At 57.0% G+C, this 55,958-nt stretch carries 54 protein-coding genes and 1 pseudogene (1 of these 55 only partly in view); 34 read left to right on the forward strand and 21 right to left on the reverse strand.

Annotated elements, in window-relative coordinates; all coding sequences use genetic code 11:
- From AC2FFA_RS09080 to AC2FFA_RS09125, 10 genes are all read left to right on the forward strand, one after another.
- On the forward strand, positions 1–262 hold the 3' end of the coding sequence (locus AC2FFA_RS09080; RefSeq protein ID WP_496851254.1) for an NAD(P)-dependent oxidoreductase. Its footprint begins 704 nt before the window's first position; the window shows 262 of its 966 coding nt (coding positions 705–966); its start codon lies beyond the left edge, outside the window; it ends in the stop codon at positions 260–262.
- Positions 263–607: 345 nt separating this feature from the next.
- Positions 608–1,639 carry a sterol desaturase family protein gene (locus tag AC2FFA_RS09085; RefSeq protein WP_496851256.1) on the forward strand — a complete coding sequence of 344 codons (1,032 nt, stop codon included), beginning with the start codon at positions 608–610 and terminating at the stop codon, positions 1,637–1,639.
- 168 nt (positions 1,640–1,807) lie between these two features.
- Positions 1,808–2,623 (forward strand): PaaX family transcriptional regulator C-terminal domain-containing protein, encoded by an 816-nt coding sequence (locus AC2FFA_RS09090; protein ID WP_496851258.1) that lies wholly within the window; start codon positions 1,808–1,810, stop codon positions 2,621–2,623.
- Between the two features lie 232 nt (positions 2,624–2,855).
- Positions 2,856–4,058 carry a 3-oxoadipyl-CoA thiolase gene (pcaF, locus tag AC2FFA_RS09095; RefSeq protein ID WP_496851260.1) on the forward strand — a complete coding sequence of 401 codons (1,203 nt, stop codon included), beginning with the start codon at positions 2,856–2,858 and terminating at the stop codon, positions 4,056–4,058.
- A 15-nt stretch (positions 4,059–4,073) separates the two neighbouring features.
- Positions 4,074–5,051 carry a 1,2-phenylacetyl-CoA epoxidase subunit PaaA gene (paaA, locus tag AC2FFA_RS09100; RefSeq protein ID WP_496851261.1) on the forward strand — a complete coding sequence of 326 codons (978 nt, stop codon included), beginning with the start codon at positions 4,074–4,076 and terminating at the stop codon, positions 5,049–5,051.
- Positions 5,052–5,074: 23 nt separating this feature from the next.
- Positions 5,075–5,359, forward strand: a complete 285-nt coding sequence (paaB, locus tag AC2FFA_RS09105; RefSeq protein ID WP_050604311.1) for a 1,2-phenylacetyl-CoA epoxidase subunit PaaB — start codon at positions 5,075–5,077, stop codon at positions 5,357–5,359.
- Positions 5,359–6,117, forward strand: a complete 759-nt coding sequence (gene paaC / locus AC2FFA_RS09110; RefSeq protein ID WP_496851263.1) for a 1,2-phenylacetyl-CoA epoxidase subunit PaaC — start codon at positions 5,359–5,361, stop codon at positions 6,115–6,117. The genes paaB and paaC overlap by 1 nt, the downstream gene beginning before the upstream one ends.
- A gap of 6 nt (positions 6,118–6,123) precedes the next feature.
- Entirely contained in the window at positions 6,124–6,582 is a 459-nt protein-coding gene (paaD, locus tag AC2FFA_RS09115) for a 1,2-phenylacetyl-CoA epoxidase subunit PaaD (protein ID WP_299897812.1), read from the forward strand.
- 13 nt (positions 6,583–6,595) lie between these two features.
- Positions 6,596–7,669, forward strand: coding sequence for a 2Fe-2S iron-sulfur cluster-binding protein (locus AC2FFA_RS09120; RefSeq protein WP_496851265.1), 1,074 nt, complete (start codon positions 6,596–6,598; stop codon positions 7,667–7,669).
- 13 nt (positions 7,670–7,682) lie between these two features.
- Positions 7,683–8,444, forward strand: coding sequence for a Phenylacetic acid catabolic protein (locus AC2FFA_RS09125; protein ID WP_496851267.1), 762 nt, complete (start codon positions 7,683–7,685; stop codon positions 8,442–8,444).
- A 260-nt stretch (positions 8,445–8,704) separates the two neighbouring features.
- Here AC2FFA_RS09125 and AC2FFA_RS09130 read toward each other — a convergent pair whose 3' ends face one another.
- Positions 8,705–9,832 (reverse strand): zinc ABC transporter substrate-binding protein, encoded by a 1,128-nt coding sequence (locus AC2FFA_RS09130; RefSeq protein WP_496851269.1) that lies wholly within the window; start codon positions 9,830–9,832, stop codon positions 8,705–8,707.
- 57 nt (positions 9,833–9,889) lie between these two features.
- Here AC2FFA_RS09130 and AC2FFA_RS09135 point away from each other — a divergent pair, with 57 nt between their 5' ends.
- The 3 genes from AC2FFA_RS09135 to AC2FFA_RS09145 are packed head-to-tail and all read left to right on the forward strand — an operon-like array spanning position 9,890 to position 11,942.
- Entirely contained in the window at positions 9,890–10,402 is a 513-nt protein-coding gene (locus tag AC2FFA_RS09135) for a Fur family transcriptional regulator (RefSeq protein ID WP_496670420.1), read from the forward strand.
- 2 nt (positions 10,403–10,404) lie between these two features.
- The gene (locus AC2FFA_RS09140) at positions 10,405–11,145 is read left to right on the forward strand and encodes a metal ABC transporter ATP-binding protein (RefSeq protein WP_299897817.1); all 741 of its coding nucleotides are present in this window, start codon (positions 10,405–10,407) and stop codon (positions 11,143–11,145) included.
- Positions 11,145–11,942: a metal ABC transporter permease gene (locus AC2FFA_RS09145; RefSeq protein WP_496670422.1), complete on the forward strand. Its 798-nt coding sequence runs from the start codon at positions 11,145–11,147 to the stop codon at positions 11,940–11,942. Before AC2FFA_RS09140 ends, AC2FFA_RS09145 begins: the two co-directional genes overlap by 1 nt.
- A 127-nt stretch (positions 11,943–12,069) precedes the next feature.
- Here AC2FFA_RS09145 and AC2FFA_RS09150 read toward each other — a convergent pair whose 3' ends face one another.
- From AC2FFA_RS09150 to xdhA, 7 genes are all read right to left on the reverse strand, one after another.
- Positions 12,070–13,143, reverse strand: coding sequence for a BMP family ABC transporter substrate-binding protein (locus AC2FFA_RS09150; protein ID WP_117873078.1), 1,074 nt, complete (start codon positions 13,141–13,143; stop codon positions 12,070–12,072).
- A 31-nt stretch (positions 13,144–13,174) separates the two neighbouring features.
- The gene (locus AC2FFA_RS09155; RefSeq protein ID WP_117873079.1) at positions 13,175–14,095 is read right to left on the reverse strand and encodes an ABC transporter permease; all 921 of its coding nucleotides are present in this window, start codon (positions 14,093–14,095) and stop codon (positions 13,175–13,177) included.
- A 3-nt stretch (positions 14,096–14,098) separates the two neighbouring features.
- Entirely contained in the window at positions 14,099–15,181 is a 1,083-nt protein-coding gene (locus AC2FFA_RS09160) for an ABC transporter permease (RefSeq protein ID WP_117873080.1), read from the reverse strand.
- A 63-nt stretch (positions 15,182–15,244) separates the two neighbouring features.
- Complete coding sequence (locus AC2FFA_RS09165) at positions 15,245–16,762, reverse strand: ABC transporter ATP-binding protein (protein WP_299897821.1); 1,518 nt, start codon at positions 16,760–16,762, stop codon at positions 15,245–15,247.
- Positions 16,759–17,694, reverse strand: a complete 936-nt coding sequence (gene xdhC, locus AC2FFA_RS09170) for a xanthine dehydrogenase accessory protein XdhC (protein WP_496851273.1) — start codon at positions 17,692–17,694, stop codon at positions 16,759–16,761. The genes AC2FFA_RS09165 and xdhC overlap by 4 nt, the downstream gene beginning before the upstream one ends.
- Positions 17,694–20,096 carry a xanthine dehydrogenase molybdopterin binding subunit gene (xdhB, locus tag AC2FFA_RS09175; protein WP_496851275.1) on the reverse strand — a complete coding sequence of 801 codons (2,403 nt, stop codon included), beginning with the start codon at positions 20,094–20,096 and terminating at the stop codon, positions 17,694–17,696. The genes xdhC and xdhB overlap by 1 nt, the downstream gene beginning before the upstream one ends.
- Entirely contained in the window at positions 20,093–21,454 is a 1,362-nt protein-coding gene (gene xdhA / locus AC2FFA_RS09180) for a xanthine dehydrogenase small subunit (RefSeq protein WP_496851276.1), read from the reverse strand. Before xdhA ends, xdhB begins: the two co-directional genes overlap by 4 nt.
- Before the next feature lie 343 nt (positions 21,455–21,797).
- On the opposite strand from xdhA, the gene dnaE reads away from it, so the two are divergent.
- The 3 genes from dnaE (at position 21,798) to AC2FFA_RS09195 (ending at position 25,991) form a co-directional block, all read left to right on the forward strand.
- Complete coding sequence (gene dnaE, locus AC2FFA_RS09185) at positions 21,798–25,298, forward strand: DNA polymerase III subunit alpha (RefSeq protein ID WP_496851278.1); 3,501 nt, start codon at positions 21,798–21,800, stop codon at positions 25,296–25,298.
- An 89-nt stretch (positions 25,299–25,387) separates the two neighbouring features.
- Positions 25,388–25,606: a YMGG-like glycine zipper-containing protein gene (locus tag AC2FFA_RS09190; RefSeq protein WP_496670435.1), complete on the forward strand. Its 219-nt coding sequence runs from the start codon at positions 25,388–25,390 to the stop codon at positions 25,604–25,606.
- A gap of 16 nt (positions 25,607–25,622) precedes the next feature.
- Positions 25,623–25,991 (forward strand): hypothetical protein, encoded by a 369-nt coding sequence (locus AC2FFA_RS09195; protein WP_496719414.1) that lies wholly within the window; start codon positions 25,623–25,625, stop codon positions 25,989–25,991.
- 4 nt (positions 25,992–25,995) lie between these two features.
- Here the strand turns inward: AC2FFA_RS09195 and AC2FFA_RS09200 are convergent, their stop codons facing one another.
- Complete coding sequence (locus AC2FFA_RS09200; RefSeq protein WP_117873086.1) at positions 25,996–26,190, reverse strand: SlyX family protein; 195 nt, start codon at positions 26,188–26,190, stop codon at positions 25,996–25,998.
- A gap of 129 nt (positions 26,191–26,319) precedes the next feature.
- On the opposite strand from AC2FFA_RS09200, the gene hisS reads away from it, so the two are divergent.
- From hisS to hisG, 3 genes are read left to right on the forward strand one after another with little or no spacing between them, the layout of a single operon-like run.
- A complete protein-coding gene (gene hisS, locus AC2FFA_RS09205; protein WP_496851281.1) occupies positions 26,320–27,807 on the forward strand; it encodes a histidine--tRNA ligase in 1,488 nt (495 codons plus the stop codon).
- Positions 27,808–27,810: 3 nt separating this feature from the next.
- Complete coding sequence (locus tag AC2FFA_RS09210; protein ID WP_496684778.1) at positions 27,811–28,899, forward strand: ATP phosphoribosyltransferase regulatory subunit; 1,089 nt, start codon at positions 27,811–27,813, stop codon at positions 28,897–28,899.
- Positions 28,896–29,585: an ATP phosphoribosyltransferase gene (gene hisG / locus AC2FFA_RS09215; RefSeq protein WP_496851283.1), complete on the forward strand. Its 690-nt coding sequence runs from the start codon at positions 28,896–28,898 to the stop codon at positions 29,583–29,585. The genes AC2FFA_RS09210 and hisG overlap by 4 nt, the downstream gene beginning before the upstream one ends.
- Here the strand turns inward: hisG and AC2FFA_RS09220 are convergent, their stop codons facing one another.
- Positions 29,586–30,017 (reverse strand): DUF1489 family protein, encoded by a 432-nt coding sequence (locus AC2FFA_RS09220; RefSeq protein WP_496851285.1) that lies wholly within the window; start codon positions 30,015–30,017, stop codon positions 29,586–29,588.
- Between the two features lie 129 nt (positions 30,018–30,146).
- Here AC2FFA_RS09220 and AC2FFA_RS09225 point away from each other — a divergent pair, with 129 nt between their 5' ends.
- Both AC2FFA_RS09225 and AC2FFA_RS09230 read left to right on the forward strand, forming a co-directional pair.
- Positions 30,147–32,432: an adenosylcobalamin-dependent ribonucleoside-diphosphate reductase gene (locus AC2FFA_RS09225; RefSeq protein WP_117873091.1), complete on the forward strand. Its 2,286-nt coding sequence runs from the start codon at positions 30,147–30,149 to the stop codon at positions 32,430–32,432.
- 247 nt (positions 32,433–32,679) lie between these two features.
- Positions 32,680–32,787 (forward strand): annotated as a pseudogene (locus AC2FFA_RS09230) (integrase core domain-containing protein); the annotation flags it as partial.
- Positions 32,788–33,073: 286 nt separating this feature from the next.
- On the opposite strand, the gene AC2FFA_RS09235 reads toward AC2FFA_RS09230, so the two are convergent.
- Together AC2FFA_RS09235 and AC2FFA_RS09240 are read right to left on the reverse strand one after the other, a co-directional pair.
- The gene (locus AC2FFA_RS09235) at positions 33,074–34,171 is read right to left on the reverse strand and encodes a Gfo/Idh/MocA family protein (RefSeq protein ID WP_496851287.1); all 1,098 of its coding nucleotides are present in this window, start codon (positions 34,169–34,171) and stop codon (positions 33,074–33,076) included.
- Between the two features lie 12 nt (positions 34,172–34,183).
- Entirely contained in the window at positions 34,184–34,894 is a 711-nt protein-coding gene (locus tag AC2FFA_RS09240) for a GntR family transcriptional regulator (RefSeq protein ID WP_496851289.1), read from the reverse strand.
- Between the two features lie 105 nt (positions 34,895–34,999).
- On the opposite strand from AC2FFA_RS09240, the gene AC2FFA_RS09245 reads away from it, so the two are divergent.
- From AC2FFA_RS09245 to AC2FFA_RS09270, 6 genes are read left to right on the forward strand one after another with little or no spacing between them, the layout of a single operon-like run.
- A complete protein-coding gene (locus tag AC2FFA_RS09245; RefSeq protein ID WP_496851291.1) occupies positions 35,000–36,154 on the forward strand; it encodes an LLM class flavin-dependent oxidoreductase in 1,155 nt (384 codons plus the stop codon).
- Positions 36,154–37,044, forward strand: coding sequence for an aldo/keto reductase (locus tag AC2FFA_RS09250; protein ID WP_496851293.1), 891 nt, complete (start codon positions 36,154–36,156; stop codon positions 37,042–37,044). Before AC2FFA_RS09245 ends, AC2FFA_RS09250 begins: the two co-directional genes overlap by 1 nt.
- Positions 37,044–37,559 carry a flavin reductase family protein gene (locus AC2FFA_RS09255; protein WP_496851295.1) on the forward strand — a complete coding sequence of 172 codons (516 nt, stop codon included), beginning with the start codon at positions 37,044–37,046 and terminating at the stop codon, positions 37,557–37,559. The genes AC2FFA_RS09250 and AC2FFA_RS09255 overlap by 1 nt, the downstream gene beginning before the upstream one ends.
- Positions 37,560–37,612: 53 nt before the next feature.
- A complete protein-coding gene (locus tag AC2FFA_RS09260) occupies positions 37,613–38,200 on the forward strand; it encodes a TRAP transporter small permease (protein ID WP_496851297.1) in 588 nt (195 codons plus the stop codon).
- A complete protein-coding gene (locus AC2FFA_RS09265) occupies positions 38,201–39,490 on the forward strand; it encodes a TRAP transporter large permease (protein ID WP_299897880.1) in 1,290 nt (429 codons plus the stop codon).
- A 24-nt stretch (positions 39,491–39,514) separates the two neighbouring features.
- Positions 39,515–40,576, forward strand: coding sequence for a TRAP transporter substrate-binding protein (locus AC2FFA_RS09270; RefSeq protein WP_299897883.1), 1,062 nt, complete (start codon positions 39,515–39,517; stop codon positions 40,574–40,576).
- A gap of 30 nt (positions 40,577–40,606) precedes the next feature.
- Here the strand turns inward: AC2FFA_RS09270 and AC2FFA_RS09275 are convergent, their stop codons facing one another.
- Positions 40,607–41,077, reverse strand: a complete 471-nt coding sequence (locus AC2FFA_RS09275; protein WP_496851300.1) for a tetratricopeptide repeat protein — start codon at positions 41,075–41,077, stop codon at positions 40,607–40,609.
- Positions 41,078–41,080: 3 nt separating this feature from the next.
- On the opposite strand from AC2FFA_RS09275, the gene AC2FFA_RS09280 reads away from it, so the two are divergent.
- The 5 genes from AC2FFA_RS09280 (at position 41,081) to AC2FFA_RS09300 (ending at position 47,183) form a co-directional block, all read left to right on the forward strand.
- Positions 41,081–42,364 carry a cytochrome-c peroxidase gene (locus AC2FFA_RS09280; RefSeq protein WP_496851302.1) on the forward strand — a complete coding sequence of 428 codons (1,284 nt, stop codon included), beginning with the start codon at positions 41,081–41,083 and terminating at the stop codon, positions 42,362–42,364.
- 1,796 nt (positions 42,365–44,160) lie between these two features.
- Positions 44,161–45,030: a LysR family transcriptional regulator gene (locus AC2FFA_RS09285; protein ID WP_496851304.1), complete on the forward strand. Its 870-nt coding sequence runs from the start codon at positions 44,161–44,163 to the stop codon at positions 45,028–45,030.
- Positions 45,031–45,136: 106 nt separating this feature from the next.
- A complete protein-coding gene (wrbA, locus tag AC2FFA_RS09290; RefSeq protein ID WP_496851306.1) occupies positions 45,137–45,760 on the forward strand; it encodes an NAD(P)H:quinone oxidoreductase in 624 nt (207 codons plus the stop codon).
- A 58-nt stretch (positions 45,761–45,818) separates the two neighbouring features.
- Entirely contained in the window at positions 45,819–46,715 is an 897-nt protein-coding gene (locus AC2FFA_RS09295) for an EamA family transporter (RefSeq protein ID WP_496851308.1), read from the forward strand.
- A 246-nt stretch (positions 46,716–46,961) separates the two neighbouring features.
- Positions 46,962–47,183 (forward strand): tyrosine-type recombinase/integrase, encoded by a 222-nt coding sequence (locus AC2FFA_RS09300; protein ID WP_496851310.1) that lies wholly within the window; start codon positions 46,962–46,964, stop codon positions 47,181–47,183.
- Here AC2FFA_RS09300 and AC2FFA_RS09305 read toward each other — a convergent pair.
- Both AC2FFA_RS09305 and AC2FFA_RS09310 read right to left on the reverse strand, forming a co-directional pair.
- Positions 47,180–47,587, reverse strand: a complete 408-nt coding sequence (locus AC2FFA_RS09305) for a sulfatase-like hydrolase/transferase (protein WP_496851312.1) — start codon at positions 47,585–47,587, stop codon at positions 47,180–47,182. The two genes, AC2FFA_RS09300 and AC2FFA_RS09305, sit on opposite strands and share 4 nt — an antisense overlap.
- Before the next feature lie 106 nt (positions 47,588–47,693).
- Positions 47,694–47,960 carry a hypothetical protein gene (locus tag AC2FFA_RS09310; RefSeq protein ID WP_496851314.1) on the reverse strand — a complete coding sequence of 89 codons (267 nt, stop codon included), beginning with the start codon at positions 47,958–47,960 and terminating at the stop codon, positions 47,694–47,696.
- 150 nt (positions 47,961–48,110) lie between these two features.
- On the opposite strand from AC2FFA_RS09310, the gene AC2FFA_RS09315 reads away from it, so the two are divergent.
- Positions 48,111–49,799, forward strand: a complete 1,689-nt coding sequence (locus tag AC2FFA_RS09315) for an adenylate/guanylate cyclase domain-containing protein (RefSeq protein ID WP_496851316.1) — start codon at positions 48,111–48,113, stop codon at positions 49,797–49,799.
- A 75-nt stretch (positions 49,800–49,874) separates the two neighbouring features.
- On the opposite strand, the gene AC2FFA_RS09320 is transcribed toward AC2FFA_RS09315, so the two are convergent.
- The 4 genes from AC2FFA_RS09320 to AC2FFA_RS09335 all read right to left on the reverse strand — a co-directional run bounded on the left by AC2FFA_RS09320 (position 49,875) and on the right by AC2FFA_RS09335 (position 53,857).
- Positions 49,875–50,288: a cupin domain-containing protein gene (locus tag AC2FFA_RS09320; protein WP_058275368.1), complete on the reverse strand. Its 414-nt coding sequence runs from the start codon at positions 50,286–50,288 to the stop codon at positions 49,875–49,877.
- An 868-nt stretch (positions 50,289–51,156) separates the two neighbouring features.
- A complete protein-coding gene (locus AC2FFA_RS09325; protein WP_496851317.1) occupies positions 51,157–52,485 on the reverse strand; it encodes an ATP-binding protein in 1,329 nt (442 codons plus the stop codon).
- On the reverse strand, positions 52,485–53,144 hold the full coding sequence (locus tag AC2FFA_RS09330) for a response regulator transcription factor (RefSeq protein WP_496851319.1): 660 nt from the start codon (positions 53,142–53,144) through the stop codon (positions 52,485–52,487). Before AC2FFA_RS09330 ends, AC2FFA_RS09325 begins: the two co-directional genes overlap by 1 nt.
- Positions 53,145–53,182: 38 nt before the next feature.
- The gene (locus AC2FFA_RS09335; protein ID WP_496851321.1) at positions 53,183–53,857 is read right to left on the reverse strand and encodes a PepSY domain-containing protein; all 675 of its coding nucleotides are present in this window, start codon (positions 53,855–53,857) and stop codon (positions 53,183–53,185) included.
- Between the two features lie 210 nt (positions 53,858–54,067).
- Between AC2FFA_RS09335 and AC2FFA_RS09340 the strand changes: the two genes are divergently transcribed.
- Complete coding sequence (locus AC2FFA_RS09340; RefSeq protein ID WP_496851322.1) at positions 54,068–55,207, forward strand: hypothetical protein; 1,140 nt, start codon at positions 54,068–54,070, stop codon at positions 55,205–55,207.
- Between the two features lie 243 nt (positions 55,208–55,450).
- On the opposite strand, the gene AC2FFA_RS09345 is transcribed toward AC2FFA_RS09340, so the two are convergent.
- Complete coding sequence (locus AC2FFA_RS09345; RefSeq protein ID WP_496851324.1) at positions 55,451–55,636, reverse strand: hypothetical protein; 186 nt, start codon at positions 55,634–55,636, stop codon at positions 55,451–55,453.
- A 75-nt stretch (positions 55,637–55,711) separates the two neighbouring features.
- The coding region (locus tag AC2FFA_RS09350) for a hypothetical protein (RefSeq protein WP_496851326.1) at positions 55,712–55,958 on the reverse strand (247 nt) is incomplete at its 5' end.

Raw genomic sequence — 55,958 nt, forward strand, 5'->3', positions numbered from 1 at the left:
GGATATTGGCCTTTTCCAGGAGGTGGCAGATCGCGCCGGGGTGCCGCTGGAGATCAATCCGCTTATGATCGAGGTTTTCAAGGATGGGATCGAGAAATACGGCCCCCGTGAGTTTTCCCCCAACATCATCCGCCGGCTTGAAGACAAAACCGGGCTGGATATCCGCGCACCGGGATTCCCATCGGAAATGCTGGACGATGAACCTGAAGAGCCCGGTTACGAAGTGATCCCGCAGGGATCTGACCTGAAGGCCGCCGAATAGGGCGGTGCGCGGCGGGCAGGAAACGGATCTACAGCATGGCGGATCATCATTCTTACGCCGTTACGTTCGCCGACATGGGGGATCCTGCATCACGCCTGAAGCAAATCGGCTGAAACGTCTGGCCGTTTTTCGTGCCGCGGTTGCTGAGGGGAACGGTTCGCTTTCCGTTGCAGGTGTCCGCAAGAAACCGGATGGGCGGGGCAAGTTGCGCAAGGCGCTCGATAACCACCGCCCGTGCCACGAATAGGTCACATCATGTATCGCCGGCCATCACGCAAATATCCTTACGAGCCTCCTCCGGCTTGGTCCTGAAAAAGGCGACTTTATTCAGGAAAGGACAATCACGTGACGACCCAAGATGCGAACCCTCAGGACACCACCTACGCACCGCCCGAGCCCGGCCCCATGAGCCGCGAATGGCATTGGCACCCGGACTTGCCGGTGAAATACGCCCCGTACTGGAACTGGCCGCCGAAAATCGGCGTCTTGGCGAAATGGGTTTGGCAGAACTGGCTTCAGTTCTCGGACCGCTCGATCTTTCTGGCCTTGGCCTTCCTTGTGGCCTTCTGGATACAACCCGTCGATGCCGGGCAGGCCTCGTTTGCCCCGGGCTGGATGTCATGGGTATTCATTCGGAACTGGGTGCTGCTGTTGATCGTCGCGGGTGGCCTGCACATGTGGTTCTACGGGGTCGACGGGCAGGGAAAGCTGCTGAAATACGACCCGAGACCCTACATGAAGCGCAAGAATGCTTTGTACAAGTTCGGCTATCAGACCTGGGACAACATCTACCATTCAATGGTCTTTGGCGCGACATTCCTGTCGATGCTGGAGTGCTTTCTGCGCTGGATGTACGCCAACAACTATATTGCCTCGCCCAGCTTCACCGCGCATCCGGTCTGGTTCGTGCTGCTGTTTCCGATCCTGGCGATCTGGCAGAGCTTTCATTTCTACGTGGTGCATCTGTTTCTGCATCAGCCGTTCATCTACAGACATGTTCACGCCGTGCATCACCGCAACGTCAATACCGGCCCATGGTCGGGCATGTCGATGCACCCCGTCGAGGCCTTCGGATATCTTAGTGCCATCCTGATCGTGTTGGTACTGCCCAGCAACCCGGTCCACATGATCTTTCTGGGCTATTGGCTTATGCTGGGTGCCGCCTCGTCTCATTCCGGGTACGAGGCCATCTGGGTGCGCGACCGTCAGGCGTTGTTGATCGGGGCGTTTTTCCACCAGTTGCATCACCGTTATTACGAATGCAATTACGGCAACGCGGAAATGCCCTGGGACAAGTGGTTCGGTACCTATCACGACGGCTCGGAAGAGGCCACAAAACGAACACGCTACCGCAAGCGCGAAATGCACGCCAAATAGGGCGACACGCAACGCGGGCCGTGCGCAGATGGCGCCGCTATGGCGGATCATTTTTCTTGCCCGACAACGCTTGATTGAACCGACCCCGTTGCCGAAATCCTGACCCTATACGAAACTGGGCGCGCGGGGCCGGATGGCAATTCCCTCCGGCCCGATTATACTGGGCAAATGAAAGATACCGCTCCAGATTGGTTTGAAACCTGTGTCAGCCAGCTGACCACAACAAGTACTCAACGTGTGTGGTCAGTTCTGGTCACGATTTTCGGCGATCTGGCGCAGGATGGGTCGGATCAGATCAGTGGATCGCTCATTACGGCGCTTACGCGTCTGGCGGGGATCAGGGCCGAGGCCACACGTGTTGCGTTGCATCGGTTGCGCAAGGAAGGTTGGATTGAAAGCACGCGGGTTGGTCGGAACAGTGTGCACAGGCTGACCAGCTTTGGTCGCAGTCAAAGCGTAGCGGCCGCATCGCGTATCTATTCCCGCGACTCGAACATGCCGGATATCTGGCATGTCCTCATCGCCAGCAACTCGGAAAGTTCCCGGAAGGAATTGTCGGATCTGATGCTGACAGGAGATTACTTCTCACTGAATGCGTCCACAGCCATGGCGCCCGGGCCGATGCCGGATGACCTTGAGGAGCTTCTGGGTTTCGAGAGCGACACGATTTCCGTCCCAAACTGGCTTCGGGATCTGTGTGGACCGGAGCCGCTGAAAACCGCCTATGATCAATTCTGGGACGCAATTCAGATTGTTGAGCGGCTTTTGCCTGCGGAAGGGGCGGGCGATCCGATGCGTTCGGCGGTTTTGCGCGTATTGGTCGTGCACGCTTGGCGACGTATCGTTCTGCGCCATCCGAGCCTGCCGCCGGTTTTCCTGCCGGACGACTGGAAAGGCGCCGCGTGCAGAGAAGCTGTCTCGCACTTGTTGGACAGGCTGCCGCGCCCGTCGCTTTCGAGCTTGGAAGCCGAGCTGATAGACTAACCCTCAGCAAGGCAAAATTCGGGCGAGCTGTTGGATTTCCTGCCATAATCAAGAGTGGCTGTGTCGTTTTGTGCAGTCACGAAAACCTCTTTGGTCAGCAGTCACCTTTAATGTTACAGGATGTGCGACACATGAGAAAATTGAGTAACATAAGTCTTGCATCGAATCAGGGGAAGATTTATTAACCGACCAGACGGTTGATATTGTTCCGAGGGAACAGGGGTACTCTAAGATGGACGCTTTCATTTGTGACGCGACGCGCACTCCGATTGGACGATACGGAGGAGCGCTCTCGTCGGTCCGCACAGATGATCTGGCCGCTCTTCCTTTGGCGGCTTTGAAGGCGCGCAACCCTCAGGTCGACTGGGCCAGTGTTGACGACGTGATCTATGGCGATGCCAACCAGGCGGGCGAGAGCAACCGAAACGTTGCGCGTATGGCGGCACTGCTGGCGGGTTTGCCGATTGAAGTGCCGGGAACGACGGTGAACCGTTTATGTGCCAGCGGCATGGATGCTGTGGGAATGGTGGCGCGCGGCATCAAGGCGGGCGACTACGATCTGGCCATCGCGGGTGGCGTGGAAAGCATGTCCCGCGCGCCGTTCGTGATGCCCAAGGCAACTTCGGCGTTTACCCGCAGCAATGCGGTGTACGACACCACGATCGGTTGGCGCTTTGTGAACCCAAAAATGAAGCAGGCATACGGCGTGGACTCCATGCCGCAAACGGCCGACAATGTCGCCGAAGATTATGGTATCAGCCGGGAAGACCAGGATGCCTTTGCTGCACGCAGTCAGTCCCGCTGGGCCACCGCGCATGCGGCTGGGGTGTTCAAGGACGAAATCACGCCGGTTTCGGTTTCCCAGCGCAAGGGCGATCCGATTTTCGTTGATACGGACGAGCACCCGCGCCCGGGAACTACGGCCGAAAAACTCGCGGGTTTGAAAGGTGTGAACGGGCCCGACAAAACCGTGACGGCGGGGAATGCATCCGGTGTGAATGATGGCGCAGCGGCGATCCTGATGGCGAATGAGGCCGCAGCAGCCAAGAACGGTCTGACCCCGATAGCCCGGGTGGTTGGCATGTCGGTTGCAGGTGTTGCACCACGTGTAATGGGCATCGGCCCGGTGCCGGCTAGCCGCAAGGTTTTGGCCCGGGCAGGGCTGAGCGTGGATCAGATGGATGTGATCGAGTTGAATGAGGCGTTTGCGTCTCAGGGCCTTGCCACCTTGCGCGAGCTGGGCCTGCCGGACGACGCGCCCCACGTGAACCCCAATGGCGGGGCCATCGCTTTGGGCCATCCGTTGGGTATGAGCGGCGCGCGTCTGGTGCTGACCGCAGCCTATCAATTGAAACGTACCGGGGGTCGCTATGCGCTCTGCACCATGTGTGTGGGTGTCGGGCAGGGCGCTGCCCTTATTCTTGAACGCGTGTAACGGAGGAGACGGGACATGTATGCTCAGATGGTAGAATCCGAAGCGTCAAATGATGATCCGGACAAGCTTGCTGAATTCCAGGCGCGGATCGACGCGGATATCAAGATCGAGCCTAAGGATTGGATGCCTCAGGGGTATCGCAAGACCCTGATCCGTCAGATTGGACAGCACGCTCATTCCGAAATTGTGGGCCAATTGCCCGAAGGTAACTGGATCACGCGCGCGCCGACACTGGAGCGCAAGGCGATCCTTCTGGCCAAGGTGCAGGATGAGGCCGGGCATGGGCTCTACCTGTATTGTGCGGCCGAAACGCTGGGTGTCAGCCGCGACGAGATCACCGAGATGCTGCTGGACGGCCGCATGAAATACTCGTCGATCTTTAACTATCCGACGTTGAACTGGGCCGATATTGGCGCGGTTGGATGGTTGGTCGACGGGGCGGCGATCATGAACCAGGTGCCGCTGCAAAGAACGTCATTCGGACCGTATTCCCGCGCCATGATCCGTATCTGCAAGGAAGAGAGCTTCCATCAGCGTCAGGGTTATGACGCGATCCGCAAGATGGCCGAAGGCACGCCCGAACAGCGCAAGATGGCACAGGATGCGATGAACCGTCTGTGGTACCCGTCGCTGATGATGTTTGGGCCCTCGGACAAGGACAGTGTGCATTCGGCGCAATCCATGGCCTGGAAGATCAAGATCAACACCAATGACGAACTGCGTCAGAAATTTGTCGATCAAACCGTTCCGCAGGCCGAATATCTGGGTCTGACGATTCCCGATCCGGACCTGAAATGGAACGAAGAGCGGGGCCACTATGATTACACCGATCCCGATTGGTCCGAATTCTTTGACGTGATCAAGGGCAATGGTCCCTGCAATATCGATCGTCTGGCCGCACGGAACAAGGCTTGGGACGACGGCAAGTGGGTTCGTGACGGGCTGTTGGCCCATGCCCGCAAGAAAAAGGCCGGCAGTCTGGCTGCTGAATAAGCTTACCCTGAGGAGGAAACCCGATGAACACCGAATGGCCCCTGTGGGAAATCTTCATCCGCGGCCAACATGGGATGAGCCACCGACATGTCGGTTCGCTGCACGCCCCGGACGCGGAAATGGCAATCAAGAACGCGCGCGATGTCTATACCCGCCGCAACGAAGGCGTCTCGATCTGGGTGGTCGAAGCCAACAACATATCGGCCTCGTCGCCCAGCGACAAAGGTCCGTTGTACGAACCAAGCGAAAGCAAGGTGTACCGCCACCCGACTTTCTTCGACATTCCCGATGAAGTGGGGGCAATGTGATGACCCGGGATGAGGCATTTCTGCAATTCCTGCTGCGAATGGGAGACAACACCCTGATCCTCGGCCACCGTGTCAGTGAGTGGTGCGGCCATGCGCCGGTGCTGGAGGAAGATATCGCATTGGCCAACACCGCGCTGGACCTGATAGGTCAGACCCAGATGTGGCTGGGTCTTGCGGGCGAGGCCGACAGTGGCAAAAGCGCCGACGATCTGGCTTTCCTGCGCGACGCCTGGGATTTCCGCAACGTGTTGCTGGTCGAGGTGCCGAACGGCGATTTCGGCCGTACGCTGATGCGCCAGTTCCTGTTCGATGCGTGGCATTTGATCATGCTGGGACGCCTCATGACATCCTCGGACGAGCGGGTCGCAGCAATCGCCGCCAAGGCCAGTAAGGAAGTTACCTACCATCTGGAACGTTCGGGCGACACGGTTGTCGGGCTTGGTGACGGAACCGAGGAAAGCCATGCCCGGATGCAGGACGCACTGGATTACCTGTGGCCCTATGTGGGCGAGATGTTTGCCAGCGACGAGGTTGACGCCCAGATGCTCGCCGCAGGTATCGCGCCGAACCCGGAGGACTTGCGAGAGGAATACGACGCTCTGGTTGAGCGGGTTCTGAACCAGGCAACGCTGACCGTTCCTGAAAGCCGTTTTGCCCATAAAGGCGGCCGCGATGGGCGCATGCATACCGAGCATCTGGGCCATCTGCTGACGCAGATGCAATGGCTGCAACGCGCCTATCCCGGAGCCAAGTGGTAAGAGCGGATGCGGGTCCCGACTGACCAGATATGGAGCTGGCTGGATGCCGTGCCCGATCCCGAAATCCCGGTGATTTCCGTCGTGGATTTGGGCATTGTGCGTGATGTGCGCTGGGAGGCTGACACGCTGGTCGTAACCGTCACGCCAACGTATTCCGGTTGCCCGGCGACGTCCATTATCAGTATGGATATCGAAACCGCCCTGCGCGATCACGGCATCGGGGAACTGCGCATAGAAACCAGCATTTCGCCCGCCTGGACCACCGATTGGCTCAGCGAAAAAGGTCGCGCCAAGCTGGAAGACTATGGAATCGCGCCGCCGCAACCCGCCGGCGGCCCGGATCGCTGCCCCCATTGCGGTAGCAAGGCAGTCGAAAAGGTCAGCCAGTTCGGCTCGACCCCATGCAAGGCCCATTGGCGCTGCACGGATTGTCTGGAACCCTTTGACTATTTCAAGTGCATCTGAGGAGGAGCACCGGATGGCACGTTTTCACGACCTGAAAGTCACCGACATCCACAAAACCATCCGCGATGCGGTTGTTGTTACGCTTGAACCCGTAAATGGCGCAGCGGAACAGTTCGACTTCGCCGCCGGCCAGTACCTGACTTTCCGGCGCGAATTTGACGGCGAAGAGTTGCGCCGCTCCTATTCCATCTGTGCTGGCAAGGATGACGGTGTTCTTCAGGTTGGCATCAAACGCATCGAGGGCGGAGCCTTCTCAAGCTGGGCAAATGAAGAGCTCAATGTAGGTGACGTTGTGCAGGCGATGCCACCAATGGGCAATTTTCACGTACCCATCGATGCGGATGCGGAAAAACAATACCTTGGCTTCGCTGGCGGATCGGGAATCACGCCTGTTCTGTCGATCCTCAAGACCACATTGGCCGGTGAACCCAAATCCCGTTTTACGCTGATCTATGCCAACAAGGGCATCAACACGATCATGTTCCGTGAGGAATTAGAGGATCTGAAAAACCTCTATATGGGCCGGCTGAACGTTATCCACATTCTCGAAACCGACGCGCAGGAGATTGACCTGTTTACCGGTCTGGTAACGCAGGAAAAATGCCGCGAGCTGTTCAAGCTCTGGATCGATATCAAGACTGCAGACACGGCGTTCATCTGCGGACCAGAGCCGATGATGCTGGGTATTGCTGCCGCGCTGCGGGAACACGGGCTTGAGGAAAGCCAGATCAAGTTCGAACTCTTTGCCAGCGCCCAGCCGGGTCGGGTCAAGCGCAAGACAAGCGCGGCAGAGGCAGGCACGCAGGCAAACCAGACCAGCGCTTTGATCACATTGGATGGCGCTACGCAGACCGTGACCTTGCCGAAAGATCAGTCCATTCTGGATGCAGCCTTGGAAAATGCCATGGACGCGCCTTACGCCTGCAAGGCCGGGGTTTGTTCAACGTGCCGCTGCCGTGTCGTAGAAGGCGAGGTCGAGATGCTCGCCAATCACGCGTTGGAAGATTACGAGGTCGAAAAAGGTTATGTGCTGAGTTGTCAGGCTTACCCGGTGACCGACCGCGTGGTCGTGGACTACGACCAGTAAAGGGAGAGGATCAATGACCGACGCCATGACACTCGACAGCTACCTGGCCGCAGGCGGAGTGCTGACCAATCCGACCAATGTACCGCCGCGTTACCGCGCCGAGCTGATGAAACTGATGGCTACGTTTGTGGACAGTGAACTCGCTGGTGCCGCAGGGTTTGCTGATGTCATCAACCAAGGCCTTGGCATAAAGGAACGCATTGCGGCGGCGAAAATTGTGTTGGAAAAGACGGACCACGCGGACCGGGTCCTGAAAATCATGGGTGAGTTCGGTGCCGATACGGATCGGTATGCCACGCACCACCCGTGGACTGCCCGGTTGGACCGTGATGCGGATGTTGGTGCGGTCCGCAGCGAACATGACATGCGTCTTGCAGTATTCAATTATCCGATTTCGGGTTGGACTGATGCCGTCGTCATGAACCTGCTGATGAGCCGCGCCGTAGCAGAGCAACTGGCGGAGTTTTCGACCGTCTCTTACCAGCCTCTGGCCGAGGCTTTTCGACAGATCGCACCGATCGAGGCACATCACGGCGAACTGGCGTTGGAAGGCGCTGTGAAGCTGGTTGAAAACGGAGAGTCACAAGACATGCAACGCGCGGTGGACTATTGGTGGCCCCGCGTAGCTGTGTCTTTCGGGAGAGATGATCCGAAACGATTTGAGCACCTGAAGTCACTGGGCTTGCGCCACAGAGCCAACACTGCGCTACGGGAACGTTGGACACAGGCAGCGGGTGCAGCATTGAAAAGGTTGGGTTTGAAACCACCTTCCTAGCCAGAGTATTTCTTAAGGAGTGAGAGCAATCCGTTTCTGACGTGATTTGACAAGCGCGTTGGCGATTGTGACGTGTTCCTGAAGGATCGGTTGGCTGGTTTCAAAACGCCTTGTCAGAGAGGTGGCAGTGCCAGGTTTCCCTGACATTGCCTTTGAGACGAAGTATGTGGCGATTTTTTCGGTCTGCGAGTTAAACCGCCCTGTCTCGTGGAAGGCTGAACCCGGCCGTTTTCGCGACCAGAACCGGGTTTGCAACCGGACTAGAGACACTCGGCCAGAGTTTTTGCCATGTTGAGAATAACTTGCGGGTAGAGATCGGCTCCGGGTTCAAGATCAGAGCCCAGCGGATCGATTACGCCCGTTTTGGCCTCGGTCCCATTCAGTACGGTTTTGACGATGCCGGGGTTGAACTGTGGCTCGGCGAGAACGCAGCTGATACCTTCTTCGCGGATACGGCTTTGAATCTCAGCAATGCGAGCCGGGCTCGGGTCCGAGGCGTCGGCGATCGAAATCGCTCCTACGGCAGGGAAGTCAAATGCGTCTTCGAAGTACTGATAGGCGTCATGGAAGACGATAAAGCTTCCACCACGAACCGGATCAAGCGTCTCAGCCACTTCCGCAGATAGCGCAGCCATTTCTTCGCGCGCGGCTGCGGCATTTGCAAAATATGCGCCTGCATTGTCCGGATCGGCTGACGACAACTGCGCGGCGATCAAGTTCAGCCAGGTTTCAGCATTTGCCGGTGAAAGCCAAGCATGTGGGTCGTGCTCGCCGTGCGCGTGATCGTGATGATCATCGTGGTCGGCGTGTTCCTTGTGATAGTGGTCATCATCCTTGGCATGGTCGTCGTGATCATGCTCGTCTTCATGCGCATGCTCATCATCGTGATCATCATGATCTTTGTGGTCCGCATGATCGTCATGATCGTGGTCATCGTCCTTCGCATGATCGTCATGATCATGCCCGTCGTCTTCGGTATGCTCATCATCATGATCGTGTTCGTCTTCGTTCTCATGATCATGGGCCTCGAACAGAGCGCTTTCACGGAAATCAAGAAGAACAGTGCCATCGGAGTCCAGTAAGGACGTGACGGTCGCTCCGTCTGTAAGGGTTTCGACTGCACTTTCCATCCACGGTGTCAGGTCTTCTCCCATCCAGAACACCAGATCGGCATCCTGCAATGCCGCCGCCTCGGACGGGCGCAGGTTGTATTCATGAGGGGAGGCACCCGGTGTCACGATCAGGGCAGGCGAGCCGACGCCCTCCATGACACGAGCAACAAGCGAATGGACTGGTGCGATGTCGACCGCGACGTTTGGAACCTCTGCAAGGGCCGTGCCACCCATCAATGCAACCGTAATCGAAACTGGAAGAAGCTTTCTGGACATCAGACCCTCTGTGTGATTTTATAACGTTACGAGTGGCAATACATGATATGAAATAACATGACAAGTGATACGCATCCTGTCTCTGCCGGTGAAACAGCCCCGGTCGGTTTTCAGGAACATGACCACCAGACTTGCGTCAAAACGGCGTTGGTATCCGCCGAGGCGCGGTGCAAGGAAGAAGGGCTGCGTCTGACGCCGGTCCGGCGCAAGGTTCTGGAGATGTTGCTGCAAGAGCATCGGGCCCTTGGTGCTTATTCGATCCTTGACCGCTTGCGCGATGAAGGATTTGGATCTCAACCTCCGGTCGCCTATCGGGCGCTGGATTTCCTCGTTCAAAACGGGTTCGTTCACAAGATCGAGCGCCTGAATGCATTCGTTGCCTGTTCTCATCCCGGCGCGTCGCATTCTCCGGCGTTCATGATCTGCAGGAAGTGCGATGCGGTTGCCGAGGCTCAGTCCACGCCTGCCAAAGGTGTTCTTGGTGCTGCTGCGCGCGCAGCGGGTTTCGAGATCGAGCGAACGGTTGTAGAAGCCGAGGGACTTTGCCCCGACTGCACCGAAAAGGCCTGAAAATGTCGCTCGTTTCTGTCGAGAATCTCAGTGTGCGCTACGGTGCCAATACTGTTCTGAGCCATGTGGATATGGCAGTCGAACCTGGTGAGATCGTCACCATCGTCGGGCCAAACGGATCGGGTAAAACCAGCCTGTTACGGGCTATCATTGGCGCGACCAAGCCATGTGCCGGGCATGTATCACTAAAACCCGGATTGAAGATCGGATACGTGCCACAAAAACTGCATGTCGACCCCACGTTGCCAATCTCTGTCGAGAGATTCATGCGCCTGACGGATCGCGTTTCACGTCGCCAATGCGTCGAGGCGCTGGAAACGGCGGGCGTCCCGGATCTGTTGAAGCGTCAGATGTCGCAATTGTCGGGCGGTCAGTTTCAGCGTGTGTTGCTGGCGCGGGCGCTGATCAACAAACCTGACGTCCTGCTGCTGGACGAGGCGACACAGGGACTGGACCAGCGCGGTTCGGCGAGTTTCTACCAGCAAATCGAAGCTGTGCGCCGCGAAACCGGATGCGCCATTCTCATGATCAGTCATGAATTGCACGTGGTCATGAGCGCCTCGGACAGAGTGATATGTCTCAACGGGCATGTCTGCTGCGAGGGATCGCCTGCGGTGGTCGCCTCGGCACCGGAATACCGGGCCTTGTTCGGAACGGGCACAGGCGGTGCGCTTGCCCTTTACCGGCACGAGCATGACCACCATCATGACCATGATGCAAACCCCCAGAAAGCGGCGGAATAATGCTTGACGATTTTATGATGCGGGCAACGCTCGCGGGTGTCGGTGTTGCGTTTGCGGCTGCTCCTCTTGGGTGTTTCGTGGTGTGGCGCCGCATGGCGTATTTCGGTGATGCAACCGCACATGCCGCTATTCTGGGCGTGGCCCTGTCGCTGACATTTCAGATGTCGATCTTCACCGGTGCGCTGGCCGTTGCACTGATTATGGCGCTGGCGGTCACTTTGCTGGCTGGTCGTGGCTATGCGATGGACACGCTGCTGGGGGTGTTGGCGCATTCCGCTTTGGCCTTCGGTCTTGTTGCTGTCTCGTTTTTGTCCGGCGTCCGCATAGATTTGATGGCATATCTGTTCGGGGATATTCTTGCAGTATCCCGTTCTGATCTCCTTGTGATCTGGGGCGGCGCGGCGCTTGTCGTGGCGCTGATTGCCTGGCGATGGTCTCAACTACTGACGGCCACATTGAATGAGGAACTGGCCTATGCCAGTGGTTTCGACCCCAGGCGGGAACAGTTGATCCTGACCCTGTCTTTGGCTGTAACCGTGGCTGTTGCGATCAAGGTCGTGGGGGTATTGCTGATTGCGGCGATGCTGATCATTCCCGCGGCGGCTGCGCGGAATCTGGCCCGGTCACCGGAATCCATGGCATTGATAGCAGCAGGAATAGGCGCGTTTTCCGCGATCGCGGGGCTAAGAGCGGCCTATGTTTTCGATACCCCGGCAGGGCCTTCGATCGTCTGCGTGGCCGCTGTTTTGTTTGCCTGTCTCAGCGTGGTCGGATGGCGAACGCAGGGCAGGGCCTGATCGACCCGGGCGGTAAGCGAATGTCATTCACGTTAACCAGATAGGTCCTGGTGTTGTCCGATGCAGGTGCGCATAAAAAAGGCCCGCAGACTGAGTGCGGGCCTTATTCATTCTTTGACGATACAGCTTACTGCGGAATCTCGCCTTCCAGCCCTTCAACATAGAAGTTCATACCAGCCAGAGTGCCATCGTCAGCGGTTTCGCCTTCAGCCAGCCAGTCGCTGCCGTCCTGCTTCTTCAGCGGACCGGTGAACGCGTGATAGCTGCCATCTGCAAGCGCCGCCTTCAGGGCCAGCGCCTCTTCTTTGACGTCTGCGGGAACCGCGTCCGAAATCTCGCCGATTTCAACCATTCCTGCTCCGATACCATCCCAGGTGTTGGAAGACGTCCAGGTCCCGTCCATAACGGCCTTAGTCCGCGCGATGTAATAGGGGGCCCAGTTGTCGATGATCGATGACACACGCGGGAGCGGTGCGTATTCGCTCATGTCCGATGCCTGACCAAAGGTGATCACATTGCCGGCCTCTTGAGCCGCTGCTTGCGGCGCTGTCGAGTCGGTGTGCTGCAGGATTACGTCGGCACCCTGTTCGATCAAAACGGTGGCGGCGTCAGCTTCTTTCGCCGGGTCGAACCACGTGTAGGCCCAGACAATCTTGAACTCGACATCCGGGTTCACCTTCTTGGCGTGGATATAGGCCGAGTTGATGCCACGGATCACTTCGGGAATCGGGTAAGAACCGATATAACCGATGATGTTGGACTTGGTCATTTTGCCAGCGATGTGGCCCTGAACGGCGCGGCCTTCGTAGAAACGAGCCGAGTAGACCGAGACGTTGTCGGCGGTTTTATAACCGGTCGCGTGCTCGAATTTCACGTTCGGAAACTTCTTGGCCACGTTGATGGTAGGGTCCATGTAACCAAACGAGGTAGTGAAGATCAGATCTGCGCCTTCCAGCGCCATCTGCGTCATCACACGCTCGGCGTCCGGACCCTCCGGAACTGATTCGACGAATACGGTTTCAACCTTGTCCCCGAACTCTTTTTCAACGGCCTGACGGCCCTTGTCGTGTTCATAGGTCCAGCCGCCGTCTCCGACAGGGCCGACATAGACGAAACCGACTTTGGTCTTGTCTTCGGCCATGGCCCCCGAGGCCAGACCCAGCGCCATAGCGGCACTTGTCAGAAGTGTAGTGAATTTCATGTGTTACTCCCCAAATTGGTTCTGTTGGCCCCTAGTGTGAGGCATGGAATATCCGGCCCAGTGAAGCAGGTGCGCTGCTCTTGTCGGCCGAAAGGATCACAAGCACAAGGATCGTGATGATATAGGGCGACATTGCCAGATACTCGACGGGAATGGCAACGCCTGCAGCCTGCAAATTAAGCTGCAATACCGTAATGCCGCCGAACAAATAGGCACCCAGCAGTACCCGCCACGGCTTCCAGCTGGCAAAGACAACAAGAGCCAATGCAATCCAGCCGACTCCGGCGGTCATGCCCTCGGTCCACTGCGGCACTCGGATCAGGCTGATGTAGGCGCCGCCAAGACCGGCGCAGGCACCGCCGAACATGATGGCCAGAATGCGGATCTTGATCACCTTGTAGCCAAGCGCATGCGCGGCATCGTGGTTTTCACCGACCGCCCGCAGGATCAGACCAACACGAGTAAATTTCAGCACCGCCCAGACGGCTGCCGTTATCGCGATGCCCAGGTACAGGACCGGGTCATGTTGGAACAAGATCGGGCCGACAACCGGGATATCGCTGATCAGCGGAATATGGATGTCGCCCATACTGGGGGGTTTGATCCCAACGTAGCTCTGCCCGATTAGTGCACTGAACCCAAGGCCGAACAGCGTCAGAGCCAAACCGCTGGCTACCTGGTTGGCCAATGCAAACTGCGTCAGCAAGACAAACAGAAGCGAAAGAACAGCGCCGCCGATGGCAGCAGCGACAAAGCCCAGCCAGGGCGAGCCCGTCTCGACCGAGATGGCAAAGCCGCTGATTGCGCCCACGATCATCATGCCTTCGACGCCGAGGTTCAGAACACCTGCCTTTTCGACGACCAGTTCTCCGATTGCGGCAAGCAGCAGAGGCGTTGCGGCCACCATCAGTGAGGCGACCAGAAGTACGGGGTTGATTTGGCCAAGATCCATGAGTCACGCCACCTCTTTTCGGGCCGCACGGATGCGGAAATTTGTCAGAAGATCCAAGGCCAGCAGGAAAAACAGCAGCATGCCCTGAAACACCTGAATGGCCGCAGCAGGAAGGCCCAGTTTGGACTGCGCGATTTCACCGCCGATATAGGTGAGCGCCATCAGAAACCCGGCAAGAAGTATGCCCACCGGGTGCAGGCGGCCCAGAAAGGCCACGATGATTGCTGTGAAACCATAGCCAACGTTGAAATCAATGCTGACCTGACCCGATGGCCCGGATACTTCGAACATCCCGGCCAGACCGGCCAGAGCGCCGGACATCCCAAGACAGAACAGGATCAGGCGGGCGGGGTTTACACCCGCAAACTTGGCCGCACGGGGTGCTTCACCCGTCAAACGAATATGGAAGCCCAGCATGTGACGGTTAAGCAGCACATAGGCAAAAATCACCGCGATGAAAGCCGCGACCACACCCCAGTGCATCCCGGAACCTGTGATCAATTCAGCATTGTGAGCACTTTCATAAGATTGCAGGTTGCGTGATCCCGGAAAGCCGAACCCTTCGGGGTTCTTCAGCAGCCCCAGCGAAACCGAGGCCAGCATCTGCTCGGCCACGTAAACCAGCATCAGCGACACGAGGATTTCGTTGGTGCCGAAGCGTACTTTCAGAACAGCCGGGATCATTGCCCACAACCAGCCACCGAAGGCACCGGCGATGACCATGATCGGGAATATGTACCATGCCTCAAGCGGGTAGAATGCCAGACCGGCGCCTGCGCCGAAAATGGCGCCCATGATGTACTGGCCTTCAGCCCCGATATTCCAGATGCCTGCCCGAAATCCCAACGAAAGGCCGATGGCGATCAGCACCAGCGGCGCGCCTTTCACCAATAGCTGTGGGCGATAGTAAAACGAGAACTCGCCGAACAAGGGTTCCCAGAAGATAGTGCCGATGGCCTCAACCGGGTTCTTGCCCAGTATGGCAAACAACAAACCGCCGAAAAACATCGTCGCCAAAACCGCGACCAACGGGGTTGCATAGGACCAGACCTTGGAAGGCTGAGGACGTTTTTCCAACACAATCATCAGCTCATTCCCCTGATTTCACTGTTCTCTTGCAAAAGCTCTCGCCGAAGACGGCCCGTCAGATCAGACATGCGCCACCTCCATGCCATGAGCGCCACCCATCATCAGCCCGATCTCGTCTACTGTCAGACCAGTTGTTGGGCGTGGCGCGCTCAGGCGGCCTTCGTTCAGCGCAGCAAAGCTGTCTGATATTTCCATCAGCTCGTCCAGATCCTGAGAGATGCACACTACCGCCGTTCCCTTGGCTGCCAGATCGAGGATTGCCTGCCGGATCGACGCGGCCGCTGCGGCATCCACGCCCCAGGTTGGTTGGTTGACAACCAACACATCCGGGTTCTGCAATACTTCGCGTCCGATCACGAACTTCTGCAAATTTCCTCCGGACAAGGACCGCGCCGCGTTTTCCGGCCCGGGTGTCCGGACGTCAAAAATCTCGATGATCTTCTCCGCAAAGCTCTTGGTTTCAGCCCATTTCAGAAAGCCGTTGCTTTCAAGACCCTCTCGAACCGACCCGGTCAACAGGGCGTTTTCGGTCAAGCTCATGTTCGGGGCAGCTGCATGGCCCAGCCGTTCTTCGGGCGCGGTCAACACGCCAAGCTTGCGTCGCGCTGTTGGGCCCAGCTTACCAATTGCCTGGCCGTTGAATTTGATCGCATCGGCCGTCGTCAAGAGTTCACCAGATAGAACGCCAAGCAACTCATCCTGCCCGTTACCCGCAACACCACCAATGCCCAGAACCTCGCCCTTGCGGACGGTCAAATGCACGTTGCGCAAGGCAGTTCCAAATTCTGACGGAGAAGGCACAGACAGCCCGCTGACATCCAGCGCCACTTCGCCAAAGTCTCGCCCCGAACGTTCCGGGGTTTGCAGGGTCGCTCCCACCATCAATTCGGCCATGTCGCGGGCCGAGGTTTCAGAGGGGACGCATTCGCCCACATTCTTGCCCAAGCGCAGAATTGTGGCGTGGTCACACAGGGTCCGAATCTCTTCCAGCTTGTGCGAGATATACAGGATCGACGTGCCCTCGGACCGCAATTTGTTCAGCGTCTCGAACAGGATTTCCACCTCCTGCGGGGTTAATACCGAGGTCGGTTCGTCCATGATCAGCAGTTTCGGGTCTTGCAGCAGGCAACGGATAATTTCAACACGCTGGCGTTCCCCGGCGGACAGATCGCCGACAGTGCGGAACGGATCCAGCGGCAGGCCGTAGGTTTCGGACACTTCGCGGATGCGCGAGGCCAGATCACCCATGGCGGGCGGGTGTTCCATCCCCAAGGCGATGTTTTCGGCCACGTTCAGAGCGTCAAACAGCGAAAAATGCTGGAATACCATCGCAATCCCGTCGGCCCGTGCAGCGCGGGGCTCGGGGGGCGCGAAGGTCTGACCCCGCAACAGCATGGTGCCGCTGTCCGGTTTCACCAGGCCATAGATCATCTTGACCAACGTGGATTTCCCGGCGCCGTTTTCACCCAACAAGGCGTGAACTTCGCCCTCACCGATGTCGAAGGACACCTGATCATTTGCCACGACACCGGGATAGGCTTTGGTCAACCCTTGCAGGCTCAGCAATGGAGTGGTCACGCGCTCATGTCCTTCTTCAACTCATTCTGCAGGGCCGGGCGCAACAGTTGCGCTGCGACGCCCACGGCGATCATCTGCGGGTGTTTGCCCAGCGACGGGTCACCAATCGGGCAGGTAATCTGGCTTATCCGGTCGGGCGGATGCCCAAGGGCCGCCAGCCGCGATCGGAACCGCGCCCATTTGGTAGCCGAGCCAATCAGTCCCGCAAAGCGGAAATCGTGCAAAAGCAGCCTGTTGCACAGTTCCAGATCCAGATTGTGTGAATAAGTCAGCACAAGGTGCTCGGCATTGGCCGGTGCATGTCGCACAAGGTCGGCCGGTTTCGTCGCTGGCAGATCGGTCACGCCTTGGGGAATCACGTCGGGAAAGCGCTCGGGGCCGGTATCGACCCAAGTGATTGCAAGATCGGGCAGGGGGGACAGAACATCCACCAGCGCCCGTCCGACATGACCTGCGCCCCAGATCCACAGATTTCGTGCCGGTTTATGCACAGGTTCGATCATCCAGCCGTCGATCAGGCGTGGTTCGGGCGCAATACCCTGACTGCGTGCTGCCGCCAGCACGCGCTTGACCGAAAGAGGCATGGTGCCACCCGAAGCTGATCGTGCAATGATCGTATCATCCAGCGTTTCAACCGTCTTGAGATCATAGACCTCGCTGAACAACGAGACTGCTCCGCCGCAGCATTGCCCCATGTCCGGTCCCAGCGTGTGATGCGTCAGACGCGTGGTCACTGATTGCGATCGTGCGGCATCCGCTGCCTGGTATTCCAGCGTACCACCGCCGATGGTTCCGCTTTGCCCGTCTTTCCAGACCAGCATTGCAGCACCCACCTCGCGCGGAGACGATCCTTTGACCCTGGCGATGACCACCCGAACCACTTTCCCGTGGGTTTTGACCGCCTCCCTCAAAGCCTCTAGGTCAAATCCCATCAGATACCTCCCTTGATCCTCTGGACCCCGCGCCAAATCTCTTCGGCCGTGGCCGGAGCGTTCAGGGCCGGGTATCTGTCTCCGCAGGCGGCAACTGCGTTCGACAGCGCCAGCCATGCGGAAATACCAAGCATGAAAGGCGGCTCGCCAACAGCTTTCGAGCGATAGATCGTGTCCTCGCGGTTTTCGCCATCCCAAAGCGTGACGTTGAATATGTCCGGCCGATCCGAGCAGGCCGGGATCTTGTACGTCGAGGGCGCGTGCGTGCGCAGGTTTCCTTTGCCGTCCCACACCAGCTCCTCGGTCGTCAGCCACCCCGCGCCCTGCACATAACCGCCTTCGACCTGACCTATGTCCAGTGCCGGGTTCAGCGACGCGCCTGCGTCATGCAGGATATCCGTTCGCATAATGCGGTTCTCACCAGTCAGAGTGTCCACGGCAATTTCCGTAACTGAAGCGCCATAGGCAAAGTAGAAGAATGGGCGGCCACGCCCCGCGATCCTGTCCCATTCGATTTTGGGTGTTTTGTAAAAGCCTGTAGCCGACAGGCTGACGCGCCCTTGATAGGCCAGTGCGGCGGCTTCGGCGAAAGTGTACCGTTCTTCTCCGACGGAGACATGCCCATCCGTGAACGTGACCGTCGATGGATCGGCCTGATGACGCTCTGCAAGATAGACGGCCATCCGATCGCGGATCGTGTCGCAAGCTGCCTTTACAGCCATACCATTCAGGTCACTTCCTGAAGATGCCGCCGTAGCAGACGTGTTCGGTACTTTCGCCGTGTCGGTTGCGGTGATTTTCACCATCGCCAGCGGTATGCCAAAGCGCGACGCGGCGACCTGTGCGACCTTCTGGAACAGGCCCTGACCCATCTCGGTACCACCGTGGTTCAGGTGGACTGATCCGTCCTGATAGACATGCACCAGCGCACCTGCCTGATTCAGGTGAGTCAGCGTAAAGGAGATACCAAACTTGACCGGGGAAAAGGCGATGCCCTTTTTGATTACACTGTTCTCGGCGTTCCATTTCGCGATAGCGGCCTTGCGCGCGGCATAGTCGCTGGATTTCAGCAACGCTTCGGTCATGCCGTGCAGTTCGAAATCGCTGACCTCCATCCCATAAGGTGTAGTGTTGCCACCGGCAGGCAGAGGGCGCACGGGCGCATCGCCCATCACAACGGCGCCGCGGCTGGTCAGGTCCTCATGCGGATCGGGATGATCCAGTGCTTTTTCTGTCGGTGCGCGTTCGGCCACTGCGTGCGCGGGAGCGTAGTAATTCCGGCGGCGCAGCTCAACGGGATCCAAACCCAGTTCATGCGCGGCATGGTCCATAACACGTTCAATGCCGACCATGCCCTGGGGGCCGCCGAACCCGCGATAGGCTGTGGCAGATTGGGTGTTGGTCTTTAGCCGGTGGCTCTCGATCCGAGCGTTCGGCAAAAGGTAGGCGTTGTCCGAGTGCAGCATCGCGCGGTCGGCCACGGGCAAGGACAGGTCCTGCGCCCAGCCGCATATAGCATAGTGGAGGAATGAGACGCCTTGTATATGTCCATTCTCATCGAAGCCAGCACTGTACGAGATGCGAAAGGCGTGGCGCTTGCCGGTGATGATCATGTCATCATCGCGGTCATAGCGCATCTTGCACGCCTTGCCGGTTGCGCGTGCGGCCACGGCGCAGGCCACGGCCAATGCGTTGCCCTGACTTTCCTTGCCGCCAAATCCTCCGCCCATGCGGCGGGTCTCGACCCGGACGGCGTGCATCGGAACGCCCAGAGCGTCGGCCACTTTGTGCTGAATCTCGGTCGGGTGCTGGGTCGAGCTATGCACCAGCATATCCGCACCTTCATTGGGCACTGCCAGTGCGGCCTGACCTTCCAGATAGAAATGCTCCTGCCCGCCCAATTCAAACGAACCTTCGATCACATGCGGTGCATTGGAAATGGCCGCATCCGCATCGCCCTTGGCATAGATGCGTGGACCGTCTTCAAACCGGCTGTCGGCGGTCAGCGCATCTTCGATCGTCAGGATCGGCACGTCTTCGGCGTAGTCGATCTTGCCCAATCGCGCGGCTTTGCGGGCGGCCAGGTGACTGGTCGCTACGACCAGAAACACGGGCTGACCGATATAGTGCACCGAGCCGTCCGACAGTAGCGGCTCATCGTGGATTGAGGGCGAGACATCGTTGGCAAAAGGTAGATCCCCTGCCGTCGTAACCATCACGACACCCTCGGCGCCTTTGACAGCCGACAGATCCATAGCGGTGATCTTGCCCCTGGCAATCGGGCTCAGGCCAAAGGCCAGATGCAGCGTGCCTTTGGGTGTCGGGATGTCATCCACGTACCGCGCCGAACCCGAAACATGCAAAGGGGCGGCGTCGTGGGGCAAGGCTCTGGTCACACTCATGCCGACACCTCCAGCACATTGGTGATCTCACCCTGATCTTCCAGGAAATACCGTTGCAGCATCGCTTTTGCGGTTTCCAGACGATAGGAGGCCGAGGCGCGCATATCCGTGAGTGGCGAAAAGTCGTCGGCAAATGATGGCAGCGCGGCGTCAATGGTCGCGCGATTCCACGGTTTGCCGATCAACGCGGCCTCGACATGGGTTGCCCGTTTCGGAGTACCGGCCATGCCACCAAACGCGATGCGCGCTTGTGTGACGCTGCCGTCCGAAACGGTTATGTTGAAACACCCGCAAACGGCAGAGATATCCTGATCGAACCGTTTGCTGAGTTTGTAAGCCTTCAGGCGATCTGGTTGGCGGGGGAAGCTGACGGCTTCCACAAACTCGCCCGGAACCCGTTCCTGTTTGCCGTAGTCGATGAAGAACTCTTCCAGTGGGATCGACCGCCGATCGTTGCCCTTGCGCAGATGCAGTGTCGCGTTCAATGCGATCAGCGCGGGCGGGTTGTCCCCGATGGGCGAGCCGTTGGCGATGTTGCCTCCGACAGTTGCCGCATGGCGGACCTGAACGCTGGCATAGCGTCGGATCATCTCGGCATAGGAGGGATGCACGTCAGCCACCGCTTCTCCCATGCGATTCATGTCGACCATGGCACCAAAGCGGACTTCATCGTCGGTGATCGTGATTTCTTTCAGATCGTCACAACGGTTGAGGAAGATCACCGGGTCCAGTTCGCGCAGTTGCTTTGTGACCCAAAGACCCACATCCGTTGCCCCTGCAACCAGTGTGGCATTCGGGTTTTCTGCATAGACCTTCGCCAATTCATCGGAAGAACCAGGTAGAAACGGAGAAGTGGCAGGTGGCACAACCGGTTTGTCTTTCACCCAAACCGGAACCGGATGTTCCTCTGCAGTTTCGGCTGCACGAATGATCGGCGCATAGCCGGTGCAGCGGCAAAGGTTGCCTGCCAGCTGAGTGTCATGGTCCGTTGCGCCATTCGTGTGCCCGGCCACCATCGACATGACGAATCCGGGTGTGCAGAAGCCGCATTGCGAGCCGTGCAGATCGACCATTGCCTGCTGGACCGGGTGCACTTCGCCATTCGGGCCACTTGCGCCTTCAACTGTTCGGACGGCCTTGCCATGCAATTGCGGCAGAAACAGAATGCACGAGTTCAGAGCCTTGGCGCCCTCTTCATCCGTCACCATCACGGTGCAAGCCCCGCAATCGCCTTCGTTGCAGCCTTCTTTGGTGCCGGTCAGACCGCGATCTTCACGCAGCCAATCCAGCAGGGTGGCCGTCGGATCAACATCAGCCAGCTCCACTGTCTCTCCGTTCAGAAGAAACGTGATGTTCATTCGAGAAACCCGTCGCCTTACCCAGTTGCGCCCCAGCGGCCCTCCTTCGATGCGACGTAGAAAGAGTGGCGGGCGAATAGCTTGCCATGAGATGTTAGAAACAGCGCGGCTAGTCTGGCAAGAAAAACCGCCTCTATTATGCACCTTTACACGTCCACGGTCTGTTACCGTCTTGTCTGATTAATAGGCAGCTAGTTGTAAATAAAGCGGTTTTTGATTGCGGCGCCCAGTCAATCCCGAAGCACCTTCTGAAAAAGCCGAATAATCAATGGCGATATTTTTGCGGCAAACGTGGCGCGGTTCTGCCTTTTGTCGCGCAGCCGGCTGGAGTAACTTGGGCGTTATGAGCAGTTCTCCACGATTCATTCACCTCCGCGTTCACACTGAATATTCCCTTCTGGAAGGCGCCGTGCGGCTGAAAAAGCTGCCGGGCCTGTGCGAGAAGATGGAGATGCCAGCCGTTGCCGTGACGGATACCAATTCGATGTTTTCGGCGCTGGAATTCGCGGTCACCGCAAGCGGGGCCGGGGTGCAGCCGATCATGGGGTGCCAGGTTGATCTGACCTATGTCAAGGCCCAGCCCGGCGAGAAGCCGAAGACACCCGCGCCTCTGGTGCTGCTGGCGCAGTCCGAGACCGGGTACGAAAACCTGATGAAGCTCAGCACTTGTCTCTACGTGGACAAGGGCGGGCAACTGCCTCAGGTCACTTTGGAAGAATTGGCTGAACGATCTGAAGGATTGATCTGCCTGTCCGGTGGACCCGACGGCCCGGTCGGGATGCTGCTGCAACAGGGCCAGCGTCCTGCGGCCGAAGCATTGGTCGACCGGCTCGCGGCAATGTTCCCTAACCGGTTTTATATCGAACTCCAGCGCCATCCGGGTGAGGATGGCCAGCCCGAGGCAGAGAGACTGACCGAACGTGGCCATATCGAGATGGCGTATGCCAAGAACCTGCCGCTGGTCGCCACGAATGACGTCTATTTCCCGACACCGGACATGTACGAAGCTCACGACGCGCTGATCTGCATATCGGAAGGGGCCTATGTCGACCAGCAGGAAGGCCGCCGCCGCCTGACGGCTCAGCATTACTTCAAGTCACAACAAGAGATGGCGACCCTGTTCGCCGACTTGCCCGAGGCCATCGAAAACACCGTCGAGATCGCCAAACGCTGCGCGTTCATGGCCTATCGACGCGACCCGATCCTGCCGAAATTCGCTGATGATGAGGTTGCCGAACTGCGTCGCATCGCAAATGAGGGCTTGCAGAAACGACTGGCGGTGATCCCGCATGCCGTGACGCCTGAAGAGTATCAGGAACGGCTGGATTTCGAACTGGGCATCATCGAAGGGATGGGTTTCCCTGGTTACTTCCTGATCGTTGCGGACTTTATTCAATGGGCCAAGGATCAGGACATTCCCGTCGGGCCGGGGCGGGGATCGGGTGCGGGATCGCTGGTTGCCTATGCGTTGACGATCACCGACCTTGATCCGCTGCGCTACAGCCTGCTGTTCGAACGCTTCCTGAACCCCGAGCGGGTCTCGATGCCCGACTTCGACATCGACTTCTGCATGGACCGCCGCGAAGAGGTGATCCGCTATGTTCAGCAAAAATACGGGCGCGACAAGGTGGGGCAGATCATCACTTTCGGCGCATTGCTGTCAAAAGCCGCTGTACGCGATATCGGGCGGGTGTTGCAAATGCCGTATGGGCAGGTGGATCGCCTGTCAAAGATGATCCCGGTTGAGGGAGTGAAACCTGTCTCCATCGAAAAGGCGCTGAAAGACGAACCGCGCCTGCGCGAGTCCGCGCGCGAGGAAGAGGTAGTCGACCGGTTGCTGACCTACGGCCAGCAGGTCGAGGGACTGTTACGGAATGCTTCGACCCACGCGGCAGGGGTGGTGATCGGCGACCGGCCTCTGGATGCGCTGGTGCCGATCTATCAGGACCCGCGTTCCGATATGCCCGCGACCCAGTTCAACATGAAATGGGTTGAACAGGCCGGGCTGGTGAAGTTCGACTTTCTGGGCCTGAAGACGCTGACCGTGATCCAGAACGCGATGGACCTGATCTTCAAGTCTGGGCGTCCATTGCACATCGCCGCCGATGGCACCGAGCTTTATGAACCCGCTGAGGGGGCCGAAAACCAGATCAACGCCATACCGCTGGATGATGAGGCGACATATAAGCTTTACTCAGCAGCCAAGACCGTGGCGGTGTTCCAGGTTGAAAGCTCGGGCATGATGGATGCACTCAAGCGCATGAAACCCACCTGCATCGAGGATATTGTGGCTCTTGTGGCGCTGTATCGTCCCGGCCCGATGGAGAATATCCCGACCTATTGCGAGGTCAAGAACGGATTACGCAAGATCGAGTCCGTGCATCCTCTGATCGACTATATCCTTGAGGAAACGCAGGGCATCATCGTCTATCAGGAGCAGGTGATGCAGATCGCGCAGGTCATGGCGGGCTACTCGTTGGGCGGCGCCGACCTGCTGCGCCGCGCGATGGGTAAAAAGATCAAAGAGGCGATGGACGCTGAACGCCCAAAATTCGAAAAGGGCGCAGGTGAGAACGGCGTGGATGCCAAGAAGGCCTCCGAAGTGTTCGACTTGCTGGAGAAATTCGCCAACTACGGCTTCAACAAATCCCACGCCGCGGCCTATGCGGTGGTCAGCTATCAGACCGGATGGCTCAAGGCGAACCACCCGGTCGAGTTCATGGCCGGCGTCATGAACTGCGATATCCATCTGACGGACAAGCTGGCGGTGTATTTCGAAGAAGTGCGCAAGGGACTGGAATTGCCCTACGTTCCGCCATGCGTGAATCGCTCACTGTCGACGTTTGACGTTGTGAACGGCGAACTGGTTTACGCGCTGGGCGCTTTGAAAAACGTGGGCGTCGAGGCGATGAACCTTGTGGTTAAAGGGCGTGCCGACAAGCCGTTTGTCAATCTGTTCGACTTTGCCCGCCGAGTGGATCTGAAAAAAGCCGGCAAACGTCCGCTGGAAATGCTGGCTCGTGCCGGGGCCTTTGACGAGCTCGACAAGAACCGTCGCCGCGTGTTCGAAAGCCTTGACCGCCTGGTACAGTATTCGGCGGCCATCCATGAACAGAAAAACTCCAATCAGGTGTCTTTGTTCGGTGAGGCCGGAGACGACCTGCCTGAACCACGCCTGTCGCCGACGCCGGACTGGCTGCCGGCCGAGCGTCTCAGCGAAGAATTCAAGGCCATCGGCTTTTACCTCTCAGGGCACCCGCTGGACGATTACATGCCTGCGCTGAAACGAAAAAAGGTGATGACGCTGGATGAGGTTACGGAAAAGGCCCGGTCTGGTCCGCTGATCGCCAAGATGGCCGGGGTTGTCGCCGGGCGGCAGGAGCGGAAATCGGCCAAGGGCAACCGCTTTGCTTTCGCTCAGCTGTCTGATCCCACCGGCGCATATGAGGTGACGCTGTTTTCGGACACATTGGAAAAGTGCCGCGAGTTTCTGGAAACCGGTGCGCACGTGGTTCTAACCGCCGAGGCGACGATGGAAGCCGATCAGCTCAAGCTGCTGGGCCGCTCGGTTGGCCCGGCGGATTCCCTTGTGGCCGAGGCCGGGGCAACCGGGCTGCGAATTTACGTTGACGAAGCGCAGGCTGTGCCTTCGGTCGCCAAGGTGCTGGAAGACGCCGCCTCTGCCGCGAAAGGGGCTGCACGGGGGCCAATCCAGTTCATGTTGCTGGACCCAAGCCTGCCCGGCGATGTCGAAATGGATCTGGGGCGCGAGTTCCCGATCAACCCGCAGATCAAGGGCGCGATCAAATCGCTGGAGGGCGTGATGACCGTCGAAGAGATCTGACACCGCTTTGTTGCCAGTTGATTAGCGCCTCGCTAGGCTGACCTGACAGAGCGAGATGTCATTAGGTCATGCCACGGGAGGGCGCAGTTATGGCAATAGCGGGTCTCAAGTTCAGAAAGACTGTATTTGTAGCAGCGGCATCGCTGGCTTTGGTTTCGGCTTCAGCTGGGCTGGCGGATGACAAGAAAAAGGAAAATACGATCAAAGGCGCTGTGATCGGCGCAGGTGTCGGTGCCCTGATCGGCGACGGCAAGGGTGCTGCCGCAGGTGCAGTGGCTGGTGCGCTGATCGGCGCAAATTCCAAGTGAGTGGAGGAGAACGAAGATGCGTATGAATTCGCTGAAGCTAGCGGCCTCCGCCTTTCTGATCGCAGCCCCCGGATCGGCCTTTGCTGATGAGGAAGCCGAACAGATGATGCAGAACGCGCTGCCGCTGATGTATCACACCTGCGCCTCTGTTGTCGAAGAGGCTGACGGGAACGAAGAGTACATTCTGGACGTGGTTGGGAAGATGACGGCCCTGTCGCTATACAACCGACAGGTCGATATCGAGGCCCACGCGACTTCGGACGAGGAAAAGGCCGCTCTGCGCGAATCCTTTGTGGCCGCTTTGAAAGAGGGCTGTGCCGGGGACGAAAACGCCTTGTTGGGCGGCGTCGTGGACAATGCTGTAAAATCGACACTGGGGCTGTAATGTATCAATAGTGAGGCGGCCGTTCGTCACCAAGGATTATGCCGCCGGATCCTTCCTGCGCCCGTTCTGCTTCTCGCTGCAACAGCATTTCAACCCGATGGGTCAGTCGGTCGATTTCCGACTGTTGTCTGGTGACGACTGTGTTCAACTCGTCCACGATACGGGTCAGATGGGCGATCTCTTCTTCCAGATGCTGCATAAGTGACTCCTGTCCTGCGCTGGTCATAGCGACACAGTCGGCCCAAGGCCAGAGAAAGCGCGCCTTGCCCCGATGCGGGCCATGGGATAGACCGCGCGCGGAACAAGGACTCTCCCAAGGACGCCCCACATGGCCAAGCCCAAGAAACAGCCCCGCCCCAAGGCCGTCACGCCGAAAGGGTTCCGTGACTATTTCGGCGAGGAAGTCACGCAGCGCACCGAGATGCTGCGGACGATTGCGGGCGTGTATCATCGTTACGGGTTCGACGCGTTGGAAAGCAGTGCGGTCGAGACCGTCGATGCGCTGGGCAAGTTCCTGCCCGACGTGGATCGCCCGAACGAGGGCGTCTTTGCATGGCAGGAATTCGATGATGGCGGCAATGGCGACTGGATGGCCCTGCGCTATGACCTGACCGCACCTCTGGCCCGCGTTTACGCGCAGCACCGCAACGACCTGCCCACGCCCTATCGACGCTATGCGATGGGTCCGGTCTGGCGCAACGAAAAGCCGGGACCGGGGCGCTATCGTCAGTTCTATCAATGCGATGCGGACACGGTTGGTACGGCCTCGATGGCGGCGGATGCCGAGATTTGCGCGATGCTGTCGGATACGCTGGAAACCGTGGGCATACCGCGCGGCGATTATCTGGTGCGGGTCAACAACCGCAAGGTTCTGAACGGCGTGCTCGAAGCGATGGGCTTGGGCGAAGACGCCGCCGCCCGAGACAACGTTCTGCGCACCATCGACAAGTTCGACAAGGTGGGTGAGCAGGGTGTGCGCGAGTTGCTGACCAAGGGCCGCCTGGATGCCTCGGGCGCCTTCATTGACGGTGTAGGGCTCAGTAAAGATCAGGCTGAACCGGTGATTGCCTTCCTGACATCTAAGGCTCTGGATACCGCCGGAACGCTGGCCAATCTGCGCGCTGCGGTGGGCGACAGCAAGATCGGTGCGGATGGGATCGCCGAACTGGAACAGATCGGCACTTTGTTGGATGCCGGTGGCTATGGTGTGGACCGGATCGAGATTGATCCTTCCGTCGTTCGGGGGTTGGGCTATTATACCGGTCCGGTCTATGAGGCCGAGCTGACCTTTGAAATCTTCGATGAAAAGGGCCGCAAACGGCAGTTCGGATCGGTCTCGGGCGGCGGCCGTTACGACGACCTGGTCAAGCGCTTCACCGGCCAGGAAGTGCCAGCGACCGGCATCTCTATCGGTGTCGACCGTCTGCTGGCCGCGCTGCGCGAAAAAGGCAGGATCGCCGCGCAGGCCACGGGTCCTGTAGTCGTGACCGTTATGGATCGCGACCGGATGGCCGACTATCAGGCGATGGTGGCGGAACTGCGCAATGCCGGTATTCGGGCCGAGGTCTATCTGGGTAACCCCAAGAACTTCGGCAATCAGCTGAAATATGCGGATAGACGGAACTCTCCGATTGCGGTGATCGAGGGCGGGGATGAAAAAGTCAATGGTATCGTCCAGATCAAGGACCTGATCCTTGGCGCCAAAATTGCCGAAAGCGCAACGCTAGAGGAATGGAAGGAACGCCCCAGCCAGTTCGAAGTGCCGCGCGGTGAACTGGTCGCCAAGGTGCGTGAAATTCTGGACAGTCAGGACTGACACATGCCCAACCGTTCACAGATACAGGCCCGCGCCGCGATGATGCGTGTCCGGTTTGAAGCTGCGGGTGCTCAGGTGGTGGACACGCCCCTGTTGCAACCGGCGGAAACGCTTTTGGATCTTTATGGTGAAGACATCCGGGCCCGCGCCTATGTCACGTCTGATGCGCTGCGCGGTGAACAGATGCTGCGCCCGGATTTCACCTTGCCTGTCGTGCAGATGCACATGAACGAAGGCGCTGAGCCCGCGCGCTATACCTATTCGGGCGAAGTGTTCCGCCGTCAGGAGCATGACCCCGATCGCGCCAACGAATATATTCAGGTGGGCTATGAGGTCTTTGATCGGGAAGACCCCGCCGGGGCGGATGCCGAGGTGTTTTCGCTGATGGCACTGCAGTTGCGTGGGTTGCCTCTGCGGGCGGCGACAGGGGATATCGGTATCCTCACCGCCGCTGTCGAGGGGCTGCGCACGACCGACCGTCGCAAAGCAGCGCTGATGCGACACCTGTGGAGACCGCGCCGATTCCGTATGTTGCTGGATCGGTTTGCAGGTCGCAAGCCGCCTCTGGAAGGGCGCAACGCGCTACTGGACGCAGCCGATCCGATGGCGTTTGATGCCCCTATGATCGGCAAGCGCCGCGCAGCTGAAATCGCAGCGCGGGTCGAGGCGCTGCGCGAAGACCGCGATACCCCGCCGATTTCAGACAATGAACTTGCAGGGCTAGAAACGTTGCTGAACGTGCGCGAGACCATGCCATTCGCGCTGGAACAGCTGCGCGACGTGGCAGTGGACCTGCCGCAGATCACGCCCGCTCTGGACCGGTTGGAGGCGCGCGTGGCTGCGCTGCAGGCGCGTGGCGTCGATGTGGATCGGCTGGATTTCGAGGCCGCCTACGGCCGGACGTCGATGGAGTATTACGACGGGTTCGTATTTGGTTTTTACGCGGAAGGTCGGCCTGACCTGCCTCCGATCGCCACGGGCGGGCGTTATGACGCGCTGACCCGCCAATTGGGCAACGGGGACGAAATCCCGGCAGTTGGTGGTGTGTTGCGCCCCGATTTGATGCTGGAGATCGAGGAAGGTGCAGTATGAGCCTGAAACTGGGCGTGCCCTCGAAGGGCCGGTTGATGGAAAAGACGTTCTCGTGGTTCGAAAAAGGCTGCATCACCTTGTCACGCAGCGGGTCGGATCGGGAATACGCAGGCAAGGTTGAAGGGATCGACGGTGTCTCTCTGATCCTGCTGTCGGCGGGGGAGATCCCGCGTGAACTGGCGGCGGGGCGGATTCATCTGGGTGTTACCGGGATCGATCTGGTGCACGAGAAACTGCCGCGCTGGGAACAGCAGGTTGAAGAGGTTTCGCGGCTTGGCTTCGGCAAAGCTGATCTGATCATCGCGACCCCGGCGTGTTGGGTCGATGTCGATACGCTTGATGACCTGGACGCGGCAGCTGCTGCGTTTCGCAAGACCCACGGCCACCGGCTGCGGATTGCCACCAAGTACCACCGTCTGGTTAGGGAATTCCTGACAGAAGCGGGCGTGGCCGATTACACGCTGGTCGACAGCCAAGGTGCGACTGAAGGCACGGTGATGAATGAAACCGCCGAAGCAATTGCCGATATCACCTCTACCGGAGAGACCCTGCGGGCCAACCATTTGAAGATCCTCTCGGACGGTCTGATCCTGCAATCGCAGGCCACGTTGTGGCGCAGTCGGGTTGCAAAATATGACGCGGCAGAAAAAGCAGCCCTGTCCGAATTGCTGGGTCGGCTGCGGTAATTACAGCACGCCTATTTCTGCCAGGGCGCGGTTCAGATCGTCGGGCAGGGCGTCGTCCTGCTCGCGGTTTTTGGGCAAATCGGCTGGTGTATCTTCTGGCTTGAGATAACGCCACCCCTGGAACGGGCGTTTCAGGGCGTTCTGGGTGCGGTATAGCTTGGGGTCCAGTACAATGGCACAGCGACGGATGCCGTCCTCTCCGATCACTTCATCCAGCCGCAGGACTCGCTGCCGACACTGGATTACACCTTTGATGACCCAGTAAATTGATCCGCCGTTAAGTATTTCGGCTTCGCGCTTGGGCCACATACGTGTGACGTGGCGTGGTAAGCCGTCCTCGTAAAGCGACATGCGGCTGTGCTGCCAGGCCATCAACGTATCGACACTTTCCGAACCGACGGACAGTTTTAGGAGGTTTACGTAATTATCCACAGCTTTCCCACAGAGTCGTCCCGACGTTGATCTTTATATTGTAGCTTGGTTCCCGGTGTCATCAAGGTGTTGTGGTGAGCATGTGATTTGGGGTAGTCTGGATACCTCTTTCAGCACAGGGAATCACCAATGAGCCGCTTTGCCGCCCCCATCGCCGAGCAGATCTGGGATATGAAGTACCGCTTTAAGCAGGCGGATGGCACCCCCATCGATCAGACGGTCGAAGACAGTTGGCGGCGCATTGCCCGCGATCTGGCGCGCGTGGAAAAAGACCCGAAGCATTGGGAAGAGAAATTCTATGAGGCGCTGGAGGATTTCCAGTACCTGCCCGCCGGGCGCATCACTGCGGGTGCGGGCACCGCGCGGCAGGTGACACTGTTCAACTGTTTCGTGATGGGCACGATCCCCGACAGCATGGGCGGCATTTTCGACATGCTGAAAGAGGCCGCGCTGACAATGCAGCAGGGTGGGGGGATCGGCTATGATTTCTCGACCATCAGGCCGCGTGGCGCTGACGTGAAAGGCGTCGCGGCGGATGCCTCGGGGCCGCTGAGCTTCATGGATGTCTGGGATGCCATGTGCCGCACGATCATGTCGGCAGGCTCGCGCCGGGGTGCCATGATGGCGACCATGCGGTGCGACCACCCGGATATCGAACAGTTCATCACTGCCAAGTCTGACCCCGCCCGCCTGCGCATGTTCAACATGTCTGTGCTGGTGACCGATCCGTTCATGGAGGCGGTCAAGGCTGATGGACCGTGGGAACTGGTGTTTGGTGACAAAGTCTATCACACCGTTCAGGCGCGTGATCTGTGGAACAAGATCATGCAGGCGACATATGATTTTGCCGAGCCGGGCGTGATCTTCATCGACCGGATCAATCAGGCCAACAACCTCAGCTACGTTGAAACCATCGCGGCCACGAACCCGTGTGGTGAGCAGCCGTTGCCGCCTTACGGGGCCTGCCTTTTGGGTTCGATCAATCTGGCGCGCCTGGTGTCTGAACCGTTTGAAGCAACCGCCCGTTTGAATGAAGAGGCCCTGCAAGAACTTGTCGCCACGGCTGTTCGGATGATGGACAATGTCGTTGATGCGTCAAAATTTCCGCTGGCCGAGCAAGAGGCTGAGGCACAAGATAAACGCCGTATAGGATTGGGCGTGACTGGATTGGCGGATGCGCTGCTGATGCTGGGCCTGCGCTATGGCTCCGACGAGGCGGCGCGTCAGACCGAGCGCTGGTTGCACGCGATCGCGCGCGCCGCTTATCTGGCGTCGGTGGACTTGGCAAAGGAAAAAGGGGCGTTTCCCCTGTTCGACGCCGAGAAATACTTGGCCAGCGGCACCATGCAGCAGATGGATGACGATGTCCGGGATGCCATCCGCGAGCACGGTATCCGCAACGCTCTGCTGACGTCGATCGCGCCCACAGGAACGATTTCCCTTTATGCGGGCAACGTGTCGTCAGGGATCGAGCCGGTCTTTGCCTATGCGTATACCCGTAAAGTTCTGCAAAAGGACGGATCGCGCACCGAAGAAGAGGTGGTAGATTACGCCGTGCAGATGTGGCGCGACAAGTTTGGCGATAAGGATTTGCCCGACTATTTCGTGAACGCCCAGACCTTGACGCCGGCCGAGCATGTCAAGATGCAGGCGGCAGCGCAGAAATGGATCGACAGCTCGATCTCGAAGACGATCAACTGCCCAGAGGACATCTCTTTCGACGCCTTCAAGGACGTGTACATGCAAGCCTGGGATCAGGGCTGCAAGGGCTGCACCACCTATCGCCCGAATGATGTGACCGGTTCGGTTCTGACCGTTTCGGAAAGCGATGACAAGGTGCCGGGCGAAAGCGCGGATGCTCCGCACGAGGTGGATGGCGGAGACGTCATCTATATGTCCGAGCCACTTGACCGGCCGCAGTCGCTGGAAGGGTCCACCTACAAGCTGAAATGGCCCGACAGTGAGCACGCGATATATCTGACCATCAACGACATCGTCATCGGCGGCAGGCGGCGTCCGTTCGAGGTGTTCATAAACTCGAAGAACATGGAGCATTACGCCTGGACTTTGGCGCTGACCCGGATGATCTCGGCCGTATTCCGGCGGGGCGGGGACGTGTCCTTTGTGGTAGAAGAGCTGAAAGCCGTGTTCGACCCGCGTGGTGGTGCGTGGGTGAAGGGCAAATACATCCCGTCGATCCTCGCGGCGATCGGTGGCGTGATCGAGCAGCACCTGATCGCGATTGGGTTCCTCGAGGGTGAGGGCATGGGCTTGAAGTCCGACCCGCAGGCGCAGGTGGTTAACATGGACGCGCCGCGCGGCAAGGCCTGCCCGTCCTGCGGCCAGTACGACATGGTGATGATTGAGGGCTGCATGACGTGTCGCAGTTGTGGGCATTCGAAGTGTTCAGGTTAGTTTTCTTAGTCCAGTTATGAAAGGACGGGCAATTCAGAGCTGCTTTGGCTGAATTGTCTGCCACTTTTCAGGTCCGCTTCTTCCACTGCGACTTAAGTCATTGAAATCATTAAAAGTGAAATGCGCTGATCTGCGAGGGTCGGCGCATTCGTTTGGGGTCATACAATTCCCGGCCTCCACTTGAAGCCACCGAGAAAAACGATGTTTGTCTTTGGTATAATAACGCATCGCCATATCCGCCGCAGCTGCGTTACGCGAAGCAAAAACCTTGATCGAACAACGGAGGAGACACTGTAAAACAAAACGCCCCCTTAGTGTTCTGGGCTATCGCCCGCCAGCGCCCGAAACCATCATCCCGGTGGATTACAGGCCGATGATGCACTTACAATCAAACTGGACCAGTCAGATGAGGCCGCACAGGGCCGCTGCTGCCAGAATTGCACCCAAAATATTGCACTCAGTTCGGACCAGTTTCTGGGGTCAAGACCAAAGTCTGGCCTTGCCGCCCTATACTGCAACGAGCCGGAGTCGCTCCCTAAACCAATCAAACGCTCGTGTTCCAAATCGTTCGATGACAGACACTGCCTGCAACAATGGGGCTTTTTAGCGGTTGAAACCCGCACCCGTGACTCCGGCCCCAATCAATCGATCAAGTAAACCGTTTCACCAGTTTCTATTGCTTGTTGTGCCGCTTGCCCCATCCTAACGGCCCAAAGGCCGTCCTTCAAACTCACATCCGGTTTTGCCTTTTCGCCACGAAGCACGGCCAGGAACCCTTTATGCTGATAGTAGGTCGACCCATTGTGATCCCCGGCCGCCAAAAGGTTGGGTTCCACCGGAACGTCCATTGATACCGGACCTTTGGGATTGCGCGGGCTCAGGATCAACTGCGGCAGTGGCGGGGTTCCCAAATGATCGGGCCAGAATCGTCCGGGTCCGGGCACCAACGCCTCGATCTTGGCGTCCGGTCCGACGGTCGATATTTCTTCTTGATAGCGTGAGCCTTCGGCAAACATGCAAAGTTCCAACATCGCGCGCGCACCCGAAGCAAAGTCGACCAGAACATAGCCGTGATCCAGAATATCTGGGGTTTGACCGTCGTAACTCTCGTTCAAATGGTTCACCGCCTGCCCACCACTTGCCGTTATACGCACCGGATCGGATTTCAATATCAGACGCATCAGGTCGAAGAAGTGGCAGCATTTCTCGACAAAAGTACCACCAGTATTTCGGTTGAACCGGTTCCAGTTGCCGACCTTGTCCAAGAATGGAAAACGATGCTCGCGGATCGATAGCATTTTTACCCCACCTGTCGCCTCAGCCTTCTCGATCAGAGCAGCAATGGGGGGCATGTACCGGTATTCCATCGCAACCCAAATCGGGCAAGTGTAGTCGCGCTGCAACTGCTCGAGTCGCGGCATGTCTTGCGGGTCGGTGAACAATGGCTTTTCTACCAAAAGCGGTAGTGGACGTGTTTCAGCGATTTCGCAGATCTGGTCCACATGAAGATGGTTCGGGCTGACAATGACGACGCAGTCCAGCTCTTCTACCGCTAGAAGCTCTTGCACGGAACCTACCATGGTTGCAGTTGGCGCAATTGCCTTAGCGGCTTTTGCCATCTCCTGATCTGGTTCAAAGATCGCAGCCACACTGGTGCCTTCCAGCAATCCGATATTGTGCAGGTGCTCTTGCCCCATCATTCCGCATCCAATCAGCCCGTAATTGATGGTCCGGGTCATGTGCGATTCCTTTTACTTCAGACGTTGAACGTAGTTGGCCCGATCCGGGTCGAACCATGTTTTTGAGAATTCAACGGGTTCGGCGCTTTCCGACCAGCTGAACCGCTCGATATAACCTACCGCTTGGCCCGCTGGTTTGGTGAAGTCTGGGGGCGTCCAGTCTGGTAGAGGACGGACCGAGACTCTGTCTTCGGCCCTTGCGATCCAAAAGCCCAATTGGTGCTGATAATAGCGATAGAGCGAGTCGGACAGCAGGCTCTGGTCGATTAGGCCGGCTGATTCGTCCAGCCAAATTTCTTCGACAGCGATGATTGTATCATTCAGGTAGCGCATCCGCCGGACACGCGAACCGGCATCAGAAGCACCGAATTTTGGCAGTTCGACTGGCTTCTTCAGATGGTCAACCGACAGGATATCTGCACGTGGCAGGCCACCTCCTTCAGGCAGTTCCAGCCTGAACATTGCATAGACGCTGTTTTGTGTGCCGGTCTCGCGGATGTAGTTGCCCGAGCCTTGGATACGCTCCAACATCCCCTTTTTTTCTAGCTCAGAGAGCGATTTTCGCAGCGTTCCAACCGAGACATTCAACTCCGCGGCCATCTCGCGCTCGGGTGGCAAGCGCTCACCTTCAATAAGGCGACCAGCCGCGATGTCACGGATCAGAAGTTCCGCGATCTGAATATATACCGGCAGGGCATTTTGGTTTCGGTTGGACACAGGCACAGTAGACGCTTCACTCGGCCGCAGGAAGAATTGATACACTATTGATCTACATCAAAGCGATTGCTACGCAAGAGGAAAGTCAAAGATGTACGGAGCGTGAATCAAATGAGCATCGTCCCCATCACATCCCCCGATCTGGATGCGGCCGAAGTTTCGTGGTTTGCCGCGCTGTGTTCCGATGATTACCAGTTCCTTGGCGTTCCCGATGGCGACCTGCGGTCGAGTTGGGAGCATTGCTCGAACATTGTGAAAGAGGCCGAAGCGCAGGGTTTTCGCAACATCCTCTGCCCGTCCTCCTATCAGGTCGGTCAGGACACGCTGAGCTTTGTCGCTGGCTGCGCTCCGATCACCGACCGGATCAACCTGCTGGCCGCCGTACGCTGTGGTGAGATGCAACCGATCATGCTGGCCCGCACCATCGCAACGCTGGATCACATGCTGAAGGGGCGGTTGACGGTTAACATCATCTCATCCGACTTTCCCGGTGAGGAAGCCGACAGCGGGTTTCGTTATCAACGATCGCGCGAAGTGGTGGAGATTCTGAAACAGGCCTGGACGCAGGATGAGATCAATCATGCAGGCGAAGTCTATAACTTCTCGGGCCTGACCACTGACCCAGCCAAGCCATACCAGACTGGAGGGCCGCTACTCTATTTCGGCGGCTATTCTCCCTCCGCTTTGGATCTGTGTGGCGAGCATTGCGATGTCTATCTGATGTGGCCTGAAACCAAGGACCAACTGGCCGAGCGGATGAAGGCTGTTCACGCCGTCGCTGAAAACTACGACCGCACGCTGGATTACGGCCTGCGTGTCCATATGATCGTTCGCGATACCGAGGCTGAGGCGCAGGAATACGCGGATTACATCGTCTCGAAGCTGGACGACGAATACGGTCGCGCCATCCGCGAACGGGCGCTGGATTCGACCTCGCTCGGTGTGGCTCATCAGGCCAGGAATCGCGACCTGGCGGATGAGTACGGCTATGTCGAACCCGGTCTCTGGACCGGTGTTGGCCGGGCGCGGTCTGGCTGCGGTGCCGCTCTGGTCGGATCAACCGATCAGGTTATGTCGAAGATCGAGGAATACCAGAAGATGGGGATCCGCGCTTTCATCTTCTCGGGCTACCCGCATCTGGACGAAGCCCGTCATTTCGGCGCCCGCGTGTTGCCGAACCTGAAAACCTGTTCCCTTCCCAAAGCTTACGGAAGGGTTCCAAATGCGACCCCGGCCACACCGCTGGGCAACGGAGAACGCCGCTGATGCAACGTGTGAAACTATCTGACTCGTTGGAAATGAGCCGCCTTGTCTATGGCATGTGGCGGTTGGGCGACGACAGTGACACGTCCGCGGGCCATGTCGAGGCCAAGATTCAGGCCTGTCTGGATCAGGGCATCACCACCTTCGATCAGGCCGACATCTATGGCGGCTACCAGGCCGAGGCTGTGCTGGGCACGGCCCTGCGCGCCAATCCAAGCCTGCGTCAGAAGATGGAAATTGTCACCAAATGTGACATCGTCGCGCCGGTTGGCCGTTACGCGGATGCGAAAGTAAAATACTACGACACCTCGCGCGCCCACATTCTGAAATCGGTCGACACGTCGCTGTCGGAAATGGCGATTGACCACATCGATCTGCTGTTGATCCACCGCCCAGATCCCATGATGGACCACCATGAAACCGGAGCAGCTCTGGATGAGGTTGTTGCCAGTGGGAAGGTCGCCGCCGTCGGTGTGTCCAACTTCCGCCCGTGGGATTGGTCGTTGCTGCAATCGGCGATGAAAACGCAGTTGGTCACCAACCAGATCGAAATCTCTCTCGGTGAGATCAGCCCCTTCACCAACGGAGACCTGGCGTTTCACCAACAGCATGGCCATCCGTTGATGGCATGGTCGCCGCTGGGTGGAGGCCTGTTGATGGCCGGAAACCCACCGGTTGGGGTCGTCGCTGATGAAATCGCAGCCGAGTTCGGCGTGGATCGCGCCGCCGTCGCCGTGGCGTTCCTGCTGGCCCATCCGGCCAACATCCTGCCGGTTCTGGGCACCAACAGTATGGACCGGATCAAACGCGCCTCGGACGCATTGAAAGTCAAACTGGATCGGGAAAGCTGGTTCCGCCTGTACGAGGCGGCACTGGGGCACGAGGTTCCGTGATGAACGCAATCTCAAAGGACATGACCCACACCTTCGTTCCTCAAAAGGACGACACCCGCACCTTGCGCGATGCCTTCGGCCGCTTTGCGACCGGTGTCACCATCGTCACTTGCGACAGCGCGGACGGGCCGGTCTGCATCACCGCGAACAGCTTTTCGTCCCTATCGCTCGACCCACCGCTGATCATGTGGGCCGGAGACCGCAACTCGCGCCGCTTCCCCTATTTCCACAAAGCCCGTCATTTCAGCGTCCACGTGCTGTCCTCGGAACAGGCCGAGCTGTGCTTCGGCTGCTCGAAAGACGCCTTTGCACTGCGGGACATCAACCACGAGCGCTGTGATAATGGGACACCGGTGTTGGCGGACTGCCTGGCTCGGTTCGAATGCGAACAGCACGCGTATCACGATGCAGGCGATCACGTTATTGTAGTTGGAAAGGTTCTCAAGGCCAGCATGTCGGATGGAGACGCGCTGACCTTCTATGCTGGGAAACTCGGCCAATTCGCGAAAGCCTAAGCGCGATTTGACGACCGTGGGACATACCCGCGGCTGAACAAGGGAGGATCCGCATGAGCGGACTGGCATCGGTGCTTGCGCCGATTGCATTCGTGAACGAAACCGTGCTGCGTCTGGGCCGCGCGGTTGGTGTTGTTGCGATTGCGCTCATGGTTATCGCAATTCTGATCCAGGTGTTCTTCCGATACGTTCTGGGCAACGCGCTGCCCTGGCCGGATGAGGCCGCGCGGTTCTGCATGTTGTGGATGACCGGTCTTATGGCGCCCACCGCCTTTCGGCGCGGCGGCTTTGTGGCCATAGACATGCTGGAACGATTCCTTCCCCGCGTCATCGGCCAAACGCTGAATCTGTTCCTGCTTTTGATCGCGCTCTCCGTTTTGGTGGTCGCAGTCAACATCGGCTGGTCCGAGGTTACCGGCTTTGGCGGCAAATTCGCCACTGCCGCGCTGTATCTGCCCACCTCTTTCGGGTACGACGAATGGTATCGCATTCCGCGCAGTTGGATGATGGCATCGCTGCTGGTGGGGATTATCCTGCTGATCTCGGTGAATATCGAGCTGATCCTGCGATCCTTCATCACTCTGCTGGGCGGCGGCCACCTGTTGCCGGAAATTCCCGATGCGGCAGTGGGGGCCGAATAAATGCTGATCTGGTTCCTGCCCACTTTCCTGATTTTCCTGCTGATCGGCCTGCCGGTCTTTTTCGCTTTGCTTGCGGCGCCCGGAATCCTGCTGTGGCTGAACGGCCAGACGAACGACATCACGCTGCTCTATCGCAATGTCTATAACGGTATGGACAGCTTCCCTCTGATGGCGATCCCGTTCTTCATGCTGGCAGGAGAGCTCATGAACCGAGGTGGCATAACCATCCGCCTCGTCGAGTTTTCCCAGGCTTTGATGGGCCACCTGCGCGGTGGTCTGGCGCATGTGAACGTCCTCAGTTCGATCCTGTTCGCGGGCCTGTCCGGTTCTGCCGTTGCTGATACCTCCGCGTTGGGATCAATGCTGATCCCGGCGATGGAGAAACAGGGCTACACCCGCAAATTTGCCGCCGCGATCACGGCGGCGAGTTCCGTGATCGGGCCGATCATTCCGCCCTCGGGCATAATGATTATCTATGCCTATGTGATGGGCGAAAGCGTGGCCGCATTGTTCCTTGCGGGTATCGTTCCGGGCGTGATGGTCGGAGTCGGTCTGATGCTGATGATCAAACTGATGGCCGACCGCTACGACTTCCCCGTCGCCAGCCGCAAATACACATGGTCCGAGCGGCGTCAGGCCAGTTTGAAGGCCTTCTTCCCACTTATGACACCGGTGATCATTCTGGGCGGTATTCTGGGTGGTATCTTCACGCCAACTGAGGCTGCGGCAGTCGCCGTGGGTTATGCCTTCATCATCGGTTTCTTCGTCCTGCGCACACTGACATGGAAAGAAGTTCCCGAGGTGCTCAGCAACGCAGGCATGACCTCAGCCGTTGTTCTTCTGCTGGTCGGCGCGGCAATGGCGTTCAAGACGGTTGTCAGCCTCAGCCATGCGCCGGAACAACTGGCCTCGCTGATCCTCAGCCTGTCAGAAAACCCGCTGATCCTTCTGTTCCTGATCAACCTGCTACTGTTCATCGTCGGCATGTTCTTGGACGCAGGCCCCGCGATCATCATCCTTGGACCAATCCTTGGCCCGATCTTCACCAGCCTCGGCGTCGACCCGATCCATTTCGCCATTATCATGAGCGTCAACCTGACGGTCGGCCTCGCCACACCACCGATGGGTTTGGTGCTGTTTGTGGCAGCAGCCGTATCCCGCGAACGGGTCGAAACCATCGCCAAGGCGATCCTGCCGTTCCTGGCGGTCGAAATCATCGTGATCTTCCTGATCACGTATATCCCCGCACTATCCATGACGATCCCGAGGATAACGGGATTTGCCAACTAACCAAGTTCCACAGGGAGGAAACGCATGCTCAGAGACTTTATCAAAACCGCAGCGGTGGCCACATCGCTGGTGGCGGCGTCCGCAATGGCCGCGACAGCCGCCGACTATACGCTGCGCGCAACTGCAAATTCGAACGAAAACGATGAGGATTATGATGGTCTGATCGTCTTCAAGAATTATGTCGAATCTGCCTCGAACGGCGCGATTGAAGTCGATCTGTTCATCGGCACACAGCTCTGCTCGAACGGAGCCGAGTGCTTGCAGGGCGTGGCAGATGGCACAATCGACATCTACATCTCCACTTCCGGCGGTGCCTCAGGCATCTTTCCCTACGTGCAGGTTTTAGACCTGCCCTATCTGATGGCCGATGATCGCATTGCCGAGCATGTACTGTCGGGCGACTTCACCCGTACCATGCGTGACATGGCGCTTGAGGATTCCGGTGGCGCAATCCGCCTGATGACCATCGGCAACACCGGCGGCTGGCGCAACTTTGCCAACACCCAGCGCCGGATTGCTGAGCCTGCCGATATGGAAGGTTTGAAAATCCGCACCGTGGTCGCTGATCTGCCACAGGAACTGGTCAAGGCGTTGGGCGCTTCGCCTACCCCGATCCCATGGCCGGAACTGTTCACCAGTTTCCAGACCGGTGTCGTTGAAGGATCCAAGAACGGCATCACAGACATCATGGGCATGAAATTCCCGGATGCGGGCCTGCAATATGTGACGCTGGACGGCCACGCCTATATGGGCGCACTGTGGTGGATGAACAACGCCAAGTTCCAAGAGATGCCTGAGGATATGCGTCGCGTCGTGGTCGACGGGTTCTATGCGTTGCAACAGGCCACTTTTGCTTCTCCCAAGCGCAAGTCGATTCAAGCCTATGAGGATTTCGTCGCCGGTGGCGGTGACCTCTATGTGCCGACACCCGAACAGAAAGCTGCGTTCAAAGAGGCCGCAACGCCAGTCTATGATTGGTTCCAGTCCAACGTTGCTCGTGGCGATGAGATCTTCGTTGCAATGACCGAAGCGGTTGCGGCGGCTGAGGCGGACGTCAACGCCGCTCGCGATGCGGACCTGAACTAAACGGAAGGGTCGGGCTTTACGGCCCGGCCCTCACCGAAACGGGTACATCCACCCTTTGTAGTCATTGACGAGAACATGCGCCCTTTCGATTTGCTCCGGCGACATTTTCTTTACCACTTCCTCAAGGCTGATCGCCGCGTCGGGGTCGCCGCCAATGGCGCTGAGCGTGTACCACATATACGCACGCACCAAATCGGGCGCAGGTATGCCCAGACCCAATTCGTAGTACCAGCCAACGCCCGACTGCGCCCCCGGATGCCCCTTCATCGAGGCGCGCAGATACCATTCAAAGGCCCGTTCGTAATCCTGCTCGACCCCGAGACCCAGCCCGTACATCACGCCGATCAACTCCTCGGCCTCGGCGTTGCCCGAGCGAGCGGCTGGAAGAAGTTCCTCGCGTGCGGCTGCAAACTGTCCGGCTTCCATCATATCGCGCGCTTGCTCCAGTTCAGCCAGAGCCGGAGACGCAAAAACGCAAAAGGCAAAAACAAGCTGGCGCATGGGATGATTGCTCTCTCCTGGGTCGCGGCCGCTGCGGCACAGGATTTGCCGCACCCGCTGACCGATGATGACTTTATCCCCTTTGATATGGAACAGGCCGCCATCGGTCATCAACTGTTTTACGACCCGATCCTGTCCGGCAACCGCAATATTACCTGCGCCCATTGTCACCACCCGGATTTCGGCACCTCGGACGGGTTGTCGCTGGGCATAGGAGAAGGCGGGCAGGGATTGGGACCGGACCGCACACCCGGCACCGGGGCCGACAGAATACGCAAACGCATCCCCCGCAACTCACCGGGCCTATGGAACCTTGGGGCCAAGGACATTCACACCGTCTTTCATGACGGCAGGCTGAGCATTTCCAATGACTACGGCAACGGCTTCAATTCCCCGGCGCAGGAGTGGCTGCCCGAAGGCCTGAATTCTCTGCTTGCGGCACAGGCTCTGTTTCCCCTGACCTCACAATTCGAGATGGCGGGCAATGTGGCCGAAAATGAGGTCACGGGCGCGGTGCATGATCGTATTGACAAGGGCTGGCCGATTCTGGCGAAACGCGTCCGCACCGATCCACGTTATGGTCCGGCCATCGTCGCCGCCTTTGATGAGGTCGAGACGACCGAGGACATCACTATCACCCACGTCGCCAACGCTCTGGCCGCTTTCATGGCGATTGAGTGGCGTAGCACCGACAGCTCGTTTGACCACTACCTTGCGGGCGACACGAATGCCCTTTCAACAGCACAAATGGATGGGATGAAGCTATTCTACGGCGAAGCTCGCTGCTCCACCTGCCACACCGGACCGCTCATGTCAGATCAGAAGTTCCATGCATTGGGTTTACCACCCTTTGGGCCGGGTCGTACCCGGCAGTGGGATCCCTTCGTCCGGGATGTGGGCCGCATGGGTGAAAGCAACCGCCTGGAGGATGCTTACAGGTTCCGCACCCCGATGCTACGAAACGTTGCCCTGACCGCGCCCTATGGTCACAATGGCGCGTTCCCCGATCTTGAAAGCGTCATTCGCCATCATTTGGATCCGCAGGCAAGCCTCGACAAATGGACTCCTCAAATGGCTGCATTACCCGAGGTACCATGGTTACAAAAAACTGATTTCCTAGTTTGGGAGGACTACTATGAAATGGAACGTCAACGCGAAAAAAATGACATTGAACCGATCCAACTCACGGAATTGGAAACCCAAAACCTGATTGCTTTTCTACATTCCTTGACAGGTAGCAGCGTCGACTCGTCGAAATTCGGTGTGCCGAAAGGATTTGCTCCTTAATCATCCCTCACATCATCAAGGTACAGCCAGAGAAATCGCATCCTGCCGTCCTTCTTGACTCTCCCTTCTGACGCGAGCGTGGAATGAAGTGATCCGTAGAAAAAAAGTCTCTGTAGAGCGGCGCGAAACAAAAATATTTACTTCTGATATGGTATCGGACCGATAAAATCTGACAAGACCAACATCAGTATCTGGGGCGCTGTTCTTGAGGGCGGCATATTTCCGTTACCATATGAATTCAATCTCGACCGCGCGTCTTTATCGCCACCCCGGGATACGAAAAACCACCAACAAAGCCGTCATACGCACTTGCTGATCTATCGAGTATCGATCAGGAAAGCATACTGGTGGGATGCTCTTGTTGCGCTTCGCATTTCTGAGTGCAGGTTTCAAATGTTGGCATTGTCCGCGATCTATGAGTCCGCCCCCATCATATTTTGCGTCTGCAGCAAATGTCCTTGCTTACAGGTCGCACCGCAGCAAAGCCCACCGACCAAAGGCAGCAATGGGCCGACTGCCCTCAAATGTGACAAGCTTTCAAGTAGTGCTGTATCGCCTCTCGCTTCGGCACCTATGTAAATCTCGGAGAGCTAATAGGTACTTAGCATCGGCCCCGCGGTAAGGAATGGCTGGTTCGTCCTACCACGCCAGATCCCGCGACAACGTCAAAAGGTTGCTTAAGGTTGACAAAGGTTTACATCCGCCCTCTTGGGATCGACGGAATGTAAACCTTTCGACCTCAAAAACACCCCAAATCAGCCCAAAAGGTTTACACTAAGTTAACATTAAGTTGACAGATCCGGGCCAAAATCGGGATTTTTCCGGAGAAATGTAAACCTATGAACCAGAGAAATCCAATAAAACAGGGCTCTCTGAAAACTACCCATCCGAGAACAGGCCAGAAAGCTCACAGAGCGACGGAACGCAGGCCATGTGACACCAGACATACGTAAGATAACAAACGTAACTCAGGCCAGCGTAGAGAGCTCCTGAGAGATAACCACATAGAGAACGTAAGCACGGGTCTAGGCCAGCAAAACTATTGAGCTACTCCGGAGATCAAATGCCGACGATCTCACATAGACAGGAAATAGATGCGCCTAGAGAGAACACACTACAGAGATAGGACACACGTAAGAGCGCCCTAGAGAGCGACCGATAGATAGAATGTCCCTATAGAGAGCGTATGTGCCTAGAGAGAAGAGATGCGCGTGTGCAGAGGGATAATCGTAGGAGGAAGTATTCGGGGCGGCACCCAATTTGCGCTTGCGTTTACCAGACCTTTTGTATGCTCTGTTGCTTCTAAGTGCTCATTGGGAAGCTGGTAACTTGCGGTGAAGCGTATCGAAGGCTGCACTTGGAATTTATGTGCTGCTATTCCTTTGGAAGTTCGTATTGCGACTTCAAGAGAGTAGCTTCATTGAACCCTTGAGGCGTCGTTCCGCATCTTTTGCAATCGCCATGAGTCTTTCCTGTCGAGTTGGCTCACTAACAGCGTCGCTAACCGGTATAGGCCTGTTCTCGACAGGGCGATCCGACTTTTCATTGTTCGACCGGCTTGGAACGTTTTTCGGTGTATGAGGATTCTTAGATTTTGCCATTGCCCCTAACTCCCAGCCTCATCGAAAATAGAGTGATGATTGTTTTCTGGCAACCGCCCGGAGATCAACACCAGCAACGCCCGCGCGCCGCCCCTTCGCACCAGTGACGCAGTCGTATAACTTGAAGTTCGTTACGCCCAACTGGGCGGCTCAAAAAAACTGCTCGGGGGCCTAGAGTTGGACAAACTGTCAGTCATGCAAGCTTTTCGCCGTATCGTTGAACGCGGTAGCTTTGCCCGTGCGGCGGAAGACCTTGGTGTTTCTCCTGCGCTTCTCAGCAGAGAAATAAAGCTTCTGGAAGAAAGCCTGGGAACCGTCCTCCTCACCAGAACGACCCGATCTATGTCACTGACTGACACCGGCAGTCTCTATTACCAAGATGCAATTGGAATTCTCGACGCAGTCGAAAAAACAGAACAGACCATCAGGGAAGGTTCAAAAGCGATGCGTGGGCACCTTCGGGTAAATGCGTCAAGTTCCTTCGGCCAAACCGTTATCGCGCCGATGCTTCCAGAGTTCTTGGAAACTTATCCAGATCTGCGATTTACCCTTTCGATGGACGACAAGGTGATCGATATGGTCGAGGGCGGCTTCGATCTGTCGATCCGTATCCGCGCTGCCATGCCAGATTCGGCACTTGTTGCCCGACGGATCGGCGTGATGCGGCAAAGAATATTTGCGTCTCCTGACTATTTGGAGCGATGCGGGACGCCGACCCAGCCGGCGGATCTGAAAAACCACGCAATCATCGGCTTTTTGCTTGCCGATCATTTGACGAGCTGGAAGCTCTCGGCCGCCGAAGTTGCTACAACACTGGAGCTTAATCCGCGCGTGCGGGTCGGCAACAGCCTCGTTTTGCGGGATCTATTGATAGCGGGGCAGGGTATCGGAACTCTGCCCGAATTTGTTTCTGACGCTCCTGAAGCCAGCGGAGCCTTGGTGAGAGTTCTTCCTGACCACGAACTGCCCGCGCCGGAAGTATTCGCCGTTACGGCATCTCGCTTGGGAATGGACGCCAAGGTCACAGCCTTTCTTGATCATCTGCGCCTGGCTCTCAGATCGTGACATTGTTCAATACAGGTAAAGAGTGATGTCAAAGAGCGCGACTTAATTGGCGGCGCAACAAATTCCATTCTCTCAGGGAACAAGTCACAGCCCTGAGAGGTATCCTATGTCACGTATTCTCGTTCTCTACTATTCAAGCTATGGCCACGTCCGCACATTGGCCGATGCCGAAGCTGAAGGCGCCAGAAGTGTTCCCGGCACCGAAGTTGACGTTCGGCGTGTGCCCGAAACCGTCCCTGAAGAAGTCCGCCAGCAGGCCGGCTACGTCGTCGATGATACGCCTATAGCCTTGCCGGCAGATCTGGAAAACTATGATGCAATAATTTTAGGAACACCGACCCGGTTTGGCATGATGGCCGGCCAAATGAAGTCGTTCTTGGATCAGGCTGGCGGGCTTTGGGCTAGGAATGCTCTGGTTGGTAAAGTCGGGGCGGTCTTTGCATCTACGGGTTCGCAACATGGCGGGCACGAGGCGACCCTTCTGACAACGCAAGTCCCTCTTCAACACTTTGGGATGCTGATTGCCGGAATGCCCTACACATTTGCTGGCCAGACTACATCAGAAGAAATCATTGGCGGCGCACCATATGGTGCGGGAACGATCGCCGGTGCTGATGGTTCTCGCACGCCTACCGAAACCGACCTAGCCGGGGCGCGGTTCCAGGGTGCTCATGTTGCAACGATTACAGCGTGCCTCGCTGGATCAAACCTTCAAGCGGAAGCAGCGTAACCCGCGCGCCTCTGACGTCTCACTCAAATTCTCAAACGCCTCAGCCGGGAGACATACAATGTCACGCTCAACCGATATTCTTCTCACTTCACTCGCCCCAGCGGTATGGGGAAGCACTTATCTGGTAACTACGGAAGCGCTCCCGGCTGGCTATCCGATTACCCTGGCTGCGTTACGAGCTCTGCCAGCTGGCTTGTTGTTGCTTGCAGTGACGCGCTGCGTTCCACCACGCGAATGGCTCGGTCGAACTTTCGTCTTAGGCAGCCTCAATTTCGCTCTGTTCTGGGTGCTCCTCTTCGTTGCTGCCTATCGGTTACCTGGTGGTGTGGCAGCCACCCTGGGATCGTTGCAAGCAATGATCGTGATTTTGATGGCGTGGGGATGGCTGGGAACCCCAATCCGACTTGGTGCACTTGGCGCCGCCACGACTGGCGTAATGGGTGTGTCTCTGCTTCTGATCGGACCAGAAGCACAACTTGATTGGATCGGTATAGCAGCAGGTTTGGGAGGAGCCGCGTCAATGGCTGCTGGCACTGTTCTCAGCCGGAAATGGCAACCTCCGGTCTCGGCGCTGAGTTTCACTGCGTGGCAATTAACAGCCGGTGGTTTGATACTGCTGCCAGTCGCACTGTTTCTTGAGCCGCCTCTCCCTGTGCTCAGCGTGACAAATGTCGCCGGCCTTATTTGGCTTGGGTTGATCGGTGCTGCAGCAACCTATGCTCTTTGGTTTCGTGGCATAGCGCGCCTGGACCCCAGTGCAGTTTCGATGCTCGGCATGATGAGTCCTGTTACAGCTGTCGTGCTCGGCTGGGTATACTTGGGACAAACGCTTAGCCTCACTCAGTCTACAGGAGCAGCCATAGTTATTGGTTCTGTTGTGGTTGGCCAGAGAGTGAGTCGAAGGGACAATTCGGGTTTAAAAGAATGGAGACCAGCAACAGCTGGATCTGCTTGATGGGTTTGAGTTGCAAACAATGGGCCCGATCACGCAAGTGAGCGAGGAATGGCTCAGCGCCTCGCTCAAGCCCGTTCGCCAGATCTCTAGAATATCGAAGTCCTAGGTTTCCCCACGCATGATAAAGGGGATGCGTTCTGGCGCCGCAGTATCCGGACGGCCCAGACCTGCTCTAGTAATGGTCACATTGAAGCCGCTTTGTCCGATTATGTCGTTGAATGGGCAGTTGGACCTGTGAAGTCGATTATGAAGGGATTCAAGGCAGCAGCAGTCGCGGCGGGCCTGCCTGATGTGTCACCACATGTGCTGCGGCACACAGCTGCGGTTCATATGGCGGAGGCAGGCACTCCGATGGATGAGATCGCTCAGTTTATCGGTCATTCAGACTCTCGGATCACCGCGTCTGTTTATGCACGCTATAGCCCCGAGCACCTACGTAAAGCTGCCAATGCGTTGGAGTTCGACTAATGCTCAGGTTCAATGAACTGTCCGTCTTCGGAGTTTTTCGGAGAGGGTTGGTGTTTTAGGAACATCGGAAGGGTCGGATCATCGGGGTGTAGGCCGACTGGGTCTCCGGGAAGACCAACCGTGTGCATCCCTGTCCGAATAGGCATCTGTCCAGTCATGAAGCCTGAGCGCCCGGCCGTACAGCTTGGTTCGGCGTAATAATCTGTCAGGCGCGCACCGCCCATCGCAAGTTGGTCGAGATTGGGTGTCTTAATACTTTTGATTCCACCGTGGTACGCACCCAAACTCGCCCAGCCCACGTCATCGGCCATGATAACAAGAATATTGGGAGGGGTCTCATCAGCGGCCCATGAGTGAGAGGCCGCAAGGCTGAGCCCAATTGCCATTGACAATAACCTATTCATTTGAATCCTCTATTTGTTGCCTTTCAATGCAGCCTAATAATAATCGCACTAGCTGCCTAGATTTTCTTGCTGCAACAGCATCCAGCGGCTTCGCCCGTTGCTGCCGTTAGAGCGCATTACAGCGAAGGACGGCTTTCCGCCCGACGAGCAGCTCGGTCATGTCCGCTTTGGGCTGACTGCGGTCCTTTGAATTAAGAATGCGGATGGCTGCAAAGTCCGCATTGCGGTCGCTCGCGACATTCGGGCGAACGTCCGAACTGAGCCAAAGCGGAATTGCTTTGCCACGAACATTGGCAGCTAAAGAAACGCAAGTAACTAACTCCGCGGATATGAAGGTGACCGTTTGCTGAATGCGCGACAGGTATTTGAGCATTACCTTTTTAGTTGTGCGTGTATGCCTGTACCTGTGCTTTCTATTCATTAAGGCTTTTCAAAATCTGACGAATGGGCTGACAGAAGCAACCCACCGAGCTAACTTCATTGCAAAGAGGAGGGGTGAATGGGAAGACGTCTCACGACGGTATTGGCCGCCGACATTGTGGGCTATTCCGCGCTGATGGATCAGGACCGTACTGGCACAGTCGCTGCATTAAAGACCTTCCGCGAGGACACGTTTCTCCCGATCGTGGAAGATACCAATGGTTCACTGATCAAAAGCATGGGCGACGGCTGGATCGTCGAGTTTCAATCACCATCTGAAGCAGCAGCTTGCGCGATTGCAGTTCAGTCCGCCCACAAACCTGACCACATCAAACTGCGCATCGGGGTTCACACAGGGGAAGTTGTAACCGATGGCGATGACATTTTCGGCGACGGCATCAATGTTGCGGCGCGTCTGGAGGCTCTCGCGAAGCCGGGACAAGTGCTCTTTTCAGATATGTCACATAACAGCCTTGACCGTAACGATGCGGGATTATTCGACGGCGGAGAGCAAACCGAACTGAAAAACATCACGCGGCATGTTGGAATCTGGTGTTGGCCAAAGGGTACGAAAGCCAATCTCGCGATCAAGGCGGATGTGAGGCCGGGAATCGCAGTGCTCCCATTCGACAATATGTCGGGTGATCCGGAGCAGGAGTTCTTTGCCGATGGCATAACGGAAGACATCATAACTGAGCTATCTAGGTTTCGTTGGTTGATGGTCGTCGCACGAAACTCTTCTTTTGCTTATAAGGGGAAAAGCACGGACATCCGCGACGTGGGCCGCGACTTAGGGGTTCGGTATGTACTGGAAGGCTCCGTTCGGCGTTCCGGGCAGCGCGTCCGCATCACGGGACAGCTCATAGATACCGAAAATGGGGGCCATTTGTGGGCGGACCGCTTTGACGGTGTGCTCGACGACATCTTTGATCTTCAAGATCAAGTCACCGAAGACGTAGTTACAGCTATTGAACCATCGGTGCGGCACGCTGAAACAAATCGTGCGCGTGCAAAACCCACCAAGGACTTACAGGCATACGAGCTCTACCTCCGAGCTTTATCACATTTCCACTTGCTGACTGACCAAGACAACATAGAGGCAATACGACTGACAAAACTGGCTTTGGATCGAGATCCGGAATACGCCTCCGCAGCGGGCTTGCTAGCATGGCTTCATATCCAACGTCTTGTGCAAGGTTTGGAACCTGTAGATCAGGGACCCAAGTCAGCTGTCGCGGCCGCAGAGCAGGTGCTGCGGAGCGATCGCGCGGACGGCATTGCAAAGGCTTATGCCGCACATTCGATCTCTATGCTGGCACAAGACCTGTCCCGCGCGCGGACAGCCTTTAAGGAAGCATTGTCGGAAAATCCCAACGCGGCGACGGTCCACATGCTCGCCGCTGCAAATCTTTATTTGCTGAATCGCCCTGACAAGGCGCTGGAACATGCAGTCCGGTCTGTCGAACTCAGCCCGGGTGATCCATTGCGGCACGCCGCTTTCATGGGACAGGGTGCCGCCTTGTTTCACTTGGGACGTTATGAGGAAGCCGCGCAGGCCTGTCGCGAAGCCTTGGCTGTGCGTGCAACCTTCCTGATGAGCCACCTGATGCTGATTGCCTCGCTCGCTGAGCTCGATGACATAGATGCGGCAAAAACAGCGGCTGTCAAATTGAACGAAATCGCTCCGAATGCGGCTTCGATAACCGAGACAACACGTTTACCATTATTCTCTATTCCAACCTGCGCTGATCGCTGGCGCAGCGGGTGGAAAAAAGCAGGGTTGCAAGTGTGAAGGCAAACGGCACCCCCCCCCCCGGTTCCGACAACCATGCATTCGGTAAAGGATATTTCGCCTTTGTCTTGAAAATCAGTCGCTGACCAAAACTCTGCCTGGCTGGCCCTCCTCATGGACACGGAACACCAAAATGGTTGCCCCTTCGTCCCCTGAACGAGCGGTGTGCACTTTTTTCAACGGTACGACGCCTACGTCACCTGAAAAAGCTTCTTGTTCGCCTTCGCCGTCTAGGATGAGGGTGACGCTGCCCTGCAGAATGTAGGCAAATTCTTCACCGGGATGCCAATGCATTGGTAAAGTGAGGTTTGGTGGTAGGGCAACATGGCTCACGACAACCTCCAAGCCCTCATTGCTTTTGAGCGACTCGGTTAGCAAGTCCTGAATAAGCGGTTTTTGCAAAGTCGCTGGATCCCGCACATCGTGCGACCTAGCCGCTGCGGCACCAGTCACGACAATCAAAAAAGCAAATATGATTGGTTTCCACATCTAATCCCCTCCTACTTTTAGAAGATGATGGCATTGGGACCTTTTCGAAATCAATGCTGGTGTGCACGCGGTTAACTGCGGCGTTCCAAATTGTTGTGTCAAAGGCTGTTCCAGGGTCCGCAAGGTTCGCGGAGCGCTTCTTAGTGGACGGTGCGGCGAGTGGCGGCTTAGTCCGCAGCCTGTAAATTGCCGTCGTCTATCTCGCTGCGGCACGCACGAACGGCAGTTTTCCGCGCCGCGATGCAATACCAAAAATTACGCGTGTGCAGAGAAATCTGTGCTGCGAGCGCGCGCAGCGAGATTTTAACTCTTCCACACAGCGCTCGGAGCAGTCATTCTCTGCAGTGGGTTCAGACAAGTGGTTTGAGCCCGAACCGGCCCTTCTTATCCAGTTTGGGTTCTGTATGTGCACTGGGCAGCTCTCGGTGCAAAGCGGATTCGATAATTTGGCTCTAAGCTGGAAGAGGCCATCGCTTTTAGCGTTAAGACATCTTCCCTATCCCGGTCAGAGTTTGTCTTCTGCTTCTCGCAAATCAGATGGCCTATTGAAGTCACTAGCACAACCAAGTCGTCAACCTGCGCATTGTAGATTTTCGAGCAATCAATCGAAAGCAAGCGCAGGTGGCGCGAGAGCTTGGCACTGAGCCCAAACTGCTCATTCGTCAGAGTAAAGCGCATTGTAGTTTCGGGGTGCATGCGCTTTGCCGTAGTGGATTTTTCAATGATGAAGAATATTAACTGATTTCTGCGCACCCTCAGTCAGCGGAAAAATTTCTAGGTTGCGTGAAGCGATGCATCGAGCCTATTTCGCCGACAGCTGAGATTTGCGGGAATGGTGGCTTCGTCGATCAAACATATTTGAGTCAAATCAAGTCGAGATCACAATTCTACATTCCAGCCCGCCGAGCAACGCAGATGTTCCCAGATTTAGATGGAAGTTATAAGCGTTCAATAAATCGACCGCTATTGTTAGCCCCAATCCACTGCCGGTGACCGACGTGTCCAGCCGACCTCCTGATCGCAGAGCCTCACGGTGGGCTTGTTGGGTAATCCCGGGGCCGTCGTCTTCGATACTGATTTCGATGCATCCAGGCTTGCGTTCGGCGGTCATACGCACGCTTTGCCGACACCACTTGACTGCATTGTCCAGCAAGTTTCCCAGTACTTCTTCGATGTCCTGTGCATCCATGCGTACCCAGAGTCCGGGATCACGTGCGATCTGCAGAGATTTTCCCTCGCGATCCACCATTGTCGAAAACAACCGTGCTAACCGGTCGATGGAGTTTGTCAGATCAGTCCGCGAATGGGTTAGATCCGCGGTGTGTAATGCCCGTAATCTGGCCAAAGATCGATTTAACTGGGCATCTATCCGATCAAGTGCCTCTTGCGCAGTATCCGTTGTGGCTCCCGTGCTGGAAAGCGAATTCAATTCGTTCCGCAAAATGGCGGCCGGAGTTTTCAAAGCATGCGCTAAATCCGCGGCCTGACGGCGTGATCCCGACAGGATCTCGCGGTTCCGGCTCAGGAGTTTGTTCAGGTCCTCGACCAGGGGTGAGACCTCTTCGGGATAATCGGTCGGTCTGAGGTCTTCATCTCGGTCCCAGCGACGCGCGACATCAGTACGCAATCTTCGCAGCGGCCCGAGTATGAAGGTCATCAGCAGCAACGATCCGACCACACCTATCAGACCAACAAGTGCAAACACGGGCAATAGGCTTTGCTGCGCAGCACGGCGCTCAGCGACAAGCTGTGCCCGGCTTTCTGCAACGCTGACGCCCCAAACTGAGCCGTCTTCGAAGGTGATTGTTTGAAAGGCACTGCGCAGAACTTCATCTTCCGGGCCGTTTGTGTTCCAGAGCGTTGGGGCTTCTGGGTTGCCAGCCGGCTCGGCAATAACTTCGTCAAATAGTGAGGCTGATGTGTAAAACTCTCTGTCGTCGCTACTAACTTGCCAGTACCGCCCGGAGTAAGGCGTACTATAGGCCGGGTCGAACATCAGATCACGAAGTGCATCCGGGCTTTGGGTGGTGACACTCAAACCTACCACAAGCTGTGTATGGCGATCCAGTAGGGCTGTGTCGAAGCGGTCTGATACGCGGTCATTGATGTAAGAGAAGACGGCAAGTGTGCCCAGTCCTACAGACACGGCTCCGGATGCAACGCCACCCAACAGTGCCCGTTGACGCAGTGATAACATCAGGGTGAATCAATCATGTATCCGCGGCCGCGTACTGTAGTGATCAAATCGGGGCCTAGTTTCTTACGCAAGCGGGTTACGAAGACTGCAATGGTGTTTGAATCCCGGTCGCCATCGTATTCATAGATATGTTCTGAAAGCTCAGTTCTTGAGATCATGCGCCCTGCATTATGCGCCAGATAGGTCAGCACAGCAATTTCCTGAGCGGTCAGATCGATCGGAACACCATCGACCGTCACCCTCCCGTTGCGGGTGTCCAGAATGACATTCCCCATCTCGATCACAGGGTTCAACTGACCACTTTGCCGTCGCAGTATGGCGCGAACACGTGCGGCCAGTTCGGGCATATGGAAAGGCTTAGTCATATAATCATCTGCACCGGCATCCAGACCATCGACCCGCTCACTCCAGCCATCACGGGCGGTCAGGATCAGAACCGGGGTTTTGACACCTGAACCACGCCACTCCCGCAAGACCGAAATACCGTCCCGTTCCGGCAGACCGATGTCCAGAATGATCATGTCGTACGGTTCGGTCGCGCCCAGATGTAACGCGTCGAGACCGTTGTTTACCACATCCACTACGCGACCTTCAGCATTCAGTAGCTTTTTGATCTGTTCGCAGAGGTGTGGTTCATCTTCTGCAAGCAAAACTCTCATACACCAGCACTATATGCACGTGCCTGAAAGTTTAAACATCATCTTTTTCCACCGCTGTTACCGCCGGAGTTTCCGCCACCGTTACCACCGGAGTTTCCGCCACCGTTACCACCGGAGTTTCCGCCACCGTTACCACCGGAGTTTCCGCCACCGTTACCGCCGGAGTTTCCACCGCTGTTACCGCCGGAGTTTCCACCGCTGTTACCGCCGGAGTTTCCACCGCTGTTACCGCCGGAGTTTCCACCACCGTTACCACCGGAGTTTCCTCCACCATTGCCGTTGCCGCCGCCATTGCCGTTACCGTTGCCGCCACGGTTTCCATTGGTGCTATTGTTCGCCGGCGTCTGTCGCGACGTACCAGCAGCGGAATTGCCTGGCGCTGTCTTAGCAGCGTCAGTCACCTGCCGCCCAACATTTGACCGATTGGGTACAACAACACCGGTTTTTGCGTTGACAATAACGCTAATTATCTTGCCATCGGGTTTTTTGACTAGAATGCGATAGTACACTTCGTCCGTCTGAAACGCGCGCGCGTCTACTGGCGTGCCACCAAAGACGCGCTCTACACCCTTGATAACCTTATTGAGCCGAATGGCTTTTCCCGAACTTGTCGCCTTGCGTAATTCAGATTGTTTCAACTCGCGGGCGGCCGCATTGCTGTGGCCGGGTTGGAGAACAGCGAGAAGGCAGGCAATGATCAAAAGCTTTTTCATCTTCGGTACTTTTTACGGCACATACGCCCGTTCAATCTAGCGAAAGTTACATGAACCGGTGATGAACAACCAGTTTCCCATGGGTTCAACGACGATGGGTTTAGATGACAAAAGCCCGGTCACGAATCCGGCAAGCATACTGCGCCGGTACGAACCGGAATCTTGAGATTGCGGACCGCAGAAATCCAAACTCGAAGAAAGAGAATCGCCATGAAGAAAACAATGTCTGGATTGTTAAAAAACTCAGCAATTGCCGTCGCTTTGATGGGTTCTGCCGCGATCGTCGGATCGATCGCCTTTCCCGACTTTGCCTACGCGAAAGGGGGCAACGGAAACGGCGGCGGCAATGGTGGTGGAAACGGCGGCGGCAATGGTGGTGGAAATGGCGGCGGCAATGGTGGCGGAAACGGCGGCGGCAACGGTGGCGGAAACGGCAACGGCAACGGCGGCGGAAACGGTAACGGCAACGGTGGTGGGAATGGAAATGGCCACGGCGGTGGAAATGACGGAGCCGGAAACGGTAAAGGCTTAGGTAAGGGCGGGGCCAAAAGTGAAGGAAAGTCTGCGGCTGGAAAATCAGACAAAAAAACAACCGGTGTCACTGGAGCACAGCCCCAATCTTCGAAAGGGAAAAAATTCTCTCTAAAGGACATATTTGGCGGCAAAAAATCCAAGGCCAAGAAAACCAAAACCAAGACTACGAAATTAACGCGAACAACGAAAATTTCGCCTCAGGTCACCAAGTCCGTTCGCCCGGAAAAGCGCCCGACAGGGAATAAAATGGCCACGTTGCTTGGGGTGCACCCATCTGAACTGGGGGCGTTGAATGCAGCAAATGCAAGCGAGACGGCTTTGCTGAATGCAGCACCAAATTCGCGAGTGGGCCGAATTGCTACTTATCGTGATACTGTATTGGCCGGGGATGATCTGCGGGCGGCGCTGGAGGAACAGCAGGATCTTCTGGAGGGGATGACGCCACCAGATCGATCTGTCTCTGAAATCGAACAGGATCTTGAAGCAGCCCAGACAGACGTTGAAGAAAAACAAGATCTTGTGAACGACCTAGAAGAGGCACTGGCTGACGCCGGTGGCACCGATCCCGACATTGAAGCAGCGCTTGAGGAAGCAAACACCGATCTCCAGGACGCTATCGATACGGCTGAGAGTCTGGAATCCGAGAAGAAGGATGCCGTCGATTACGAGCAAGCGGTTGCCGAGGTCGATGAGTTGACAGAAGCCGTTGAAAATCAGGAACTGACTGAACGTGAAGCGCTGGAAAACGCGGCAAACAAGCCTGTCACTGATGAGGTCGAGGATGCGGTGAAATCACTTCTTGGACTAGATAACTAACAGTATTGGCCTGCTATTTTGCAAGCCGATGGTGGTCGGGTCAGCCATGTCTTTACCACGAGCATGGCTGACCCGACATCATGTTGGTAGCGCTCTGTTTGGATAGTCTGGATCACACTCTCCTGACTTTGAATGCATCAAAGTCACTCAAACAAGTAGGCCCGCTCCGATACGGAGCGGGCTTTGTCGTTACCTGATTTAGTCGCCGTTGCCCGGGAGCGTGTTTTGCTTCCAATTGTCAGATCAGACGTCCCTGTTTGCCTCGTCAAGTCGCTTGTTACTGATGATATCAGTCAGTGCATTTTCGATAGGAGGGAAGCGATTGTTGCTCGAATTTTCGGTATTTGAAAGTTCGCCGCGAACGGCAGCACTTGAGGATCGCATCGATGCAGGAACGCAAAGCTCAACCTCAATGGCAGTCTTGATCATTCTTTTCCCCTTCCATTAAGCCGGGCACATTTCTTTTACCCTGCGGGATCAGTATGAGTGATACAGGTTGAACACTCAGAGAATACATTGTTCACGTTCAGTTAATGTTGTCGCCCGAGAGTAAACAAAAGCTAAGGGAAATTTTGCCGTGTAGGAAAACCTGCCTTCAAAGTCTTCCTCAAACGACAGCACTAATTGGGCAGAGAAGTTGTAAGTTTTCGATTTGGCGCAGGCGGCAATGAGCTTAGGTTCTGGACCCATTAATTTGGTTGCCGCCATCTCGGCTGCGTGATTCAAGCCCCTGAGTTTCAGGGGTATATCA

The sequence above is a fragment of the Ruegeria sp. YTSB088 genome, assembly GCF_059609825.1.

Coding starts and splice junctions, on each gene's coding strand:
- AC2FFA_RS09200 (WP_117873086.1), bottom strand. CDS start 26,190: ATGCAGCATCTGGAAGAAGAGATCGCCCATCTGACCCGTATCGTGGAC.
- AC2FFA_RS09160 (WP_117873080.1), bottom strand. CDS start 15,181: ATGATTGTGTTGGAAAAACGTCCTCAGCCTTCCAAGGTCTGGTCCTAT.
- AC2FFA_RS09135 (WP_496670420.1), top strand. CDS start 9,890: ATGACAAGTGATACGCATCCTGTCTCTGCCGGTGAAACAGCCCCGGTC.
- AC2FFA_RS09210 (WP_496684778.1), top strand. CDS start 27,811: ATGCCCAACCGTTCACAGATACAGGCCCGCGCCGCGATGATGCGTGTC.
- AC2FFA_RS09150 (WP_117873078.1), bottom strand. CDS start 13,143: ATGAAATTCACTACACTTCTGACAAGTGCCGCTATGGCGCTGGGTCTG.
- dnaE (WP_496851278.1), top strand. CDS start 21,798: ATGAGCAGTTCTCCACGATTCATTCACCTCCGCGTTCACACTGAATAT.
- AC2FFA_RS09245 (WP_496851291.1), top strand. CDS start 35,000: ATGAGCATCGTCCCCATCACATCCCCCGATCTGGATGCGGCCGAAGTT.
- AC2FFA_RS09155 (WP_117873079.1), bottom strand. CDS start 14,095: ATGGATCTTGGCCAAATCAACCCCGTACTTCTGGTCGCCTCACTGATG.
- AC2FFA_RS09310 (WP_496851314.1), bottom strand. CDS start 47,960: ATGCTCAAATACCTGTCGCGCATTCAGCAAACGGTCACCTTCATATCC.
- AC2FFA_RS09235 (WP_496851287.1), bottom strand. CDS start 34,171: ATGACCCGGACCATCAATTACGGGCTGATTGGATGCGGAATGATGGGG.
- AC2FFA_RS09345 (WP_496851324.1), bottom strand. CDS start 55,636: ATGATCAAGACTGCCATTGAGGTTGAGCTTTGCGTTCCTGCATCGATG.
- paaB (WP_050604311.1), top strand. CDS start 5,075: ATGAACACCGAATGGCCCCTGTGGGAAATCTTCATCCGCGGCCAACAT.
- AC2FFA_RS09330 (WP_496851319.1), bottom strand. CDS start 53,144: ATGAGAGTTTTGCTTGCAGAAGATGAACCACACCTCTGCGAACAGATC.
- xdhB (WP_496851275.1), bottom strand. CDS start 20,096: ATGAGTGTGACCAGAGCCTTGCCCCACGACGCCGCCCCTTTGCATGTT.
- AC2FFA_RS09270 (WP_299897883.1), top strand. CDS start 39,515: ATGCTCAGAGACTTTATCAAAACCGCAGCGGTGGCCACATCGCTGGTG.
- AC2FFA_RS09300 (WP_496851310.1), top strand. CDS start 46,962: ATGAAGGGATTCAAGGCAGCAGCAGTCGCGGCGGGCCTGCCTGATGTG.
- AC2FFA_RS09260 (WP_496851297.1), top strand. CDS start 37,613: ATGAGCGGACTGGCATCGGTGCTTGCGCCGATTGCATTCGTGAACGAA.
- AC2FFA_RS09120 (WP_496851265.1), top strand. CDS start 6,596: ATGGCACGTTTTCACGACCTGAAAGTCACCGACATCCACAAAACCATC.
- AC2FFA_RS09195 (WP_496719414.1), top strand. CDS start 25,623: ATGCGTATGAATTCGCTGAAGCTAGCGGCCTCCGCCTTTCTGATCGCA.
- paaC (WP_496851263.1), top strand. CDS start 5,359: ATGACCCGGGATGAGGCATTTCTGCAATTCCTGCTGCGAATGGGAGAC.
- paaA (WP_496851261.1), top strand. CDS start 4,074: ATGTATGCTCAGATGGTAGAATCCGAAGCGTCAAATGATGATCCGGAC.
- hisG (WP_496851283.1), top strand. CDS start 28,896: ATGAGCCTGAAACTGGGCGTGCCCTCGAAGGGCCGGTTGATGGAAAAG.
- AC2FFA_RS09280 (WP_496851302.1), top strand. CDS start 41,081: ATGATTGCTCTCTCCTGGGTCGCGGCCGCTGCGGCACAGGATTTGCCG.
- AC2FFA_RS09325 (WP_496851317.1), bottom strand. CDS start 52,485: ATGTTATCACTGCGTCAACGGGCACTGTTGGGTGGCGTTGCATCCGGA.
- AC2FFA_RS09295 (WP_496851308.1), top strand. CDS start 45,819: ATGTCACGCTCAACCGATATTCTTCTCACTTCACTCGCCCCAGCGGTA.
- AC2FFA_RS09090 (WP_496851258.1), top strand. CDS start 1,808: ATGAAAGATACCGCTCCAGATTGGTTTGAAACCTGTGTCAGCCAGCTG.
- pcaF (WP_496851260.1), top strand. CDS start 2,856: ATGGACGCTTTCATTTGTGACGCGACGCGCACTCCGATTGGACGATAC.
- AC2FFA_RS09335 (WP_496851321.1), bottom strand. CDS start 53,857: ATGAAAAAGCTTTTGATCATTGCCTGCCTTCTCGCTGTTCTCCAACCC.
- AC2FFA_RS09140 (WP_299897817.1), top strand. CDS start 10,405: ATGTCGCTCGTTTCTGTCGAGAATCTCAGTGTGCGCTACGGTGCCAAT.
- AC2FFA_RS09250 (WP_496851293.1), top strand. CDS start 36,154: ATGCAACGTGTGAAACTATCTGACTCGTTGGAAATGAGCCGCCTTGTC.
- AC2FFA_RS09285 (WP_496851304.1), top strand. CDS start 44,161: ATGCAAGCTTTTCGCCGTATCGTTGAACGCGGTAGCTTTGCCCGTGCG.
- AC2FFA_RS09125 (WP_496851267.1), top strand. CDS start 7,683: ATGACCGACGCCATGACACTCGACAGCTACCTGGCCGCAGGCGGAGTG.
- AC2FFA_RS09275 (WP_496851300.1), bottom strand. CDS start 41,077: ATGCGCCAGCTTGTTTTTGCCTTTTGCGTTTTTGCGTCTCCGGCTCTG.
- AC2FFA_RS09305 (WP_496851312.1), bottom strand. CDS start 47,587: ATGAATAGGTTATTGTCAATGGCAATTGGGCTCAGCCTTGCGGCCTCT.
- paaD (WP_299897812.1), top strand. CDS start 6,124: ATGCGGGTCCCGACTGACCAGATATGGAGCTGGCTGGATGCCGTGCCC.
- hisS (WP_496851281.1), top strand. CDS start 26,320: ATGGCCAAGCCCAAGAAACAGCCCCGCCCCAAGGCCGTCACGCCGAAA.
- AC2FFA_RS09340 (WP_496851322.1), top strand. CDS start 54,068: ATGAAGAAAACAATGTCTGGATTGTTAAAAAACTCAGCAATTGCCGTC.
- AC2FFA_RS09145 (WP_496670422.1), top strand. CDS start 11,145: ATGCTTGACGATTTTATGATGCGGGCAACGCTCGCGGGTGTCGGTGTT.
- AC2FFA_RS09130 (WP_496851269.1), bottom strand. CDS start 9,832: ATGTCCAGAAAGCTTCTTCCAGTTTCGATTACGGTTGCATTGATGGGT.
- AC2FFA_RS09265 (WP_299897880.1), top strand. CDS start 38,201: ATGCTGATCTGGTTCCTGCCCACTTTCCTGATTTTCCTGCTGATCGGC.
- wrbA (WP_496851306.1), top strand. CDS start 45,137: ATGTCACGTATTCTCGTTCTCTACTATTCAAGCTATGGCCACGTCCGC.
- xdhC (WP_496851273.1), bottom strand. CDS start 17,694: ATGGGATTTGACCTAGAGGCTTTGAGGGAGGCGGTCAAAACCCACGGG.
- AC2FFA_RS09190 (WP_496670435.1), top strand. CDS start 25,388: ATGGCAATAGCGGGTCTCAAGTTCAGAAAGACTGTATTTGTAGCAGCG.
- AC2FFA_RS09225 (WP_117873091.1), top strand. CDS start 30,147: ATGAGCCGCTTTGCCGCCCCCATCGCCGAGCAGATCTGGGATATGAAG.
- xdhA (WP_496851276.1), bottom strand. CDS start 21,454: ATGAACATCACGTTTCTTCTGAACGGAGAGACAGTGGAGCTGGCTGAT.
- AC2FFA_RS09320 (WP_058275368.1), bottom strand. CDS start 50,288: ATGTGGAAACCAATCATATTTGCTTTTTTGATTGTCGTGACTGGTGCC.
- AC2FFA_RS09255 (WP_496851295.1), top strand. CDS start 37,044: ATGAACGCAATCTCAAAGGACATGACCCACACCTTCGTTCCTCAAAAG.